The sequence below is a fragment of the Vibrio sp. SCSIO 43135 genome (genome assembly GCF_023716665.1).
Classification (GTDB): Bacteria; Pseudomonadota; Gammaproteobacteria; order Enterobacterales; family Vibrionaceae; genus Vibrio; species Vibrio paucivorans.
Window position 1 is genome coordinate 3,052,035 of sequence record NZ_CP071859.1, and the last position, 57,671, is coordinate 3,109,705.

Genomic DNA, 57,671 nt, shown 5'->3' on the forward strand with positions numbered 1-57,671 from the left:
ATACAACCCGAAGGGGTCTTTACGTATGGCAAACAACCAAGGTGTGTCTCTCATTATTTGAATGAGCGAGAGACATTCGATTTTGCCGGACTCAAATATGAATAACTCGAAAGTTATTCCCAAGAACACTTGAATGTGTGTTGGTACCTACATCTCTAAGAGACATAGGATTTGAGAACTTTTATTTGAATAACATCAATCAAATGTTATTCGTCAGCTTTCCAAATTGTTAAAGAGCTAGATTCATTTAAGAACCATTTTTAAAAACACTATCGCTAATGCGCTTAAAGATGGTGGAGCTAAGCAGGATCGAACTGCTGACCTCCTGCGTGCAAGGCAGGCGCTCTCCCAGCTGAGCTATAGCCCCATCAAGGTGTCGATACTATCAGCCAATCCCCTGGGAGGAAGATTGGTGGGTCTGAGTGGACTTGAACCACCGACCTCTCGCTTATCAGGCGAACGCTCTAACCACCTGAGCTACAGACCCAGTATCGTCTCTTAAACTTTTTTAAACCATATCAATCTGTGTGAACACTCATCGCAATAATCATCGTATAAGGAGGTGATCCAGCCCCAGGTTCCCCTAGGGCTACCTTGTTACGACTTCACCCCAGTCATGAACCACAAAGTGGTGAGCGTCCTCCCGAAGGTTAAACTACCCACTTCTTTTGCAGCCCACTCCCATGGTGTGACGGGCGGTGTGTACATGGCCCGGGAACGTATTCACCGTAGCATTCTGATCTACGATTACTAGCGATTCCGACTTCATGGAGTCGAGTTGCAGACTCCAATCCGGACTACGACGCACTTTTTGGGATTCGCTGACCATCGCTGGCTCGCCGCCCTCTGTATGCGCCATTGTAGCACGTGTGTAGCCCTACTCGTAAGGGCCATGATGACTTGACGTCGTCCCCACCTTCCTCCGGTTTATCACCGGCAGTCTCCCTGGAGTTCCCGACATTACTCGCTGGCAAACAAGGATAAGGGTTGCGCTCGTTGCGGGACTTAACCCAACATTTCACAACACGAGCTGACGACAGCCATGCAGCACCTGTCTCAGAGTTCCCGAAGGCACCAATCCATCTCTGGAAAGTTCTCTGGATGTCAAGAGTAGGTAAGGTTCTTCGCGTTGCATCGAATTAAACCACATGCTCCACCGCTTGTGCGGGCCCCCGTCAATTCATTTGAGTTTTAATCTTGCGACCGTACTCCCCAGGCGGTCTACTTAACGCGTTAGCTCCGAAAGCCACGGCTCAAGGCCACAACCTCCAAGTAGACATCGTTTACGGCGTGGACTACCAGGGTATCTAATCCTGTTTGCTCCCCACGCTTTCGCATCTGAGTGTCAGTATCTGTCCAGGGGGCCGCCTTCGCCACCGGTATTCCTTCAGATCTCTACGCATTTCACCGCTACACCTGAAATTCTACCCCCCTCTACAGTACTCTAGTGAACCAGTTTCAAATGCAGTTCCGAGGTTGAGCCCCGGGCTTTCACATCTGACTTAATCCACCACCTGCATGCGCTTTACGCCCAGTAATTCCGATTAACGCTCGCACCCTCCGTATTACCGCGGCTGCTGGCACGGAGTTAGCCGGTGCTTCTTCTGCAGCTAACGTCAAACACCAAGAGTATTAATCTTAATGCCTTCCTCACTGCTGAAAGTGCTTTACAACCCGAAGGCCTTCTTCACACACGCGGCATGGCTGCATCAGGCTTTCGCCCATTGTGCAATATTCCCCACTGCTGCCTCCCGTAGGAGTCTGGACCGTGTCTCAGTTCCAGTGTGGCTGATCATCCTCTCAGACCAGCTAGGGATCGTCGCCTTGGTGAGCCATTACCTCACCAACTAGCTAATCCCACCTAGGCGTATCCAATAGCGCAAGGCCCGAAGGTCCCCTGCTTTGCTCCGAAGAGGTTATGCGGTATTAGCCATCGTTTCCAATGGTTATCCCCCTCTACTGGGCAACTTCCTAGGCATTACTCACCCGTCCGCCGCTCGACGCCGTTAACGTTCCCCGAAGGTTCAGTTAACTCGTTTCCGCTCGACTTGCATGTGTTAGGCCTGCCGCCAGCGTTCAATCTGAGCCATGATCAAACTCTTCAATTTAAGATTTTGTCGGCTCAATGAATACTGAACATTACATAAAGTAATGTTTGAATTGACTGTGCTGAATCCGAAGATTCAATGGTCACTTCGTTTCATTGAAACCTAATTTGAAACCGAAGTTTCTAATTGGATTATCATCAACGAGTGCCCACACAGATTGATAGGTTTAAATTGTTAAAGAGCTTGGCTTTTCAAGAAACTTTTCTCTCAAAGCGGAGGTGCATTCTAGCGAGATAATTTGAAGAGTCAAACACTTTTTCAAATTTATTTTCTCAGAAGCTTTTCACCTCTCTGACGTTGCTGAAGCCTTGTGGCGTCTGCCGTGTCAGTGGATGCGCATTATAGGGAGATTAGATTTGGGTGCAAGCCCTTTTCTCAAAAAAAACCGAAAAATGGTTTGTTCGATTAATATTGCATCAAAAAGTCAAAAAAGAGGGCTAAAAGCCCTCTTTTTCATCACAGCACGCTAACAAATTAGATAAATGCGTAAGCGTCTGCATACATGTTGGCACTGCTCGCTTCTTTGTTTTGAGTAAACTGCTCACGTGCAGCACCCGCCATTTCAAATCGACCAGCGATGTAAATGTCATAATCCGCAAGAGATTCGAAATCACTCTCTACAGCTTGAAGCACATTACCTACTTTACCTTGCCAATCAGCTTGAGCATCTTCGACGACTGGAATGAAGTGAACGTTACTATGTTCTTCTGCAATTGCTAGCAACTCAGCTTTCGCATACAACTGACTGTCATCTTTAGCACCCCAATAAAGATAAATTTCATTGGATTTATTGCGGCTTATACAGTGATCTAGAATAGAGCGTACATAGCTGAACCCTGTACCACCAGCAATAAGGAGTAGTGGTCGTTCACTTTCTTCTTTTACCCAAGCGTCACCGTGTGGCGCATCGATATTGATATCACTACCATCTTGCAGCGCTTGCTTCATCGCTTCGACAACTTCCAAAGCGTAAGCATTGTGCTCAGCAGCACCTATATGAAGCTCCAGCTCGCCCTCATGACGACAAGGACTGCTCGCAATTGAAAATGGACGCTTATCTTTTTCACCCATTTCTACCATTAGATACTGACCTGCTTTGAACGCAACTGGCGTTTCAGGGTGTAGCAAAATTTGGTAGGTATTACTTGCCAATGGCTCAATGGACTTCACTTTACATTTAATAGTCATGGTCTTCCTCTCACTTACTCGTCTAGAGTAAGGACTAAATTACTTTCTGCGAAGGCTTGGCATGGAAATATCCAACCTTGATCTTGCTCTTTCTCTGTAAGCATAGGTTCAAGGTGATATGACACATGACCTTCTATTTTCTTGCACATGCACATCGCACATGCACCAACTTGGCAACGATGTGGAAAGTTGATGTTTTGGTTGAGCGCCGCTTCCAACACCGTCTGCCCTTTTGAAACTTGGAATTTTATTTCATTGGGTAACAAAATGACTGTATAGGTCATAAGATACCTAGTTGATCCCAAATTGCGTCAATCTTAGCGACGAGTTCAGGGTCTTTGGTTATTGGAATACCCCACTCCCGCTCTACTTCACCCTCAAGTTTATTGGTCGCATCCAAGCCTGCTTTAGACCCATGCTTATCGCACATTATAGTGTCTCGAGATGGATCCATACGGGTGGTAATTGCCCATATAACATCGTTCCAATCTCTGATATTGACGTCACCATCAACCACGATAGCAAACTTGACATTCACTTTGTCATGAAGCTGAGACCATAACTGCGCTAGAACATGCTGAGCCTGTCCCGCACGCTGCTTATCGATGGATAAAATGACCATCCGGCTGTCGCCTACTCCTGGCGCTAGATAACAGTCGTTCACCTCAGGTATCTGAGCTTCCACCATCAGCTCGCATTCTTGCTCATCAACCTCTCGGGTTGCGTTCTGTTGCTGCGGAATAAACTTCGCTCCTAGCGCTTCCTCCGCTTCCCATTTCACAGTTGCGTCGAAGCCCATTTTTGAGCCCAATCCAACAACAGGGGAAGCAAAGTCGAGTGAATCGATCGGAGTACTTTCAATCATGACAATATCACGATGAGGCTGCATAGTGTCGTTCATCGCTTGAACCACCTCATGCCAATCTCGCGCATTCACACTTTCATCACACACAACCACAAACTTGGTGTACATAAACTGACGTAAGAAAGACCACACCCCCATCATGACGCGCTTTGCATGGCCGGGATATTGTTTCTTCATCGTTACTACCGCCATTCGGTATGAACACCCCTCTGGCGGTAGATAGAAATCTTCGATCTCTGGAAATTGCTTTTGCAGGATCGGGACAAACACTTCATTGAGCGCCACACCTAATACTGCAGGCTCATCTGGCGGGCGGCCCGTATAAGTACTGTGGTAAATAGGCTTTTCACGCATTGTGACATGCGTGATGGTAAATACGTGATGCTTCTCTTTTTCGTTGTAGTAACCCGTATGGTCGCCATATGGACCTTCGTCGGCAAACTCACTAGGGTCGATGTAACCTTCCATTACAATCTCAGCACTAGCTGGCACCTCAAGATCATTGCTCACCGACTTGACCACTTCGGTTTTACTGCCACGAAGTAACCCTGCAAACGCATACTCCGATAAAGTGTCAGGAACCGGAGTCACAGCACCAAGAATCGTCGCTGGGTCAGCACCAAAAGCAACGGAGACAGGAAATGGCTTGCCAGGGTTGGTTTCCATCCAGTCACGCAAATCAAGCGCACCACCACGGTGAGCTAACCACCTCATGATGATCTTGTTCTTGCCGATTTTTTGCTGGCGATAGATACCCAGATTTTGGCGTTTCTTGTTCGGCCCTCGAGTGACCGTCAGTCCCCACGTTAGAAGTGGAGCCACATCATCTTGCCAACAACTCATTACGGGGATTTTATCCAGATCGACTTCGTCACCCTGCCATACCACTTGCTGGCAAGCTGCCTTTCTTAGGCGCTTAGCCGGCATATTCAGAACTTGTTTGAATACTGGCAGTTTATCCAATGCGTCTTTGAAACCTTTTGGTGGTTCTGGCTCTTTTAAGTACGCGAGCAACTTGCCGACTTCCCTTAACTCTTTGACCTCTTGTCGCCCCATACCCATTGCAACGCGAGCTGGTGTACCAAACAAGTTAGTCAGTACTGGGTAGTCGTAACCAATTGGGCTTTCGAACAGCAATGCTGGACCTTCAGCACGCAAAGTACGATCGCTGATTTCGGTCATCTCGTAGTGAGGGTCAACAGGGTGAGAAATGCGTTTTAACTGGCCTTTTTGTTCCAAATAGTCAATAAAATCGCGTAAATCCTTAAAACTCATAGGCCTTCTAGCTGGCTGGTTAATCTGGCAGCAGTATACCAAAAAGGAGCAATTGTCGTTGCTCCTTTTTGTGTGTGTCCATTACAAACACTATCCACAGAAAACGTCTTACTGAGATAAGACTTGAGAAATAGCATTACTTTTCACTTGCTGGTTACTGCTCAAAAGCTCTTCTAACCACCCACGGTAACCTTGCTCGGCTAACTCACGAGCTACCAGTGGTGCTTCATCGGTAATCGACATACGAGAAACCAAAAATTCTTTGACCTCTTCAGACATTGGCTTTACTCGGGTCAATTCAAGCAACGCCTGTTCTTTCAAGCTCGGGTTCGATGTCGCATTCATCACTTGGTTTAACGCAAACTTATCCCCTACATTGGCCAATCGCGCTAGCTCATTTTCACTGTGATGATCTGCCTTCATTAACCAAAGTAACTTATAGATGTCTGGGTCTTCGCTCACCTGCGCCAAGCGAACCATAACTTGAGAAGATGGCAACCAACTTGTCACCGCTTGTGAAGTAAACTGTTTAGTCAGCGCTTGCACCGCTTCTGGGGATAAGCTGTCTAGCTCTCGAATAAGTAACGCTTCACGGGTCTGAACCTGATACTCACTACCCGACAACCACGTCAGAAGGTTAAGCTCTTTACGCTCCGCCATGAGAACAAAATCAAGTGTGGTTTGGTCTTGTTGCCATTGCTTAAGTAACCGACTCGCAATAGCAGGGTAATTAAATGCTGGGGTAACAAACTCATACCCGTCACCTTTCTCTAGAACTTGGTATGTGGGTACCAGCTTTTGTTGGGATTCAACAAAGATAGCCATCTTAGACGTAAGCGCGACATCTTGCTGTTCAATTTTCTGTAGCAATAGAAAGCGCGCGACTTCTTGCTGAGGCAACGCTAGTCGCTGAAGTGCAAATTTGAGTGAGTCGACTTCATCTTCTACAGCGTATTGAAGAAGCTCAGCGACTTTAGTTTGGATCTGCTCATCTTGCTTCCACTGCTGTACAACAACTGGCTGCATTTCCGTCGCAGACGCCAGTGGCATTCCTATAAACAGTAGCCCAGATAGGAGAACTGACGACAACATTCCTTGTTGCATGTTAACCTCCTTGTAACAATTGCCTTCATTCTGAGCGTTCTATTGATAGATTGCAATAAAAAACGCCACCGATAAGCGGTGGCGTTTTCTGAATTTTAAGTCAGAGTTTACTGACGACGCATCGCGTCAAAGAACTCATCGTTGGTCTTGGTCATCGCAAGCTTGTCGATGAGGAACTCCATTGCATCGATTTCGCCCATTGGGTGAACAATCTTACGCAGGATCCACATCTTCTGTAGCTCATCGTTCTTAGTAAGAAGCTCTTCACGACGAGTACCAGAGCGGTTGAAATCAATCGCAGGGAAGACACGCTTTTCAGCAATCTTACGATTAAGGTGCAGTTCCATGTTACCTGTACCTTTGAATTCTTCGTAGATAACTTCATCCATTTTAGAACCAGTATCAACCAGTGCTGTAGCGATGATAGTTAAGCTACCGCCTTCTTCAACGTTACGAGCGGCACCGAAGAAACGCTTAGGACGGTGTAGAGCGTTTGCATCCACACCACCGGTTAGTACTTTACCTGATGAAGGTACTACAGTGTTGTAAGCACGAGCTAAACGAGTGATTGAGTCGAGTAGGATGACGACATCTTTCTTGTGCTCAACAAGACGTTTTGCTTTCTCGATAACCATTTCCGCAACTTGAACGTGACGAGATGCTGGCTCATCAAACGTTGATGCCACTACTTCACCTTTAACAAGGCGTTGCATCTCAGTTACTTCTTCCGGACGCTCATCGATCAGTAGAACCATTAACTCACACTCAGGATGATTGTGAGCAATGCTTTGTGCAATGTTTTGCAATAGCATGGTTTTACCCGCTTTTGGCGGAGCAACGATAAGACCACGTTGACCTTTACCGATTGGTGAAGCCAAATCGAGGATACGCGCTGTAATATCTTCTGTTGCACCATTACCACGCTCCATCACCATACGTTCGTTGGCGTGTAGCGGAGTTAAGTTTTCAAACAGGATTTTATTACGTGCGTTGTCAGGTTTGTCGTGGTTAACAGTGTTGACTTTTAGTAGAGCAAAGTAGCGTTCGCCATCTTTCGGTGGACGAATCTTGCCAGCAATCGAGTCACCTGTACGAAGGTTGAAACGACGAATTTGGCTTGGCGATACATAGATATCATCTGGGCCAGCAAGGTAAGAACTATCGGCGCTACGAAGGAAACCAAAACCGTCTTGCAGAATTTCGAGTACCCCATCACCAAAGATATCTTCACCACTTTTCGCGTGAGCTTTGAGGATGGCGAAGATGATGTCTTGTTTTCTTAGGCGAGCTAGGTTCTCAAGACCAAGGCTTTCACCAAGTTTAACAAGCTCAGACACGGGTCTGTTCTTCAATTCAGTTAGATTCATTGTGGTAGATACTTGTTTAGTCAAAATAGGATCTGTTTTCTAGTTTAAGAGGGATTTGGTCTCAGGATCGACCAAGAAGTGAACACTTGTTTATTTAACGTGCGATAAACTAGCACTAAATAGTAGCCTAGTCTAGATTTTGTTGAGCAGCAAAAACAAAACCGTGCATTTATTCAAATCGCACGGTTTGCTTAGTTTGCTACTTATAGATTAGCGTCTAGGAACTCTTTTAATTGAGTCTTAGAAAGTGCACCAACTTTAGTTGCTGCGACGCTACCATCTTTGAAAAGAAGTAACGTTGGGATACCGCGAATACCAAATTTAGGTGGAGTACCAGCGTTTTGATCGATATTTAATTTACCGATAGTCAGCTTGCCTTCGTACTCATCTGCGATTTCATCAAGAATTGGTGCAATCATCTTACAAGGGCCACACCATTCTGCCCAAAAGTCCACAAGAACAGGGCCTGCAGCGTTAATTACGTCGGCATCAAAACCGTCATCTGTTAGCTGCAAAATCTTGTCGCTCATCTTCCACTCCAATGTATTATTTCTGAACTGGTTGGATGATAACCAGTAAATAGATGCCCTATTGGAATGTATTTACTTTCGTATTGCAAGCTTAAGCTGATATTCTATAGCAATGAAAAAGACGCATATCACAGAGCAAAAGTTCGCCGACTTGGATTTAAACGCCCAAGTTATTGAAGGATTGGAGAAAAAAGGGTTCGAATATTGTACCCCTATCCAAGCCTTGGCGTTGCCGGTACTGCTCACCGGCCAAGACATCGCAGGCCAGGCCCAAACGGGTACTGGTAAAACGCTAGCGTTTCTTACTGCTACCTTTAACCATTTGTTGAATACACCTGAGCATGAAGGTCGTAAACCAACTCAGCCGCGTGCCATTATTATGGCTCCGACTCGTGAGTTGGCGATTCAGATCTTTAATGATGCTGCTCCATTAATGGAAAGCACTGGCATCAAAGCTGCACTTGCTTACGGTGGTGAAAGCTACGATAAGCAACTAGCGAAGCTTGAGAAAGGTGTAGACGTATTGATCGGTACTACGGGTCGTATTATCGATTTCTACAAGCAAAAGGTTTTCAACCTAAACCACATTCAAGCCGTTGTCCTAGACGAAGCCGATCGCATGTTCGACCTTGGTTTCATTAAAGACATCCGCTTCTTGTTCCGTCGTATGCCTGAGCCAAAAGACCGCCTAAACATGCTGTTCTCGGCGACTCTGTCTTACCGCGTTCAAGAACTCGCGTTTGAGCACATGCACAACCCAGAGCATGTTGTTGTCGAACCAGACCAAAAAACAGGTCACCGCATTCAAGAAGAATTGTTCTACCCGTCGAACGAGCACAAAATGCCACTGCTTCAAACTCTGATTGAAGAAGAATGGCCTGACCGTGCGATTGTATTTGCTAACACTAAACATAAGTGTGAGTCGGTATGGGGCCACTTGGCAGCAGATGGTCACCGCGTTGGCCTACTAACAGGTGACGTTCCACAGAAGAAACGTGAAAAAATCCTTGAGCAATTCACTAAGGGTGAAGTCGATATCCTTGTTGCAACCGATGTTGCGGCTCGCGGCCTACATATCCCACAGGTAACGCACGTATTTAACTACGACCTACCTGACGATTGTGAAGATTACGTTCACCGTATTGGCCGTACTGGTCGTGCTGGTGCTAGCGGTCACTCGATCAGCTTTGCCTGTGAAGATTACGCTATCAACCTACCAGCGATTGAAGAGTACATCGAGCACGCAATCCCAATGTCGGAGTACGACTCATCTGCGCTGATCGAAGATCTTCCAGCGCCGCTACGTATGCGTTCTCGCAACCCTCAGCAACGCCGCTCTAACACAGGTGGTTCTCGCTCAGGAAACCGTCGACCAAACAACCGTCGACCAAGACAGCAACGTCAATCACAATCGCAATAACAAGGAAGCTATAGTCGTTTATGAATCAGGCAGTCTCATCACCGCTTTACGCAGCCATCGACCTCGGGTCGAACAGTTTTCACATGCTCGTTGTGCGTCATATCGATGGCAGCGTTCAAACAATGGCGAAGATAAAACGCAAAGTACGTTTAGCCGCAGGGTTAGATGAAAATAATGCGTTAAGTCAGGAAGCTATGCAGCGTGGCTGGGACTGTTTGAGTCTCTTTGCTGAGCGACTACAAGATATTCCGAAGCAAAACATCCGCATTGTGGGCACAGCGACACTTCGCACTGCAACCAATGTGGATGTCTTTTTACGTAAAGCCAATCAGATTCTAGGCTATGACATTGAAGTCATCTCTGGCGAAGAAGAAGCCGCTACCATCTATAAAGGTGTCGCACACACCTCTGGTGGCATGGGGCGCCGACTCGTAGTCGATATTGGCGGAGCAAGCACTGAACTTATCATCGGCGAAGGATTTGACGCTAAAGCACTCACCAGTTTGAAAATGGGCTGCGTGACTTGGCTAGAGCGCCACTTCAAAGACCGTCAACTGACGGCAACTAACTTTGACAACGCAATCGCAGCAGCGAAAGACACCTTAGCCCCTATCCTAGAGCAATATACGCAAATTGGCTGGGACGTCTGTGTGGGTGCGAGTGGTACCGTTCAAGCGCTACAAGAAATCATGCTGGCGCAAGGGATGGATGAAGTCATTACCCATGCAAAACTTAAGCGACTGCAGAAACAGGCCATGCTAGCCGACCACCTGGAAGAGCTTGAGATCGAAGGGTTAACATTGGAAAGAGCTCTGGTATTCCCGAGTGGCTTATCCATTTTGATTGCCATCTTTGAGCTACTCAACATCGACTCGATGACACTTGCCGGCGGCGCACTCCGTGAAGGACTGGTCTATGAAATGGTCGATGGCCTACGCCAAAACGACATTCGTGCTCGCACCATTTGTAGTGTACAAGCACGTTATCAAATCGACGTGGCTTACGCCGAGCAAGTATCTAACCTCGCAGATAAACTGCTTAAACAGTGTGGCGGCGATAACTGGATTGCCGAACCGCAAGGTGCAGTATTACTGCAAACTGCAGCCAAGCTGCATGAGATTGGTTTAACCATCGATTTTAAAAAAGGTGGCGAACACAGCGCATACCTTTTAAATCACTTAGATTTACCGGGCTACACCCGCGCACAAAAGCACTTTCTAGCCGAAGCTGCCCGTCGCTACCGTGAGCAACTCAGCTCACTGCCTGAACAACACGCTTTATCAGGTACCAGCGGCAAACGAGTGTTGCGCTTATTGCGTTTAGCAGTGCTACTCACACACAGACGCAGTTGTGAATTAGAGCCAGCAGTGACACTTCGTGCTGAACAAGACACACTCACCTTGTCCATCGACAAGCAGTGGCTTGAATCGAACCCACTCACCAGTGCTGAGCTCGAGATTGAAGCCAACCGACAAACCGATATTGGTTGGCCTTTATCGATTATTGAATGCTAAAAAGCCCTCTTCGGAGGGCTTTTTTATTGCTCACCCACCACAAGTAACTCAATTATCAATAGATGACTTAAGCGCAAAAGTTCAAACAACATCATAAAAATCATTACATTATGCCATATACTGTTTTTGATGGAGTTCGACACTAAGGAGCACGGTGCATGGTGAGTAAGGCGACTAGCTTTAATATTGATGAATGGTCTTTCATTCCAAATGAAGGGCAGATTGTGTTTAGCGACAAGACCATCAACATCGACAAGCGCCTTAGTAAACTGCTGGAGTTCTTTTGTCAGAACCCTGGGCAGACGCATACCCGTGATGAGCTGATTGAAAATGTCTGGAATGGCATGATTCTGACTGATCAAGTCGTCACCCAAGCTGTGTTCGAGTTGCGCAAGGTTCTAAAGCAAAACTCGACCAAGAATGAAAGCTATATCATTACTGTTCCCAAACGAGGCTATAAGTTTTTTGCCGAAGTAGGCGTCAGCTATGAAACCAGCAACAGCGGGGTTACCGACTACCCTCAGCCTGAAACTAGACCGGAAATTAAAGAAGACACCGCCCCTTCTACAAAAACTCCTACCCCAAGGACAAAGCCTTGGTTACCAATAGCACTCGCAACCATCATCTGCTTCGAAACAGGCTACATCCTATATTCCGCCTTGGGCAACCAAACTTCACCTCCCATCAGTCAACCTACTCGACTAGGAAACTTTGAGTCTCGCTACGTGGTATTAGAGATCAGTGACGACATTCAACAGGATCCGGTTTTGTTTGGTGTGGTCACTAAATTTATTGAATATGTTGGCTACTACAGCAATATCCGCATCGTCCATAGTCCTGAGTTGCAGAAAATCGCTGCGATTGAGCTGAAACTGGCGACCTCTCCTAGCCGTGATGGCCAATACACTCGCTTAACCATGCGCTATCACAACCGCGTGTCTAATCAGGGCCACCTTAGCCGACGCTACCCCACCGAGCTGGCATCGATTCATCAAACGCTGTTCTCGATGTTGGATGACATGTTGGGCGCACTGTATATCTCACCACCCAAGCAAGAGTTGATGCAGCTACTTGAACAACTTCCTAGTGATGAAGCAGCGTTAGAACACGTTCTTACTGGCATTGGTTACTTGTATAACGGTGAGCCAATGGAAAAGGCTTTAGTGAACCTTCGCCTCGCCAAACAGTTAGCTCCGGATCACGACTTCACCTACACCGTGAATTACATCGGTGAAATGTTCCGTATCTTCAATTCCAATGATTCAAACAAGCAGCAGATGACTGTTGCTCTTAATGATGAGTATCGCGATAGACTCACCCGTCTGCTTGAACAAGGGAAAATGCCACGTGTTTATGATGCGATGGCAATGATGGCACTTTCTGAAGACAATCCAGAAAAAGCCATGCGCATACTGCTATCTCTGCCCGATCAAAAACATTCTATCCTGTCTTACTTGTTGCTTGCCAAAGCAGAAGAGTCACGAGGAAATGGCGGCGCAGCAAAAGAACTGTACCTCAAAGCCACGCAGAGTAACTCATCATTACGAGCAGTACAGTTTGCTTCACCACTATTCTTTGACAGCAACTTAGACCCACTACTTAAAGAATTTGAGTAGCTTCCAGTCGTTGACGAAACTTTTCATCAGCCGCTACCTCAGATAGGGAGCGGCTGATATTTTTCTGCTGCCTATCCAGAATAATGTGCAGAATCTCAAGCGTTAGGCCAAATGCAAGCACGACATAGGTGTAGCTCTTGTCCACTTCAAACCCAGTACCTTCAAATACCAACATCGCCCCCAGAAGAATAAGAAACAGTAGTGCTAACAGCTTGAGTCCAGGATATGCCGCGATAGTGAGCTGAATTTTTTCCGCCAGTGCCAGCATGATAATGGCGGAAATCACAATCGCGGCCACTATGATCTCGACATCATGAACCAAGGCAACCGCCGTGATCACCGAATCAAATGAGAATACTGCGTCAATCGCAATGATTTGCAGAACAATTAAGGTCACGCTTGCGGTCATAGCGCCTTTTTCAGCGTACCCTTTCGACTGCAGCCAAGCCAGCAACTCCTTTAAGCTCTTTAACAGCAAAAACGCACCGCCAAAAATCAAAATTAAATCTTTACCAGAAAACATCCATGTTGAAATGCCAACCACTGGCTCGGTTAATGACATGAGCCAAGACACCGAAAATACCAGAGCAATACGCGATACTACTGCCAAGCCGATACCCAAGTTACGCACTTTTCGTTGCAGCCCTGTCGGTAAACGCTCAACCAAAATCGAGATAAATATGACGTTGTCGACGCCGAGAATCACTTCCAGCAATAACAAAGTACTAAACGCAACCAAATAGTCAGTGACCATCACTTCCCCCCCTGACACTTAATAACTGAAGATGAAAGATCGGACTGTCTATTACGCCATTTATAAACGCATACACTGACTAGTTTGATTGCAATAAATATCATGGTTTTCCCACCTGAAAGTAAAAAGGTCGGCCATTCTACAAATCAATAAATCTGTGACATCAGCAAAGCGTCACCTATCAATAAACAGAATATAAAGAAAATATAAAGCAATTAGTTTCAACTACTTAAATATAAAAATACTAACCACAGCCGAGTGCGTGGAGTTCGAAGCCGACTAGCAATTAGTGGAAATGATAAAAAGATAAGAGTTTGATGATGCGAAAAAGAGTGCCGCTTTACACAATACCCTCTCATTCATTTAGGGGGCGCTATGCTAGACACCATCTATACAATTTTTGCCACGCTACGAGAGTACGACATATTGCTTGGGTTGCTTTTCTTACTGGTATTTTGGCTACTAAAACGTTTTACCAACAGAACCATCACCACACTGGCGCACAATAAAGCGGTTTCATCGACACGCAGCGCGTTCATCATTCGTTGCTTCAATATCACCTATTTTGTGTTTCTGTCGGCCAGTTACATCATTGTCAGTGGTATCGGCTACGGTAATTTCTCGATTTTTATCTCGTCTGTGTTTACGGTGTTTGGTGTCGGCTTCATCGCCCAATGGTCGATTTTGAGCAACATCACCGCCAGCTTTTTAATTTTCTTTGTCTTTCCGTACCGAATCGGAGACTTCATAGTGGTCGCCGATGGGGAAGGCATAGAGGGAAAAATTCTTGAAATACGCATGTTCCACACCTTAATTCGTCATCCAGATGGCAACATTATTACCTACCCTAACTCGCTACTGCTGCAAAAGAGCGTGACAAAGGTGATACAGAAAAACATTACCACCACGATAAAGAACGCAGAGATCCGCAGGCAATCTAAGCTGGAAGGAAAAGGCAAGGCATAAAAAAGCCCTTTGGCTGATAACAACCAAAGGGCTCTCGAAATAACATCAAGGGTGGTTTAGCGGCTAAGCATTCACACCCGAAGCTTTGAAGCTAGGATTCACTGCTGTGATTTTCTTCACGATGTAGTTAAGAAGCACACCGTACATTGGCACAAATAAGCCAAGGCTGATCACGAGCTTGAAGCCGTAGTCCACCAGCGCGATTTCAGTCCAGTGCTCAGCCATAAACGGATCTGGGCTTTGGTAGAAAGCAATCGCAAAGAAAGCGATGGTATCCAACGCATTACCAAACAGCGTTGAACAAGTTGGTGCAATCCACCACTGCTTGAGTTGACGCAGGCGGTTAAACACATGCACATCTAAAATCTGACCGAGTAGGTAAGCCATGAAGCTTGCGATCGCGATACGCGCAACAAATAAATTGAACTCACTTAAGTGGCCGACACCTTGGAATTGCCCTTCAAAGAACAGTACCGATAAAACGTAAGACACTGCCAGTGCGGGTAACATCACCAAGAAAATAATGCGGCGCGCCAACTGAGCCCCAAAAATACGTACTGTTAGGTCAGTGGCTAAGAAGATAAATGGAAAAGTGAATGCGCCCCAAGTGGTATGAAAACCAAACACAGTGAACGGCAGTTGTACCAGGTAATTACTGGATGCAATGATGATCAGGTGAAATAGGACTAATAAGAAAAGGGCTTTGCGCTGCTGCGCAGGGGTAAAGTTACTCATGCGATACCTTTTTAGTTTGGTTTGGGGGCGAGGGAACCCAAATTGAATGGAGCTATTCGTAGCGCCGATTCATACCAACAATGTAAAAAATTAACCTGCTGAACTCGTTTGTTTGATGAGTCACAGCGGCGGGCGATTATACATTAACCAATTCCTGTCGCAAGGGTCAGTTTTTGCGCAATCGATTAAACCCATCAAATAAATTTAAATGATGGGAATCATTTTTCTATAAGTTCGAATTGATATTTATGACGCAGCTTTAGAAGCCGCGGCGAAACAGGCCGGCTAAATAGTCGAGTTCTTCTTGCGAGTCTGCGACTGATAAAGCTTCCAACCAAAGGGACTCACTGTAATGCTCTGCTTTGAGGAATAATTGGCAACCTTCAAAGTCAATCAACCAAGAGTGTATATCGGCATCCCACTGTTTCTCTATCACACTGGCCGACAGCATCGATACCAACTGTTCACCCAACTCCGGAAAGTAATCGAAATCAAAGCGTGGTGCGCTAATTAAAATACGCCCTTCACTTTGCTGGTACTCCATTAAACCAAATTGCTTATCCATGATGAGTTAAATGCTCCTGAATGAGATCTAAAAATGGGTCTGCGTACTTCTCTAGCTTACGTTGCCCGACTCCATTTACGGCCAACATTTCACCGTAAGAGGTTGGCAGAATTTCGGCCATATCAATTAAGGTGGCGTCACTGAATACTACATAAGGTGGCAAGCCATCTTCATCGGCAATCGCCTTACGCAATTTACGTAGCTTAGCAAATAGCTTCTTATCGTAGTTTTTGCTCGATAGCTTATCCGATTTAGCCGCGCGCGCAGCGGTATCAAGCCTTGGAACCGCTAACTCGAGTTCCATATCACCACGCAGTAATGGACGCGCTTCTTCAGTGAGCTGCAAAGTCGAGTTACGGGTGATGTTTTGGAATAACAGCCCTTTGTGGATCAGCTGGCGGAAAATACTCACCCAGTAATCATGACTATGATCCCGACCAATCCCATACGTGGAAAGCTTATCGTGGCCATTTTCTCGAATACGAATGTTCTGCATCCCACGTAGCACTTCCACCACATAGCCAATACCAAAGCCTTGGTTAACTCGGTACACACAAGACAACGCTTTTTGCGCTTCTTCTTTGGCGTCGAATCGTTTTGGCGGATCGAGGCAAATATCGCAGTTACCACATGGCTGCTCACGATATTCACCAAAGTAGTTAAGTAGAACTTGGCGGCGACATGTTTGCGCTTCCGCAAAAGCATTCATCGCATTGAGCTTATGACTCTCAACCTGCTTTTGCGGGCCATCGTCTTTTTCATCCAACATACGGCGAAGCCAACTGATATCAGCTGGGTCGTAGAGCATCATGGCTTCTGCTGGTAGGCCATCACGACCTGCTCGGCCAGTTTCTTGGTAGTAAGATTCGATGTTACGTGGAATATCAAAGTGCACCACAAAGCGAACATTGGGTTTATTGATCCCCATGCCGAATGCCACTGTCGCGACAACGATTTGAATATCGTCTCGTTGGAATGCTTCTTGAACGTAGGCGCGCTCGTCAGTTTCCATACCAGCATGATAGCCCGCGGCACGAATATGGTTGTTGCACAACTTTTCGGTCAGCATTTCCACTTTCTTACGGCTACCACAGTAGATAATGCCGCAGTTACCTTTTTGAGTATCAAGGTAACGAATCACCTGAGACACAGGTTTATGCTTTTCGACCAAGGTGTAGCGAATGTTTGGGCGATCGAAGCTGCCTAAGTAGCTATGTGGTTCGTTTAAACTGAGGCGATGGACAATGTCATTGCGAGTCGCATCATCGGCTGTCGCAGTCAGAGCCATAAATGGCACGTGAGGGAACTGTTGCTTCAACTGCCCTAGCGACGCGTATTCCGGTCTAAAGTCATGCCCCCACTGAGAAATACAGTGCGCTTCATCAACGGCAATCATCGAAAGCGGCAAACTCTCCAATCGTTCGATGAAATCGCGCATCAGCACACGTTCTGGCGACACATACACTAATCTAAGTGCGCCAGAATTCATGCGGTTGTAGACGCTAATCAGCTCTTCTCTTGGCATTGCAGAGTTAATGCATTCAGCCGCCACACCATTGGCTTTAAGCTGATCGACTTGGTCTTTCATCAATGAAATCAAAGGCGAAATCACTAAGGTTAAACCAGAGCGCACCAATGCCGGAATTTGGTAACACAGTGACTTACCGCCACCGGTTGGCATAATCACTAGGCTGTCTAGGCCGTTGACTGCCGCTTCAATGACCTCAAGCTGACCATCACGGAAACTTTGATAGCCAAATACATCTTCTAAGATGCCTTGTGGCGTAGGCGCTTCCGCTTCTGGTTGCTGGGCTAACAGTGTCGAGGTCATGAATTATCTCAGTTGAATATCTACGGGTGCGTTACATACGCAAGGGGCACATTGTAGTGGGGAATTGGGGTGAATAAAACCGCAAATTGTTAGGTGAATCTGCACCGCCCTCGTATACTGACCTATCCATCCTAATCACTTTGCACTGTGACGTTCCATGACATTAGAAGAACAACAAAGAGCACGCCAAGGCGTGTTACTTGCGATTGGCGCTTACACCATGTGGGGGATTGCCCCGATCTACTTCAAAGCGCTCGGTGAAGTCTCCGCATTTGAAATTCTGAGCCACCGTGTAGTGTGGTCATTTTTCTTGCTCGCAGGGTTGCTGCACTTTAGCCGTCGCTGGCGAAGTGTGCGCGATGTAATGAAGTCAAAGACCAAGATGATCTACCTCGTGACAACGGCAGTCCTAGTTGGCATAAACTGGTTAATTTTCATTTGGGCGGTGAACGCGAATCATATGCTGGATGCCAGCTTAGGCTATTACATCAACCCATTGATAAACGTGTTGCTCGGAATGATTTTCTTAGGCGAAAGACTAAGAAAGCTGCAGTGGTTTGCGGTTGCGTTAGCCGCATGTGGCGTATTAGTCCAACTGATTGCGTTTGGCTCAGTGCCAGTCGTGGCAATTGCGCTTGCGATGACTTTTGGCCTCTACGGGCTGCTGCGTAAAAAAGTCAGCCTAGATGCACAAACGGGTTTGTTCGTTGAAACCTTAGTATTGCTACCAGCAGCGTTGGTTTACTTACTGTTTATTGCCGACTCGGCCACATCCAGCTTCGCAGACAACCCAATGACGCTCAACCTGCTCCTGATCGCCGCAGGTGTAGTGACCACCCTACCACTACTGTGCTTTACCGGCGCAGCCACGCGTTTAAAGCTGTCGACTCTGGGCTTCTTCCAATACATAGGCCCAAGCTTGATGTTCTTATTAGCCGTGCTGATCTACGGTGAAGATTTTACCCCAGACAAAGCCATCACTTTCGCCTTTATCTGGGGTGCACTGGTGGTATTTAGCTTCGATGGTTTACGTAATAACAAGAAAACCAAGCGTGCTAATCAAGTATCGAAGTAACGACTGGTCGAATTGATCGTTTTTTACAAGACAAGTGCAGATTTGAAAGATAAGCTTGGTTATATTCTAACCAAGCTTTTTCGTGCATGGATACTGTTCACTACTACAACACCGCCGATAGTGCGCTCAATTTAATTGAGGCGAATTACCATAAGTTCGCATTTCAGCGCCATTATCACTTGGATTACCATATTGGCTTAATCACCCAAGGTGAACAGAAGTTCCACACCAAAGGCAGCAGTCATCATGTCGGAAGTGGGCAGATTGTGATTATGCCGCCAGACGAACTGCACGATGGGCACTCCCAACTTGATTCTGGCTACCAAGTCCGTGTCTTTGCGATCGAACCACACTGGCTGAGCGATCTGGCCGATCTTAAGCAAAGTGGTCAAATGATGCGCTTTAATCAGTTGATCATCTCGGATCGAGCTGTTTTTTCACAATTATTTAACCTTCATCGTGCATTAAGCCAAGATAACCTCAGCCAACTAGAGAAAGATTGCCTACCTTACCAAGGACTTAGCCATTTATTTAACCATTATGGATCCGTCCAACAAAAAGATCCGATTGCGCTGGGTAATCAATCGCTGGCAACCTTAAAAGACTACTTACTGGCGAACCTCGACCAAGCGGTACGATTAGACCAGCTGTCCGATTTATGCCAACTCAGTCCAACCCAGTTTCAGCGCCACTTTAAGGCCAAAACTGGCTTTACCCCTTATGCATGGCTGAGCCGCCTACGCTTAGAGCAGGGAATGAAACTACTCAAATCGGGCTACAAAGGCACACAAGTCGCCCATCAAGTTGGCTTTTACGATCAAGCTCATTTCAGCAAAGCATTCAAAATGACTTATGGTGTTTCCCCTTCTTATATTAGCGGCTGTCAATAATTTACAATCGCGGTACTTTTGGTTGTGGCACACTCTGAGCCATTAATCTGCTTACAAGTACCACACCCATGAACGAAACCGCTATTTTACTCACCTTAGCCAGCGTCCATTTCATCGCGTTAATGAGCCCAGGGCCAGACTTCGCCTTAGTGGTACAAAACGCCACTCGTTATGGTCGACAAACGGGTTTGTATATTGCTTTGGGGCTATCGGTTGGCATCTTGCTTCACTCATTACTGAGCCTAACAGGCGTCAGCTACTTAGTGCACCAGCACCCTACTCTGTTTGCCTTATTGCAATTAGCTGGAGGTAGTTACTTAGCCTACTTGGGCTACGGTGCCCTGACAGCCACCACAGCTCGACTGCGACAACCGAACGATGACTCACAACCTACGGTTAAGCCGCATTTGCTACTGAACAACAAACGCCAAGCATTCTCACGTGGATTCGCCACTAACATCCTTAATCCAAAAGCCTTAGTGTTTTTTGTCAGCTTGATGTCGAGCTTAGTTCCAGCGGGTATGTCGTTGGTTGGAAAAGGCATCGCGCTAGTGATCCTATTTGGTTTATCTATGCTGTGGTTTTCGCTACTGGCTTGGGTTCTTTCGACCGCCAAGTTACAAACTAAGTTGCTTAAGGCCAGCGTGTATATAGATGCGGTTTGCGGCCTAATCTTTAGCACCATTGGCGTCAGCATCTTTATTCAGTCAATCCTGTCGCTGGTCGGCTAATTCGCAAACTTGAATCACGCTTACAATTTGATAACAAAGGGCTAGACCTGCTCAATATCCACTGCCAATCTGTCTCTGAAAACTGATACCTCTGTTTCTGTCTTAAAAAACCATGTCTCAGAAAATAATAACAAGGAGAACACGATGCTGTGGAACAAAAAGCTCTTCGTAACTTGCGGGGCTCTACTCGCATCCCAAGTCAGTTGGGCTAATCAAGCTGCCGATGCCGTCGCTCCAGAACACAGTTCTGGTTTCGAAAAGAAATCTCTGGTCAAAGCCAGTGATTGGATGGTGACAGCGGCCAACCCTATCGCAACTCAGGCAGGCGCCGATATCCTCAAACAAGGCGGCAACGCGATTGATGCTATGGTGACCGTACAGCTGATGCTGGGGCTGGTCGAACCACAGTCTTCGGGTATTGGTGGCGGCGCGTTCTTGGTGTACTGGGACGCGAAGAACAATCAGCTCACCAGTTACGATGGCCGAGAAACAGCCCCGCTCAACGCAACACCCAAGTTGTTCCTGGATGAATCAGGTCAACCTATGAAGTTCTATGACGCAGTGGTCGGTGGCCGCTCAGTTGCAACGCCGGGTACTATTCAATTGATGTGGGACACCCACCAAAAATACGGCAAGCTAGAATGGGCAAAGCTGATTGCTCCTGTGATTAAAGTGGCCGAACAAGGCTTCGAAATCAGTCCACGTCTCGCTACGCTGATCGACAAAGACCAACAGCGCTTAAGCCGCTTTGCGGCAACTAAAGCCTATTTCTTCGATGATAATGGCCAGCCCAAGCAAGCAGGGACCTTACTGAAAAACCCAGAGTACGCCGCAACTTTAACGGCTATTGCTGAGCAAGGGGCGAAAGCCTTCTACCAAGGCGACATCGCGCAAAATATCATTAATACGGTACAAAATGCCCCGGGCAACCCAGGCGTGTTGGCTCAAGTCGATTTCGACAGTTACCAAATTAAACAGCGTGAACCGGTATGTTCACCGTATCAAAGCTATCAGGTATGTGGCATGGGGCCACCAAGTTCAGGCGCGCTGACCGTTGGACAAATTCTGGCAATGACCGAACAGTTTGACCTACGTTCATGGGGAGCCAACAGTGCTAAGTCTTGGCAGGTGATTGCCGATGCTTCCCGTCTCGCGTTCGCTGACCGCGGCCTGTACATGGCCGATCAAGACTTTGTTCCTATGCCAACCCAAGGTTTACTTGATACAAGCTACATGAAAGACCGTGCAAAGCTGATTACTCCGGGCAAAGCGTTAGAGTCGGCCCCTGCTGGCAACCCTCCTTGGGCTCACGCTATGAAACTCAGTCAAGATGAGTCAATTGAACTGCCATCAACCAGCCACTTTAATGTCGTCGACCAAGACGGCAACGTGGTATCCATCACCACCACTATTGAGAATGCCTTTGGTTCACGCTTAATGGTGAACGGCTTTTTACTCAATAACGAACTGACTGACTTTTCTTTCCGTACACATAGTGACGGCAAGCCAATCGCTAATCGGTTGGAACCAGGCAAGCGCCCACGTTCATCAATGGCACCGACAATCATGATGCAAGGTGGCAAACCTTATATGGCTATAGGCTCTCCCGGTGGCAGTCGCATAATCGGCTATGTCGCACAAACCATTATTGCCCACACTCAGTGGGACATGGATATTCAGCAAGCAGCTAATCAACCGCGCTTACTTAACCGCTTTGGTGAGTTGGATGTAGAACAAGGGACATCTGCGGAAACGCTTAAACCTGAGCTAGAGAAAATGGGCTTTGACGTTAATGTACGCGACCTAAATTCGGGTATTCATGCAATTAGATTGACTAAAGATGGATTAGAAGGCGCAGCCGACCCGCGCCGAGAAGGGACAGCGATAGGCCACTGATTACATACATTACTCGATCCGCTCACCCTCTTGTGCGAGATCTCGCACAAGAGGGTGAGTAAAACTCTCTTTTTACTACAGATAAAAGAATATAAAAAAACATAACCCATTGATTTAAATGGATATGACTAGTTATTAACCACTCTATTGAGTCAAGTATTTATACTGAGTGCGTTGCTGATAAATCAGGAATCGATAATATTAACCCTGTCGGAAGGAGTCTGACACGGAACAGGAAAAAGCCACGGATTTGGTTATCTTCAGGATGAAGATTCGATTATTTAGGATGAATAATCGGCATGGATAGCGAAATGGACATTGAATGGACGCAATAGTAACTAGGATGGTTGCTACTAAGGAAAGACAATGGACACCTCTGGACGAGGAAAGGACTGAACATCAGGATGATGTAAGGGACACCGCTCAAGGAACAAGTGAAGCGCGCTAACGAGGATTGTTGGCAGACCAGGATAAGGTCATGGACACCGCTAGGATGGCGACGAAAGGAATACGCTGAAGGATTACAGCACACTATCATGGATTAGATGCATGGAGCACACTTAGTAGCCGGATTGCTGCGAGTAAGACTACGACCCCGATGAGCGCAAGCTCTCGGGGTTTTTCTTTTTTAATCCTATCTATCTTTACCCCTGTGGATTTCTATCCAACTTAAATGGGATAAATCCCCTCTCTCACATAAAAATTCACACTTTCACGGTTCACTTCTTGGCCATCTCTACGTAATGTAGTTGCCATGAAATTCAATTAGTTTCATAACCACACACATAATAAGGACTATTATCATGTCAAATGTAACTTTTCAAGGCGCTGCTGTACCCCTTTCTGGCTCTTTCCCTGCGAAAGGCACTCAAGCCACTTCATTTTCTCTTACTGCAGGCGACCTTTCAGAGCTGACTCTTGAGGCGCTCAAAGGAAAGAAAGTTATTCTAAACATTTTCCCAAGCATCGATACGCCAGTGTGCGCTCAAAGCGTCCGTGCGTTCAATGAGAAAGCAGCTAACCAAGACAACACGGTTGTGCTATGCATCTCGGCTGACCTCCCATTTGCAGCAGGCCGTTTCTGCGAAGTAGAAGGCATTGAAGGCGTACAACACGCTTCAACGTTCCGTTCTCCTGACTTTGCTCAAGCGTACGGTGTTGCGATCGCAGAAGGTGCATTGGCTGGCCTAACCGCACGCGCAGTAGTGTGCATCAATGAAGAAGGCCTGATCACTCATAGCGAGTTAGTAGCAGAGATCACTGAAGAGCCAAACTACGACGCGGCACTGGCTGCACTGTAATAGACTCGACTCAATAGTAAAAGAGCTGCCAATGGCAGCTCTTTTTTGTTAACAGTTAGGTACGTGAAGGCTTTACAGCTTTTCTAGCCGCGCATACGCCGTGACCAACCACTTGATCCCTTCACCATTAAAAGCAACTTGTACGCGGCCTTGTGGGCCACTGCCCTCAAAGTTAATGATGGTACCTTCACCAAACTTAGGGTGCATCACGCGTGAACCAAGTGCAAAGCCGGTTTCATTGAAGCTCTCTTTCACCGCAGTCTGACTAAAGCGACCACTACTTGCAGGGCGACTGACTTGGGCTTTCATACGTACTTCGTCTAAACAGCCTTCTGGCAGTTCACGGATAAAGCGTGACGGTTTGTGATATTTGTCCTGACCATAAAGACGACGCATCTCTGCATAAGTAATGTAGAGCTTTTCCATTGCACGCGTCATACCTACATAACATAAGCGACGCTCTTCTTCTAAACGCCCCGCTTCTTCCGCAGACATTTGGCTTGGGAACATGCCTTCTTCGACCCCAACCATAAACACCATTGGGAACTCTAGGCCTTTTGCACTGTGCAGCGTCATCAATTGCACGGCATCTTCAAACTCATCCGCCTGCCCTTCACCGGATTCCAACGCCGCGTGAGTTAAGAAGGCCGTTAGCAAGGTCATTTCTTCCGCTTCTTCCGGCTTCTCGAACTGGCGAGTTGCGGTCACAAGCTCTTCCAAGTTCTCAATACGCGCCTTAGACTTTTCACCTTTTTCCTGCTCATACATGGCATACAAACCAGAGTACTTGATCACATGGTCAGTCTGCTCATGCAGTGGCATTTCTACCGAATCGTCTTCCAGAGCATTAATCAGCTCAATAAAGCGACTTAATGCGCCCGCAGCACGGCCTGGCAACACTTGTTCGTCCAACAGAGCTTGAGAGGCATCCCACATTGTCGCGCCGCGATCTCGCGCCGCAAAACGAATGGTCTCTAGCGTTTTATCACCAAGGCCACGTGTTGGGGTATTCACTACTCGCTCAAATGCTGCGTCGTCGTTACGGTTGGCCATCAAACGCAGGTAGCTTAAAGCGTCTTTGATTTCCTGACGCTCGAAGAATCGCATGCCGCCATAGATTCGGTAAGGTAAGCCCGCTTGAATTAATGCTTCTTCCAACACGCGTGACTGGGCGTTATTTCGGTATAGCATTGCAGAGTCGTTCAGAGCTCCACCTTTATCCTGCCACTCTTTGATCTTGCTGACCGCAAAGCGTGCTTCGTCTAGCTCGTTGTAAGCAGAATAAACCGAAATGGGCTCACCCTCTTTACCCTCTGTCCACAGCTCTTTACCCATACGCTCAGTGTTATTAGCAATCAGGGTATTCGAGGCTTCCAGAATAGTTTTGGTCGAGCGGTAGTTTTGCTCGAGGCGAATCGTATTAACGCTTGGAAATTCAACAGTGAATTTTTCAATGTTTTCGACTTTAGCACCACGCCAACCATAGATAGACTGGTCGTCATCACCAACGATCATTACGTGACATTCAGGCCCAGCCATCATACGGAGCCACGCATACTGAATGTTGTTGGTATCTTGAAATTCGTCGACCAAAATATGTTTAAAGCGCGCTTGGTAATGCTCACGAATGTGTTTTTTATCACGCAGTAGCTCGTGTGCTCGCAGCAGAATTTCCGCGAAATCGACCAGGCCAGCGCGATCGCAGGCTTCTTGATATGCCGAGTAAAGCTGCAGGTACGTTTGCGTCACCGGATCGTGGTAGGCATCAATGTGGCTCGGGCGTAGCCCTTCATCTTTCTTGCCGTTAATCCACCATGCCGCTTGCTTAGCTGGCCACTGCTTTTCATCTAGGTTCTGCGCTTTGATTAAGCGACGCAATAGGCGAATCTGGTCATCGGTATCGATGATTTGAAAATCTTCCGGTAGCTTGGCATCAAGATAGTGCGCTCGAAGAATGCGGTGACAGATGCCATGGAAAGTACCGTTCCACATGCCAGATGCGCTGCCCATCATCAGTTCTTCAATACGACCGCGCATTTCTGCTGCCGCTTTGTTAGTAAAGGTGACCGACATAATGGAAAACGGAGAGGCTTGCTCGACCGACATCAGCCACGCAATACGGTGTACTAAGACGCGGGTCTTACCACTACCCGCACCCGCAAGCACCAACAAATTCTCTAACGGCGCAGCGACAGCTTCACGTTGTTTATCGTTGAGACCGTCGATTAAAAGGTTGGGATCTATCATGGCTAAGCTACTGGTTATTTATACATGGACGGTGATTATAACCTAAACAACTCACCGATATCAGACAAAAAACGATAAAAAATTCGCTGTTTTTTTACACACTAAATCAACAAGTTAAATTAAAAATTTAAATAAATTGATAATAAAACATAACTTTTATGAAAGTTTTTCAGCGCATTTTCTATCCTTTAATTTAAGCAAGTTGATGAATTACCTGATGATTCACTTGCTCAATTAAACAAAGGAATAAAGTCTGAGGAAATTACTATGAAAAAGTCTAATCTTGCTGTTACCGCTGCTGTTACTGGTCTTCTTGCTCTAGGTGGCACTATGCTTACTGCCGCTCCTGCTGTCGCTGCTGAAAAAGAAAAATGCTACGGCGTTTCTAAAGCAGGTAAAAATGATTGTGCAACTAAAACAAGCTCTTGTGCAGGTACTGCAAAAGAAGATAACCAAAAAGATGCGTTCGTAGTCGTTCCTAAAGGACTGTGTGGCAAACTTACTGGTGGTAGCACCGAGTCTGCTTAAGCAAGCTCTGCAAATAAGTAATCTAAGGTGTGCTGACGCTCAACCAGCACACCTGATTTATTTCTACTGATTGCTTGTTTCTATCTGCTGTTAGCTTCTACAACATTAAATTAGGATTATCGCCGTGTCGCATGCCACTTATCACAATAAAGTTGGGGTTGGTTTACGCACACCTCACCTTGAGTTTTTCGCTTCCCAACCGCCAATGCTGGATTGGTTGGAAATTCATAGCGAGAATTACTTTCAGCCGCATTCGGCGGCGCGCAAAGCACTCAGGGCGATGTCCAGTCAATATCAAATCAGCTGCCATGGCATCGGCTTGTCACTCGGTAGTGTCGAGCGAGTTAGCCAATCGCATCTCGCCCAGCTCAAAGAGCTGATTAACGACATCAACCCCTTCCTGGTGTCTGATCATTTGAGCTGGAGCGAGAATGGCGGTGTCTATTTCAACGATTTACTTCCACTACCTTACACAGAAGAAGCTCTGCAAGTGTTTTGCCGAAATGTACTGGAAGTACAAGACACGCTGGGTCGTGAGTTGTTGATTGAAAACCCATCCAGCTATTTGAAATTTAACCATTCCACTATTTCGGAATGGGAGTTTCTAGCCGAAGTGCATAAGCGTACCGATTGTCGGCTGTTGCTTGATCTCAATAACGTGCACGTCTCAGCGTTCAATCACGGTTTCGACTGCGACACCTATCTCAATGCCATTCCGGCCCATGCCGTCGATGAAATTCACTTAGCTGGTTTTACCGTTAAGGAGCTTGAAAAAGGTAAAATATGGATTGATACCCACAGCCGACCAGTCAGCCAAGAAGTGTGGCACCTATTTGAAAAGTGGACCACGCAGCACGGTGCGAGGCATACGCTCATTGAATGGGACCTCGATATCCCAGAGCCGCAAGTGCTGCTGCACGAAGCCAGTAAAGCCAGCGATCTGCTTTTGCATATTGAGCAACTCAAGAGGCAAGCATCATGACGGTTTCACTTGCACAATTGCAGGGCCAGTTTGCTAAAGCGCTGCATTATCAGGCCACAGGAGAAGAGTGCCATGTCGTTAGCGATTTATTCAGCGCTGATGAACGGATGCAAATCTACCGCAATAACTTTGTGATCAGTTTGAGTGAAGTGCTGAGTGCCACCTATCCGATGGTCGAGCAATTGCTTGGCGAAGAATGTTTTGCTCAGCTGGCACGTCAACATGTCCTCTGCTACCCACTGACTCAAGGTGACGTCAGTCATTATGGTGAGCATTTCGCTCGTACTATTGAGCAATTTCCTGCGGTATTAGAAGCGGCGCCCTATGCACCAGAGGTGGCTCGTTTCGAATGGTCGATCGACCTCGCTCAACAACAGTTTAACTCTCTCGATTTGGCCACTGACGTCCGCCCGCTGAGTGAACTCAGCCAAATTGCCCCCGAATTACACGGCCAACTGCGATTCCATCTTCAGCCTAGTGTGATTGCGTATGCTTCACAGTATGCAGTGTTTTCTTTGCAGCTCGCCATTTTGAATCAACAATTCGACGGCTTAGAAATCAATCAAGCTGAGCAAGGTGTGATCGCATGTGATTCCCAAGGCACCCCATACAGCAAATCGCTGCCAGAAACCCAATTTCAACTGCTTAGCCACTTACAGGCTGGGCAATGCTTGGCTGATGTTCCAGCCGAGTTACTTGGCCAATTGAATGGCCTGATTGAGCTAGCCCTTATTGCTGGCTTCACCCTTTCCCACAAATAAGGACAGAGCGATGACAAATTCTATAAAAAATCTCGCCGAAACATACGACAGCTTAGTGTCCAAACTGCAATGTGGATTTGTACCACTACTGCTGCTTTTCTGCCGACTTTGGGTCGCTTGGGTATTCTTTAATTCCGGACTCGTTAAAATCGCCTCTTGGGACAGCACGCTGTATCTATTTGAATACGAGTACCAAGTCCCGATCCTACCTTGGCAGCTCGCCGCTTACATGGGTACGGCTGCAGAGCTTATTCTGCCTGTATTCGTTGCGCTAGGCCTGCTTACTAGACCAATGGGCGCTATCTTATTTGTGTTTAACATCATTGCCGTGGTTTCCTACCCACTCCTTTGGGAAAAAGGTTTCTACGACCACCAGCTATGGGGGTTAATGATTTTGATCTTCGTGGTGTGGGGACCGGGGCCTCTTTCAGCCGACAAATGGCTACGCAGTAAATTTCTTTAAGTCGAGTTCATCTCACAGCCTGAATACCTAAACATAAAAAAGCCCACCGACTGGTGGGCTTTTCATTACTGATTGTTAGCGATTAAGCACTGCTATTACGCTTCAATTCCAGCGTGGCGTAACAATGCATCAATTTGTGGCTCACGACCACGGAAGCGCTTAAACAACTCCATCGGTTCTTCACTGCCACCCATCTCTAAAATATTATTCAAGAAGCTCTGGCCAGTTTCAGTATTGAAGATACCTTCTTCCTCGAAGCGAGAGAACGCATCCGACGACAAGACTTCAGCCCATAGGTAGCTGTAGTAACCAGCGCTGTAGCCACCCGCAAAGATATGACCAAAGCTGTGAGAGAATCGGTTCCACTCTAGGCTTGGCAGTACTGCCACTTTCGATTTCACGTCCGCCAGAGTTTCTAGCACTCGCGGGCCGATTTCTGGGTCAAATTCCGTGTGCAGCGTAAAGTCGAACAAACCGAATTCAAGCTGACGCAAAATAAACATCGCTGATTGGAAGTTCTTAGCAGCTAACATCTTATCGAGCATCTCTTTTGGCAGAGCTTCACCCGACTCATAGTGGCCAGAGATAAAGGCTAGTGCTTCTTCTTCCCAACACCAGTTTTCTAGAAACTGACTTGGCAGCTCTACTGCATCCCAAGGAACACCGTTGATACCCGACACCGCTCCCGCGTCGACTTGCGTTAGCATGTGGTGAATACCGTGGCCAAATTCGTGGAACAGAGTCACGACTTCATCATGAGTAAATAGCGCTGGTTTGTCGCCTACAGGCTTATTGAAGTTACAGGTCAGGTAAGCCACTGGAGATTGCAATTCCCCCGACTGAGTAATACGACGACCGCGGCAATCATCCATCCAAGCACCACCACGCTTATGCTCACGTGCATACAAATCTAGGTAGAAGCTACCACGCAACTGGCCTTCAGCATCGAAAATCTCAAAGAATCGAACCGAGTCATGCCAAGTATCAACGCCCTGTTTTTCTTTTACGCTCATACCAAATACGCGGTTAAGCACTTCAAATAAACCACTAACCGCTTTCTCTTCAGGGAAGTAAGGGCGCAGTTCTTCATCAGAGATCTGGAATAAGTGCTGCTTTTGTTTTTCGCTGTAGTAAGCGATGTCCCATAGGTTCAGCTCTTCTACACCACATTCGTTCTTAGCGAATTGGCGCAGCTGCTCTACTTCACGCTCACCTTGAGGTTTCGCTTTCACGGCAAGGTCATTCAAGAAACCCAGTACTTGCGCGGGAGTTTCCGCCATCTTAGTCGCTAACGACTTTTCGCTGTATGTGTTGAAACCAAGCATGCGCGAAATCTCATGGCGCAGTTTAAGCTGCTCAGCGATGATCTCACTGTTGTCCCACTTACCCGCATTTGGACCACGATCAGACGCACGCGTTACGTACGCTTCGTACAGTTCTTTACGCAACTCTTGGTTGTCACAATAAGTCATCACAGGCAGGTAAGACGGCATGTCTAGTGTCAGTAGGTAGCCTTCAAGCTCTTTAGCTTCTGCTGCCGCTTGCGCTGCTGCTAATGCCGATTCCGGTAAGCCTGCCAGTTCTTTTTCATCTGTGATGTGCTTGTTCCAGCCCATAGTGGCATCCAACACATTGTTTGAGAACTGCGAACCTAGCTCAGACATGCGCTTGCTGATCTCACCGTAACGGTGTTGCTCATCAGCTGGTAAGCCGATGCCCGACAACTCAAAATCACGCAACGAATCCGTGACCGTTTTCTTCTGAGCTTGAGTGAGCGTGGCAAACTCATCGCTCGCTTTAATGCTCTTGTAGGCTTCAAATAGCCCTTTGTGCTGGCCTACCCACGTGCCGTACTCCGATAACAGAGGTAGACAGCTTTCGTAAGCTTCACGCAGTTCGTCACTGTTAACGACAGAATTCATATGGCTGACTGGCGACCAAATACGGCTTAGACGATCATCCACTTCTTCAATCGGTGCAATTAAGTTGTCCCAGCTAGGCTGCGTATTGCCTTCCAACACTTGCTCTATTTTTGCACGGCAATCCGCGATCGCTTTTTCTACCGCTGGCTTTACGTGTTCTGGCTTAATTTCTGAAAATGGAGGCAAATCGGTGAAGCTAAGAAGTGGGTTCGACATAAATCTTTCCTTTTATTGGGGAAGCGAACTGACGGGTTCGTCTTAGTTATTTGTAGTTCGGTCTTAATCGTTCTTAAATACTAAATATAGGTAGGTTCAGCAATTTTCAATAGTAACGTATACTATCGACTATTATTCTTTGCACCCATTTGAGAGTGTTATTTTGTTAAGTTATCGCCACAGCTTCCACGCAGGCAACCATGCTGACGTGGTAAAACACATTGTTCAAAGCCTTATTCTTAATTCTCTGAAACAGAAAGAAAAGCCTTTTGTTTACCACGATACACACTCTGGTGTTGGTCGCTACGACTTAACGCATGAGTGGTCAGAAAAGACCGGTGAATACAAACAAGGTATTGCACGTGTTTGGCAACAAAACAACATCCCAGAAGACATTCAAAGCTACCTTGAGTCGATAAAGGCACTCAACAATGGCGATGCATTACGCTACTACCCAGGTTCACCACGCGTTGCTCACGCCCATTTGCGCCAACAAGATCGCATGGTTCTGACCGAGCTTCACCCAAGCGATCACCCACTGCTTGAACAAGAGTTTCACCGCGACCGCCAAGTATCGATTTATAAAGAAGACGGTTTCCAACGCCTGAAAGCCAGCCTGCCACCAAAAGAGCGCCGTGGTCTGGTACTTATCGACCCACCGTACGAGCTTGCGAAAGAATATCGAGATGTCGTTCAGGCTATCGCACAAAGTCATAAGCGCTGGGCTACAGGGATCTATGCGATTTGGTACCCAGTGGTTAACCGCTGCGATATCGAAGACATGTTGGAAGGCCTAGAAGGGCTCGGTATTCGTAAAATCCTGCAAATCGAGTTAGGTGTTTCACCAGACACCAATGAGCGCGGCATGACAGCTTCAGGAATGATTGTCATCAATCCCCCATGGAAGCTAGAAAGCCAAATGAAACAGATTTTGCCTTTCTTGAAAGAGGCCATTGCCCCTGCAACTGGCCACTTTAAAGTGGAATGGATTGTTCCAGAGTAACCGCCCCCCCCCCCCCAAGAATGGTATGTTTCATTAAGGCGTAACCGATTGAAGTTACGCCTTTTTTATAGACGCTCCCAAAATAATTTTTTCTTTTTACCCAATCATTTCGTCTTTTGAACTTCCATAGCGTCTTAGGTTATGTAAATACCTCAGATTTAGGAATTCAGACCATGCTTAAAATTGTTAGCTTTAAAATTTGCCCATTTGTTCAACGTGTTACTGCCGCTCTTGAAGCGAAGAAAATCCCATACGAGATTGAGTACATCGAACTAAAAAACAAACCACAGTGGTTTTTAGACATTTCACCCAATGGCCAGGTGCCAATTTTGGTAACGGAATCGGGTACAACGCTGTTTGAATCGGATGCCATCATCGAATACATCGAAGATGAGTACGGCCCACTTGAGCAAGATGTCACCAATGAGCAACGCGCACTTGACCGCGCTTGGAGTTACTTAGGTTCCAAACACTATCTCGCACAATGCGGCACGATGAGCAGCAAAGACAAAGAAACCTTTGAGCAGCGCGCAGAAAAACTCATCACTGCGTTCAAAAAAGCAGAAAAGCAACTGTCTGGCGACACTAAGTTCTTTAAATCAGATAACCTAAGCAACGTCGATATGGCTTGGCTGCCATTATTGCACCGCGCGGCGCTGGTTAAGGCGCACTCGGGTTACGACTTTTTCTGTGGGCTACCAAAAATGCAAGCATGGCAAAACAACCTACTGGACACTGGTTTGGCCGAGAAAACCGTTTCTAGCGACTTCGATGAGAAGTTCTCGAGCTTCTATCTAACCAACACCTATGTTGGTGAAGGCAAAGATATCCAAGCGCAAAGCGGTTGCGGTCCTGCTAACTGCTGCGACTAATCATTCTAACTGGCGCTTTGCTTCCATCACAAAGCGCTTTACGGGTGAAAAATCAGCGGAATAACCCCTTATTCCGCTTTCTTAGCCTCTCATCGCTATTTGTCATAAGTAATGTCACTTTTTTCCATTTAGGAAATAGCCATTCTCGACTTATGATAGGAGTATAGGATTACTGTCGGTCACCTTGAGATCATTCGAGGTGACCCCAATGTATTTGTTAGCAATAAAGAATAACTAAGCTCGGAGAAAGTCATGGCGACTCATTTTGATTACATCTGTATCGGTGGCGGCTCAGGCGGCATCGCATCAGCAAACCGCGCAGCAATGTACGGCGCAAAAGTAGCACTGATTGAAGCACAAGACCTAGGTGGTACCTGTGTGAACGTTGGTTGTGTGCCTAAAAAAGTAATGTGGCACGGTGCTCAAATCGCTGAAGCGATGCATTTATACGCAGAAGATTACGGCTTCGATGTGGATGTAAAAGGCTTTGACTGGAGCAAGCTCGTTGAAAATCGCCAAGCCTACATTGGCCGTATCCACCAATCTTACGACCGTGTACTTGGTAACAACAAAGTAAATGTTATCAAAGGTTTCGCTAAGTTTGTCGATGAGAAAACGGTTGAAGTAAACGGTGAACACTACACGGCAGACCACATTCTTATCGCAGTTGGTGGCCGCCCGACTATTCCCAACATTCCAGGAGCGGAGTACGGCATCGACTCAAACGGTTTCTTCGAGCTAAACGAGCAACCTAAACGTGTTGCGGTTATCGGTGCCGGTTACATTGCGGTTGAAATCGCAGGCGTACTGAACGCGCTTGGTACTGAAACACACCTATTCTGCCGTAAAGAGTCACCACTACGTAGCTTTGACCCAATGATCATCGAAACGCTGGTTGAAGTGATGGAAGCAGAAGGTCCAACCCTACATACACACTCAGTACCGAAAGAAGTGGTAAAAGAAGCAGACGGCAGCCTGACTCTGCACCTAGAAAACGGTAACACTCAAAACGTTGACCAACTGATCTGGGCAATTGGTCGTCATCCTGCGACTGATGCCATCAACCTAGCTTCAACAGGTGTGGCAACCAACGACCGTGGTTACATCAAAGTAGACGAATTCCAAACGACTAACGTGCCTGGTATCTACTGTGTTGGAGATATCATGGAAGGCGGTATCGAACTAACACCAGTGGCAGTTAAAGCAGGCCGTCAGCTATCTGAGCGCCTATTTAACAACAAGCCAAACGCTAAGATGGACTACGACTTAGTCCCAACGGTGGTGTTTAGCCACCCGCCAATTGGCACTATCGGCTTAACCACTCAAGAAGCGGAAGAGAAGTACGGCAAAGATAACATCAAGGTATACACCTCTGGCTTTACGGCAATGTACACAGCCGTTACCAAGCACCGTCAACCTTGTAAGATGAAGCTAGTGTGTGCTGGTGAAGAAGAAACAGTTGTTGGCCTTCACGGCATCGGCTTCACGGTCGATGAAATGATTCAAGGCTTCGGTGTTGCTATGAAGATGGGCGCAACCAAAGCAGACTTCGACTCTGTTGTTGCTATCCACCCAACGGGCTCTGAAGAGTTCGTTACTATGCGCTAAACCGCAGTAAGTCATTAGACATAATAAAGGGCCATCAACCTAAGTTGATGGCCCTTTTGTTTGGCAATCGAATCACTAAGCGCTAGTTGATCGCACGTACCAGCTCAGCGATACCTTCCCAATCACCGTTATCCATCATAGCGGTTGGTACCATCCAAGTGCCGCCACAGGCTACGACAGATTTCAGCGCTAGGTAGTCGGCTACGTTAGATGGGCTTACACCGCCAGTTGGCATGAAGTTAACTGGGTAGACTGCTGTCAGTGCTTTTAGCATAGACACACCGCCAGATGGCTCAGCTGGGAAGAATTTTAGGGTCTTCAAACCCATCTCCATAGCTTGCTCAACAAGGCTTGGGTTGTTCACACCCGGAACAATCACCGCACCACGTTGCTGACAGTATTTCACCGTCGTAGGGTTTAGCCCTGGGCTTACAATGAAATCAACACCAGCATCAATTGCGATATCAACTTGCTCTGTTGTTAACACGGTACCCGCGCCAATAAGCAGCTCTGGGTACGCTTCACGCATGATACGAATTGACTCAGCTGCTGCCTCGGTGCGGAAAGTCACTTCGGCACAAGGTAGGCCATTCTCTACCAACACTTTCGCCAACGGCAGCGCGTGCGCTACGTCGTTGATAGCAATAACTGGGACGATTTTGATTTCTCTTAATCGTTGTTCAATGGTTTTCATGCAGAACCTCTAAAGAATAAAGCTTAATGTAGCAACAATTACGAACGCGATAGTACCCAGTAGGGTTTCCATTACGGTCCACGTTTTCAATGTTGTCTTCTCATCCATTTCTAGCAAGCGCGAAACCAGCCAGAAACCTGAATCGTTAAAGTGAGACAGTACCGTTGCACCACCTGCAATTGCAATAACGATAAAACATAAATCGAGTTCGCTCAGGCCAGTTGAAGCTGCAACAACTGGTGCAATCAACGCTGCAGTAGTCGTCAGTGCGACCGTTGCAGAACCTTGAGCTACACGCAAACAGGTTGAAATGACAAATGCAGCAACAATCACTGGCATACCTGTGTCAGTTAGAACACCCGCCAGTGCATCACCAATGCCACTCGCGCGAAGTACACCACCGAACATACCACCCGCACCTGTTACTAGAATCACACCACAAATAGGAGCTAGTGACTCACCACAAAGTTTTTCAAGCTTAGCCATGCCGTAATCTTTGGCAAATACCGCAAGACAAACCATCAGCGTGATAAGCAGTGCGACAGGTGTTTTACCTAGCATGCGCAGGAATTCCACGACCGGCGAGCTGCCGTCAATCACGCCAGCAACCGCCAATGTATTTAGGCCTGTATCTAAACAGATAAGAATGACAGGGAGCACAAGGATGCTCATTACTGTGCCGAACTTAGGCAGCTTAGACTCATCCACTACCGTGTCGCTGTTGAAGAACGCTTTCGAAAGTGGGATATCAAATTTCTTACCTGCATATAAACCGTATAGGTAAGCGCCGAAGTACCAAGTTGGAATAGCAACGAGAATACCTACCACTAGCAGCAAACCAATATTCGCGCCTAGGAAATCCGCGGCTGCAACTGGGCCTGGGTGTGGAGGAACAAAACCGTGCATTACCGCAAATGCACCAGCAGATGGCAGAGCATATTTAATCGGAGAGCCGCCAAATCGCGCAGCAACACTTAGGATGATAGGCATCATCACCACAAGGCCGGCATCAAAGAAGATTGGGAAGCCGAACAAGAGTGACGCTACACCTAAAGCGAATGGCGCGCGCTCTTTACCAAAGCGACCAATCAAAGTATCTGCCAGCACTTTTGCACCGCCAGTCACTTCAAGAATTTTACCAATCATGGCACCAAGACCAACCAGCAATGCAACCGAGGCAAGTGTTCCACCGAACCCTCCCATCATGGTTGGCACCACTTGGTCTGTCGTAACGCCAGTCGCCAACGCAGTCAGCAAGCTGACAATGGTCAGAGACGCGAACGCGTGCACTTTCAGTTTAATAATCAATACCAACAACGCAGCAATAGCAAGGGCTGCAATCGTCAGTAAGTAGGTTGGGTCAGAGGCTTGGGCTAGCTGCTCCATAAGTTCACCTTTCAAAAATTATTGTTTGTGTTGTAGTTCACATTTATTTTAGTTACCGGTAACATGTTACCGATAACATGAATAAGATAAACCCATATTTTTAAGTGAATGCCAAAATTGGGATCACGCGCAAATTTGTTATGAGGATAGGTTATGGCTGGTAGTAGTGTCATCGTAATGGGCGTCTGCGCATGCGGAAAAAGCACCGTTGGCGAGCATCTAGCAAAGAAGCTCGGGCGTAAATTTATTGATGGAGACGATCTTCATCCACGAGCAAATATTCAAAAGATGTCATCGGGTCAACCGCTAGATGACGAAGATCGTAAGCCGTGGCTGGAACGTATCCGTGATGCTGCTTATAGCTTAGAAAGCAAAAACGAACATGGCATCATTGTTTGTTCGGCACTAAAGAAAAAGTACCGAGATCAAATCCGTGAAGGTAACCATAACGTGACGTTTCTGTTCCTTGATGGCAATCAAGAGCTAATCCTTGAACGAATGAGAAAGCGCCAAGGCCACTTCATGAAGGAAAACATGGTGAAGAGCCAGTTCGAAACCTTAGAACGCCCAGACCATGAACCACAAACTCTAGTCATCAACATTGATGGTGAGATTAGTGATGTGGTCGAGCGTGCGGCCGCAGGCCTAACGCAAAGCCAAGAGGTAGCATAATGACTCATTCTGTAATTTTGGCGGTGACGGAACGATTACGTAACCGCAGCCAAGCAACACGTACTGAGTTTCTCAAACGCACGCAAGCTCAAGCCGCTTTAGGCAAGGGCCGAGCAGGTTTGTCCTGCGGAAATCTAGCACATGCGGTGGCGGCTTCTTGCTCAAGCGAGAAAAAATCGATCCTCGATTTCACTCAGTCCAATGTTGCATTGATCAGCTCCTACAACGATATGCTCAGCGCCCACCAGCCCTATCAGCACTACCCTGATCAAATCAAACAGGTACTGGCTCAGTATGGTCATACTGCGCAAGTCGCAGGCTGTGTTCCAGCGATGTGTGATGGGGTGACTCAAGGCCAAGCTGGTATGGATATGTCTCTGTTTTCCAGAGACTTAATTGCCCAGTCGACAGCGATGTCCCTAAGCCATAACGTATTTGACTCTACTCTGCTGCTGGGGATCTGCGACAAGATCGCACCGGGGCAACTGATGGGCGCCCTCTCTTATGCTCACCTCCCTACTGCATTTATACCGGCAGGCTTAATGGCGACGGGGATCAGCAACGAAGAGAAAGTCGATGTTCGCCAGAAATACGCTGCGGGTGAAGTGGGTAAAGATGCGCTACTCGATATGGAGTGCCGCGCTTATCACTCGCCGGGCACCTGTACTTTCTATGGCACTGCCAATACCAACCAGCTGGTCTTTGAAGCCATGGGCCTAATGCTACCGGGGTCCGCCTTTGTTCACCCACATTCGGAGCTTCGCCAAGCATTAACTGAGCACGCAGCCATGAAAATCGCATCCATGACTGAAGGTTCGGCGCACTTCCGCCCATTATCGGAAGTCGTAACTGAAAAGAGCCTCATCAACGGTATCATCGCACTGCTGGCTTCAGGGGGCAGCACCAACCATAGTATTCATATGGTCGCGGTCGCTCGCGCTGCTGGACTTATCTTAACTTGGCAAGACATCAGTGATCTGTCTGAAGTGGTGCCGCTGCTCGCCCGCGTCTATCCAAATGGACCAGCGGACATGAATGCCTTCCAGCAAGCGGGGGGCGTACCGGCACTATTACAACGGTTAGATCAATCTGACCTACTCCACCGCGACGTAACACCAGCATTTGGTGACTTTGCCAGCCAAATGAGCTTACCGGAGATCCAAAACGGTCAGCTGCAATGGGTAGCTTGCCAGCAATCAGGCGATAGCGATGTAATCGCAGCACCAGACAAGGTATTCCAAGCTACTGGCGGCACACGTGTACTAAAAGGTAATTTGGGTAATGCGGTAGTAAAAGTCTCGGCTGTGAAAGAAGACCAACGCATTATTGAAGCGCCAGCTAAAGTGTTCCAATGCCAGCATCAAGTCGAAGCAGCCTATCAGCGTGGCGAGCTCAACCAAGACTGTATTGTTGTTGTGACTCACAATGGCCCTGCAGCCAACGGTATGCCTGAGCTGCACAAACTAATGCCAATTCTAGGTAATGTGCAAAAATACGGTTTCCAAGTGGCATTGGTGACAGATGGGCGCTTATCTGGCGCATCAGGCAAGATTCCTTCTGCTATCCACCTTTCTCCAGAAGCACTGCGTGGTGGAGCGATTGGTTTGGTGCGCGATGGTGACATTATCCGCCTTGATTGTCAGTCAGGCGAACTGAATAACCTTACAGACACCAGTGGCCGTGACACATTAAGCGTGAACACTGAATCTGAACAGCAAACTTGGGGACGTAACTTGTTTAGTGTGATGCGACATAACGTATCCAGCGCAGAGCAAGGGGCTAGTTTTATCGTCTAGACATCTTTCTGGACGGAACAATAACGACAAAAAGGGCGAAGCCATTGGCTTCGCCCTTTACGTTGTTCCTATTCATTCAAAGCGATTAGATGCTCTCGCCTTCAGTGATCTGGTAGCCCATATCGACAATGGACTGTTCTACTTCTTCGCCTTTTAGGCGAGCCAATAGGAGTTCGGCACTCTTTTCACCAATCTGAAAACGGGGTGTATCGACACTGGTCAGTTTAGGACTGATTGTTTGGCCAATATCCAACGCATTGTAGCCCACAACCGACAATTGCTGAGGCACTTGAATCCCACGCTTTTGGGCACTGAGTAAGGTACCAATCGCAATGTCATCGTTAGTACAAAATACCCCATCCAGATCTGAGTGCTCGGCAAGCGCTTTATCGAGCAGAGCATCGGCGAGCGAGAAACTTGAGTGCTCCTCGGTAAGAATGTGTTTAACCTCAAGCCCAGCTTCCTGCATCGCTCGATCATAGCCTTGCATACGGAGCTGAGTACGAGTATCCAATCGTGCGCCAAAGTAAGCAATTGAACGCTTGCCGGCTTCTATCATGCGCTTCACAACATGGTAAGACGCATCAACGTGGTCCAATCCGACCGCCATATCAATTGGCGCTTCAGGCAATTCCATCGTTTCTACCACAGGTACACCAGCATTCTTAATCATCTGCAAAGTACGCGGAGTGTGGTGACTCTCAGTTAAGATAAGTCCATCCACTTGGTACGACAGCAAAGAGGCAATCTTGCGCTCTTCTTCTTCCACATCATAGCTAAAGTGTGCCAGCAACGTTTCATAGCCATTGGCACGCGTGACGGTTTCAATACCTTGAACGAAAGACGCGAAAATTTGGTTTGATAATGATGGCAACAGCACACCAATCGCTTTACTGGAAGACTTCGATAGCATAGCGGGTGCACGGTTTTCGATATAGCCTACTTCCTCGATCACTGCAGCGATTTTAACGCGAGTTTTTTCAGCCACGGATTCGGGATTACGCATGTAGCGTGATACCGTCATCTTTGTTACGCCCACTTTATCTGCGACATCCTGAAGCGTTGTGCGGTTCTTTTTATTTTGTTGAGACATAGAGTTTTTATTGAGCCGTCATTTGAGTTGGTAATAATGTTACTTGTAACATTATTACCAACTTGCATCACTCGACACAAGCTTAGTTCTGTAATTGAGGGAGAGAAGTGTGTTAGGTGTGGAATTAAAAACCAACCAAGGTAATTTTTCCTGCTTCGAAGCCTTCTAGCTCACAGGAAAAATCGATGCGCTTGTCAGCCCCTTTTCCATACAGCACTTCCAACTTATCGAAGGCTTTGGCGACAAAGCTGACGTTCTTCAGCTTCAAGCTCTTACGGGTTTGGTTATCCAGAAATGCCAACGATGACGCTTCAAGTACCTTTTGACAGCTTTCAGCCATCTCGTTACTCAAAGTCTGGCTACCTAGAGCCTGTTTGAGTTGTTGAGGAGAAATTTTTGATGAACCTTGAGCCATAACGCAAATGGCATGCATATCGAGCAACGCCACCGCGCGAGGTTTTTGAGTATCGGGGTCGGCATAGATCGCCATTAAGCACGGCACTTTGGTTTCATCGAACGGTTGCTGCGGAATCGCTTTAAGGGTGATGCCATCCCCGACGGCCTTTTTCAGCAATTTTTCTAGTTGAGTGAGTTTTGGAAGGGCGAGCTCTTCATGAACTTCGACTCCTTCACCCGCATCCAATAGCCCCTGCTCTATGGAATATACCAGTGGGCGAAGCTCTCGATGCAGGGCTTCGTCGTCGAATGGCTTCGATAGAACGAACAAGGCCCCTGCGTTTTCGGCTTGTTTAATATGTGGCGGGTCATCGACAGTGGTGAGCATCGCAACCTTAATGCCTTGATTAAGCTGCATGATTTCTTTGGTTAGCTCTAAGCCGCTTTTTTCCGGCATATACCAATCGGTCAGCACAATATCAGGGTGCCAGCTCTCAACGATCTCTAGAGCTTTCACTCCATTTTCAGCGGTCTGAATTGTTAAGCGGCGGTAGTCGAACGCCTCTAATGCGCGTCGAATTATCTCTACGGTCGCCTTGCTATCATCAACAATTAATATTTTCACAGCATGCTTTTCTAGCCCTAACCTGTTCAAAGTATAGGCACATTTTTCAGTAACAACTAAACTTACCCCGAGAGAAACTAACTGTTCTGGGTGTTAAAAATGTCAATACAGGAACTACTCACAGAGAAAGTGTTATCCATACTGGCGATTGATCTCGGCTTAGTCATCTTGCTGATGTGGTTTCTGATCTTGCTCCTTATCATCCGTGAGTTTAGAAAGTTTGCTCAAAAGTTCTCTCAGCCCGCCTCTGGAGCTGATGGTTTGGACCCTGCCACGCTCCAGTTGTGCCAACAATCAGTGGATAACGCACTCAACTACACCTCTGAAAATGGCGATACGCTGAACGACTTAATCCAGATTCAAAAAGCGCTTGAGCAGCAAGTCGCCATCATTCAAAAATCGACCGGGGGTAATATTAGCCCAGAAGACCAAGCGTCTATCGATGAACTCAATAAAAAGCTCAACAAGTCCCATAAGCTGATCCGCAAACTCAAAGGCGACCTAGATAAGAGCGTGAAAGGGCTCAAAATGACCCGTAAAAAGCTATTCGACCAAAATGATACGGTAGAGAGCTTGCGTGAAGAAAAAGCCGCAGTAGAGAAAGAGTTCGAGAAACTAGAAGAAGAATATATTCAGATAAGCAAAGCGGGCGGTTTCTATGAAATGGCACAAGGCTATCAAGCCGAGAAGAAAGAATTGCTGGAAACCATCGAACAATATAAAGAGTTGGCCGATCAAGGCGGTGGTAACTCAGAAGAACTAGAAAGCATGCAACAAGAGCTACAAAACACGCTGCTCCAGCTTGAGCACATGACTAAAGAAAAAGAGTTTGTCGAAAAACGCTATTTAGATTTAGTGGATGGTGCCAAAGACTAGTTACCCTCTGCAGCTATTTCACGCAAATCACATTGAGTAGCGAAGTCCCTTTCAACTGGCTGATTTTTCCGCTGGTAAATAGCCCTTTTTTGGCAAAGCCCCAGTACGGCAGGTGCATTGGCCACTTTTCCGTTTCCATGACTTTGGATTCCAGCAACTGCTTCCACTCTGCTTCGACGGGTAAGCGCATCGCTAGGCTACTGCAGGTTTTGCTCGCAGTTTGGTAGTTCATACGGTTCCAAGGCAAGCTATGTTCCATATAGAACTCTTTGTGCATCATTTTGTACGGCACGGCGTATTTCAGCCCAGAGACAGTGGTACTAAGGCGAATGTCGATATCGTTGCTTGGTTTGTCTGCACCCACTACAGGTAATGCTTTTGCGACAGGGGCGCTCTGTGGGTTCGCTACAGGTGCTTTAGTCGCCGCTGTCTTGGTAGGCTCTGCTTTATTGGTTTTAGAAGCTGATGGTTTTGTGGCTGGTTTGGCTGCTACTACCTTAGCAGCAGGTTTCGACTCCATTGCCACTTGTGGTTTCGCTTTCGTCCCTTTAACCACTTCACGAATGAAGGCTTCCTTGTAACCTGATACTTTCTTTACCTTGCGTAGCTCTGTGCTGGCTTTGGCAAACTCGTTGTACGGCCCAATCAAACAGCGGTAGCCTTTTGCTTCAGGCTTAGCCCAAACATCGACAGAAATTTTTTCGTACAGTTTTGCTGCTTTGGCTAACGGTAGAGGTTTCGAATAGACCCCACATTGAATCCAGAATACAGATTCTTGCCCTTTCGGCTGTTGCTTGCCCCACAATCCCTTGCCTATTGGGCAAGATTTGTCGAGAACAGGAAGTTGACTGGTGGATGCTTGAGTTGCATCGCAAAGGAACTCTTCTGCCATTGCTGGGCTGGAAATAGCCGGTAAAGCCAATACAGCAACGCTCAAAAGCTTGGTTAAAGCCGTGATCGACTTGGCTGCCATTTTACTATCCATACTCTCTACTAAACCTTATCTACTGCGATATTCTTTCACGTTCAGTGTTGAGAAAACGTGAATACATCATTCGCCGCAAGAAGTGCGTGCCATCCTGCTCACACCAACCTTGCCGTGACATCATTACTATAAAAACAATGCAAAAAAAGAGCCGTAATTGCTTACGACTCTAGTTTAGGTAGATTATTGATTAGAAATCAATTGGCTCCGATCACCCTTTGTAGATTTTAGGGTTAAATACGTCGCGTAACCAGTCACCAAGTAGGTTAATAACCAAAACAAGAGTAACCAGTACGATGCCAGGGAATGCAGTGATCCACCAAGCACCTGAGAAGATGTAGTTAAAGCCAATGCTGATCAAGGCACCCAATGACGGCTGGTCTACCGGTAGGCCTAAACCTAGGAACGATAGTGCCGCTTCCGACATGATTGCATTCGCCACCTGTACGGTAGAAATAACCAAGATTGGTGACAGGCAGTTCGGCAGAATGTGGCGGAACATGATACGTGGTGCTTTGAAGCCCATGACACGAGCTGCTTCGACGTATTCCTTCTTCTTCTCAGCCAGTACTGATGCACGAATAGTACGTGCATACTGAGGCCATTCAGCCACACCGATGATCACCACCAGCATCACGACCGCATACTGACTGTAGAAGTCACTGCCGAAACTAGCTTTAAAGATCGCCGACACAATGATCGCAACCATCATGGTTGAGAACGATAACTGAACATCCGCGAAGCGCATTAGGAAACTATCGATACGGCCACCGAAGTAACCCGCAGACAGACCAATAATAATACCGAGAACCAGTTGTAGGCCAACCGCTAAGAAACCAATCGTTAGCGATAAGCGCGAGCCATAAAGAATAGTCGAAAGAATATCGCGACCTTGCTCGTCAGTACCCAGAACGAAACGCTCATCGCCATCTTCCATCCATGATGGAGGCAGCTCTGAGTCCATGATATCGATCGATGATAAGTCGTAAGGGTCCGTCGGTGACAGAATCGGTGCAGCAAGTGCCAACACCAAGAACACCATAAACACACTAAAGCTCGCCATAGCGACTTTATCGCGCTTAAAGTAATACAGAAAATCCGACTGTTTGAAACGCTCCCAACGAGATGGAGCTGCTGATACTTGTTCCATTATTAAGCTCCTTTACCAGTTAGGTTCACGGTTGGGTTGATCACACCGTACAGCAAGTCAACGATCGTGTTAGTCACAACGAAAATCAGGCCAACGAAGATAACGTAAGCAGTGATAAGCGGAGTATCTACACGGTTAATTGCTTCTAGGAAAAGGAAGCCCGTACCAGGCCACTGGAATACGGTCTCAGTAAGGATGGTGTAAGCCACCATAGTACCAATTTGAACACCACCGACTGTCAGTACCGGTAGCATGGTATTTTTCAGTGCGTGCTGGTAGTAGATTTTATTAAGCGCTAAGCCTTTCGCCTTACCAAACTTAATGTATTCAGAGCTCAGCACTTCTAGCATTTCAGAACGTACCAAACGGATGAACAGTGGCAGCATGATGGACGCCAGTGCAATACAAGGCAAGATTAGGTGCGCTAAGCCATCAAGCGTGAAGAAACCCGACTCCCAGCCTAATACGTTGGCGGTTTCACCCCGCCCATAGGACGGCAACCAGCCGAGTTCGATAGAGAAAACATACATCAACATTATCGCGGTTAAGAAGACCGGTATTGAAATCCCGATACTACTGAACGCCATTACTGCTTTGGTAAATATACTTTTTGGGTGAATGGCAGAGTAGACACCGAGTGGAATAGAACACACGACAATGATTAAGGTTGCGCCGAACACCAACTCGAGCGTCGCAACTAATTTATCTAAAATCACTTCAACAGCAGGACGCTTGAAGAAGTATGAAGTACCAAGATCGCCCTGTAGAGCTGCGCCTACAAAACGAGTGTATTTTGTAACGAAGGGATCATTTAGGCCCAGTTCATCACGCAGTGCTTGACGCTCTGCTTCCGAAACCGACTGCCCCACAAGCTCACGCAACGGGTCACCCAGGTTATCCTGAATGGCAAACGCCACCAAACTGATCACAAACATCACTATCAGTGCCTGAAACAGGCGCTTGACCAGAAACGAAAACATTCCTTGCCCCTTAAACTATCCATAGATTTCAGTCTGAATTACGGTGCCTAGCCCGACTGAAACAAAGCTAGGCACCCTATCTTTCCCAGTATTCAAGCTTCCATGTGGACGCCTGAATACTTAACTTTTACAGTGAGTTGTTACTTAACAACTAGGTCACCGAAGTAAGGGAAGTTCATCGCGTTTACGATTGGAGCGATATCTACGTTAGATTTCGCGCCCCATGCTAGGTTCTGCCAGTGTAGAGGAACGAACGCTGCTTCGTTGTATAGCGTTGCTTCTACTTTCTGTAGCATTTCTGCACGTTTCGCTGGGTCAGTTTCTACGTTAGACGCCGTTACTAGTTCATCTAGCTCTGGGTTTGAGTAGTGACCACAGTTGTATTGGCCTTTACCAGTCTCTTCGTTACGAGTCATGGTTAGGAACTCAGAGAAGTTCGCTGAATCTTCTGTATCTGAGTGCCAGCCGATCATTAGCATGTCTGCTGCACACTTATCGAACTCAGGCCAGTACTGCGCTTTAGGCATTGTCTTCAGGTCAACTTTGATGCCGATCTTAGAAAGCATTGCCGCTGTCGCTTGTGCGATTTTCGCATCGTTAACGTAGCGGTTGTTAGGTGCCATCATAGTTAGCGTGAAGCCATCTTCGTAGCCCGCTTCCTTCATTAGCTCTTTCGCTTTCTTCAGGTCGTAGCGTGGCACTAGATCAGCTTGGTAGCCTGCGTAACCTTCAGGACCTTGTTGACCAGCAACAGTAGCGAAGCCTTTCATGATTTTCTTCACGATACCTTCGTTGTTCACTGCGTGAACAATCGCTTGACGAACGCGAACATCTTTAAGTGCTTCATTGCTGTTTTGGTTCATTTGGAACGTGATGATACGAGTACCTGGTAGTGTTACTAGGTCAACGCCATTTGCACCTTTCACACGCTTGTGATCGTTTGGTGCTACTGGAGCAATCATATCTACGTCACCAGAAAGAAGTGCAGCAACACGTGTTGCGTCTTCTTTGATTGGTACTAGAGTTAGCTTGTCAACGTTACCCGTGTCTTTGTCCCAGTAATCGCCAAAGCGCTCAAACGTTACTTTTACGCCTTGCTCGCGCTGAGTCACGATGAATGGACCAGTACCAGAAACGTTGGTTGAAGCGAACGAGTTACCGTGCTTAACCACTTCAGACTTGTCTTTGCCATCTTCTGTCTTACCAGAGTAGAACTTGCTGTCCATTGGGAAGATGTAAGTCGCTGTTTGAAGCACTAGTGGGTAAGCGCCTTTAGAAACTAGCTCTACGGTGTAGTCGTCAACTTTAACCATCTTTTCGTACGGTTCGAAGATAGCTTTAAAGTCTGGAGAGTTTTTCAGACGGTCGAACGTCCAAACCACATCATCTGCTGTTAGCTCGTTACCAGAGTGGAACTTCACGCCTTTACGTAGAGAGAAACGGAAAGTCGTGTCATCTACACGCTCCCATTTTTCAGCTAGACGAGGTTCAAAATCCAATTTCTGTGTGTAACGAACTAGTGGATCAAATACCATGTGAGACATTTGTAGCGTGCCGCCAGATAGCTGCTCATGCGGGTCAAGCGATACTGGGTCTGCGTCATACGCTACTGTGATATCTGCTGCCGCTGCGCTAAAGCTTAGGCCTGCTGCCATCAAAGCCACTGCTAGTTTGCTTTTCATGGTTTTCATTGCATAACTCCTTATGCGGGAATCCAAATCCCTAGTTGTTGTGTTTGCTTCTGTTTATTAACGCCAAGCTCGCTTGGCTTTATACCAAAGGTATGGTCACGACTTACGCCGTTTTTACTTCTTCTCTTAAGCCTGTAAATTCAGGCATTAAAGAAATCAGTTGTTTGCTGTATTCATGCTGAGGCGATTGGAACAGTTGCTCGGTAGGAGCCACTTCCAATAGCGTCCCCATCTGCATCACACCCACGCGATCACACATTTGGCGAATCACTGGTAAATCGTGACTAATAAACAGCATGGTGAGGTTTAGCTCATCCTGAAGGTCTTTCAGTAGGTTAAGGATCTGTGCTTGAACCGATACATCCAGAGCAGACGTTGGTTCATCACAAATCAATAAACGTGGGCGGGTTGCCAGTGCACGTGCAATAGAGATACGTTGGCGCTGACCACCAGAAAATTCGTGTGGATACTTCACGCCAGCCATTTTTCCTAGGCCTACGTGATCCAATAGATCGTTGACGATCTGTCTGGTTTCCGTTTCATTACGTGTCAGTTTGTGGAAACGAATTGGCTCCGCAATGATATCGAAAATCTTCATACGCGGGTTCATTGAAGTGTACGGGTTTTGGAATACCATCTGCATTTGACGGCGCAGCGGTCGACGCTCATTTTCCGACTTCAAGCTGGTTAAATCGATACCTTCAAACGTCACTTTGCCAGAGTTTGGCGCATATAAGCCGGCAATCACACGAGCGATGGTCGATTTGCCCGAACCTGACTCACCTACTAGACCAAATGTCTCACCTTCGAACACTTCAAAGCTGACATTGTTTGATGCTTGCACGTACTCTCGGCGACTTTCAAATAACGAATCTTTGGTGACAAAACGTAGGTTAACGTTCTCTACAGTAAGCAGTGAACCACTGTAATCTCGGTGATCTTGGCTCTGACCTAACCAGTGGTTTTTCACATCCAGTGGTTCCATTTCGTGGGCTTCTTCGATGTAGCTCACCAATGGGAAACGAGAAAGTTTTACGTCTGATCGAGGAACAGCAGAAATAAGGCTGCGCGTGTATGGATGGTCGGGATCGCCAAGTACTTTTTTCGTTGGACCGAACTCAACCAAATCACCACGGTACATAACCGCAACGCGATCAGTGACGTTAGATACCACACCCATATCGTGGGTTACCAACATACAACCAACGTTGTTCTTGATACACAATTCACGGATCAAGCTTAGAATTTGGTCCTGAATCGAAACATCCAATGCGGTGGTTGGTTCATCAGCAATAATTAGGTCTGGCTCGCCAGCTAACGCAATTGCGATAACAACACGTTGGCGCATACCACCAGAGAACTGGTGAGGATACTGCTTCAATCGGTTTTCAGGCTGCGGGATACCTACTTGATTCATCAATGACAGCGCGCGTTGATACGCTTCTTCTTCTGTCACTTTCATGTTGGCATGAATCGTTTCAGTCAGCTGCTGCTCAACCGTAAAGAGTGGGTTTAGAGAGGTCATTGGATCTTGGAAAATGAATCCAATTTTAGAACCGCGTACTTTGCGCATCTGTTCAGGAGTTAGGCCAGATACCTTCTCTCCATCAAGGAAAACGTCACCACTCGCGATACGGCCAGGAGGGCTCAACAAGTCAATCACCGCGTTACCCACAGTGGATTTACCTGCACCAGATTCCCCTACTACACCGACAATTTCGCCACGCTCTATATTAAATGATAGTGACTTCACCGCCGCGTGCACGCCATGGCGAGACGGATACTCTATTCGAAGATTTTTAACTTCTAAAAGTGACATTAATCAGACCTCTACTGCTTTGACAGTTTTCTGCCTTGTCTGATACCAACTCAAATATGAAACTGAGCTGGTATTACATTGAATCCATTCTTGTCAGTATATTGTTCTGACAATTTACAAGGTCATCAATTTGGCAAATATTTCACAGAAAAGCAACATATAGAGTATAAAAAGTCGAGTTCGAATTAAAATAGAGCAGCTTAACGACATAACTATGCATTTTGCATGCATTAACTATTGGTAAGACCAATGCAGAGCAAGAGGAGACACAGCCTTACTCTGTAGTTAGATTGGCCATAGAGAGCGGTTTTTATAAAACAATATAAACTTAAGGCAGAGAATAAATCATCAGTAGTTAAAACCACTCAAGCATTAACATAGCAGAAACATAATCCAACCAGATAAATACACCCAGCACTTAACACTAATATTTAAGTTTTATTACAGAATATTACACTGATAAATTTATCTAAATACAAACCTAGACTTATAGACCATAGGTATTGGAACAACTGCAAAGCATAGAAGAACACTAAGTATCTGGTGTGATATTGGTCTTCATTTAACGATATCGCCGAGACTTTTTGACGTAAGCTTAATCAAAGTCACAACAATAGAGAAAAGCAGATAGAGCAGAGACAAACAGCCTGCCTTTTCCCTTTTCGAGCACAGCAACTCACTGCTGGAGAATAAAAAGCTTCGTCATTTATGACGAGTTTTTAATACTGGTGGTGAAGAGACATACCTGAACATCAGGCGGACCCCATTTGGTGCGAATCAATATAAACCAGAATGCAAAAAGCCCTGTTCTTTCGAACAGGGCTTCTAATGCTGATCGGTGAAGAGACATACCTTGAACATCAGACGAACCCCATTTGGTTCGAATCAATATAGAGTAGAACTCAAAAGTAAAAAAGCCTCGTCATTTCTGACGAGGCTTTCTAATGATGGTCGGTGAAGAGGGATTCGAACCCCCGACCCTCTGGTCCCAAACCAGATGCGCTACCAAGCTGCGCTATTCACCGAAATCAATGGGGTGGCTAACGAGATTCGAACTCGCGACCACCGGAATCACAATCCAGGGCTCTACCAACTGAGCTATAGCCACCACTGATTCTTTTTTATAACCGCTGTTGCGATTATTGAAATTGTAGCCGGTGGAGAGCCAATTCAAGGAACTGACGAACCCCCGACCCATTCTTACGTTATCAAGATAACCCAAGAAATAGATAGTGGTCGGTGAAGAGGGATTCGAACCCCCGACCCTCTGGTCCCAAACCAGATGCGCTACCAAGCTGCGCTATTCACCGACGATGTATTTTTTACTTGGTTATACTGCTATTAAAGCAATTTCCAATTTCATCTCGAACTGAATCAAGATAGGAAGCCGAAGCTACCGAAATAATGGGGTGGCTAACGAGATTCGAACTCGCGACCACCGGAATCACAATCCAGGGCTCTACCAACTGAGCTATAGCCACCATTATATTGCCAATTTCACTTACCTTAATAAGCGTCCGGATGGCGCGCCCGAAAGGATTCGAACCTTCGACCTTTGGCTCCGGAGGCCAACGCTCTATCCAGCTGAGCTACGGGCGCATGCCCTATCGGCGGAGTGGAATAATACGTATATCACACTATGCCGTCTAGTACTTTTTCAACTTTTTTTCCCGTTTGATTCCTTTTTGGGCAATTAAAGTGTGACAAAGACCTATTTCAGAAGTTATTCCCCATATAAAGGCAGTAACTTGTTGTTTATTGCAACAAGTTAACAGGATATAATCACCCATTATTTACATTGATTTAACAGCAATAGTGCTATTTGAATCAAAACATACACTCTAGACAATATAAATTGGTAAGCACGCACTTACCTTGGGAATGTGAAGTGAGTTTTATGGATATGTCTCGACGAATGATCAGCGTTTTGTTCGCTGCTTTAACTTTTTCTACAGCAGCATTTGCAGCTGACGTGAGCCAAGAAGAATACGATGCAATCGCAGAGCGCATCAAACCAGTCGGCGATGTTTACCTAGCGGGTAGCGAGCCTGTAGCAGCAGAACCAACTGGCCCTCGTGATGGTGCAACAGTTTACGGTATGTTCTGTACTGCATGTCACAGCTCAGGCGTAAGCGGCGCACCAAAAACAGGTGATGCGGGTGACTGGGCTCCGCGTATCGCACAGGGTAAAGACGTACTAAAAGACCACGCGATTAACGGCTTCAACGCAATGCCAGCGAAAGGTTCTTGTATGGACTGTTCAGACGATGAAATCGTTGCGGCAATTGATCACATGATCAAAGGTCTATAACTCACAAACGTTGAGTGACCCAACAATCGATTAATAAAAGAAAGGCTTGAGCAATTAACTCAAGCCTTTTTTATTTCCTCTATATAGAAGAGCACTTTTTACTTCTTAAACATTGCCCTTAAGTTAGCAATATGAGCTTGGCCTTTTTCCATTCTCTCTTCAGCAGAAACCGGCTTTTTGGTTTGCTCCCATTCCACATCATCAAATGGCAACTCATCTAAGAATCGGCTCTGTGTCGGCTTAATCAACTCACCAAACTGGCGGCGTTCTTTACACATGGTGAAGGTCAGCTCTTTTTGTGCGCGAGTAATCCCCACATACATCAAGCGACGCTCTTCTTCGACGTTGTCTTCGTCAATACTGGTTTGGTGCGGTAATATCCCTTCTTCACTACCAATCAAATAGACATAAGGAAACTCCAGACCTTTTGACGCATGCAAAGTCATCAGTTGTACTGCATCGCTGTCTTCATCTTCTTCTCCTCGCTCCATCATGTCACGTAGAGTCAGGCGCTGAACCACTTCCTTGAGCGTCTTCTCCTCCTGGTCGTAGTTATCACCTTCTAGGTCAGCGACAATCCAAGAATAAAGATCGGATACGTTTTTCATGCGCATCTCTGCCGCTTTCGGGCTCGCCGACGTTTCGTATAGCCAGTCTTCGTAGTTGATGTCGCGAACTAATGAACGTACCGCATCTACCGTATTGCCGCGTTCGGCGTTATCTGAAATAGACACAATCCACTGAGTAAAACGACGCAAGTTTTCCAAGCCTCGACCAGTGAGATGCTGCTCGAGGCCAATCTCAAAGCTGGCTTCAAACAAACTCTTACCTCGCATATTGGCGTAGCTGCCGAGCTTTTCTAGCGTTACAGGGCCAATCTCACGGCGCGGTGTATTTACAATACGAAGAAACGCATTGTCATCATCGGGATTCACTAACACACGCAGGTAAGCCATGATGTCTTTGATTTCCGCACGAGCGAAAAATGAAGTGCCACCCGACAATTTATAAGGCACTCGGTTTTGCATCAGTGACTTTTCGATCAAACGCGATTGGTGATTGCCTCTATATAAGATGGCGTAATCACGATACTCAGTGCGATTGAGGAACTTATGCGCAATGAGCTCACCAGTCACCCGTTCGGCCTCATGCTCTTCATTTTTCGCCAGCAACACTTTGAGCTTTTCACCATCAGGGATCTCTGAGAATAGTGACTTCTCGTAAACGTGTGGGTTATTGGCAATCAAGATGTTCGCAGCACGTAGGATGCGGCTGGTTGAACGGTAGTTCTGCTCAAGCTTAATCAGCCTCAAGTTCGGGTAATCTTCACCAAGCAACACCAAGTTCTGCGGTTTAGCACCACGCCAGGAGTAAATCGACTGGTCATCGTCCCCTACTACCGTCAAGCGACCACGCTCACCAACAATTAAACGCACCAGTTCATACTGGCTGGTATTGGTATCTTGGTACTCATCTACCAGCAAGTAACGAATACGATTTTGCCAGCGCTGACGCACTTCTTCGTTAGTGCGCAGTAAAAGAACAGGCAATGAAATGAGGTCGTCAAAATCGAGCGCGTTATAGGCTTTCATCTGCTTTTGGTACATCTCAAAGCAAAAAGCAAACAGCTGTTGCTGCTCGCCTTGCGCGCGCGCTTTCACTTGCTCTGGCGTCAACATGTCGTTTTTCCAGTTGGAAATAGAGCTGAGTAACTGACGCAGCAGATCTTTATCACCATCCAATTGCTTTTCGGTCAGCTCTTTCAGTAACGCTAACTGGTCTTGGTCATCAAACAGTGAGAAGCCAGCCTTAAGGCCCAGTGCTTTGTACTCGCGACGAATAATATTCAAGCCCAGTGTGTGGAACGTCGACACCATTAAGCCTTTTGCTTCTTGTTTGCCCAGCGTCTGGCCAACACGCTCTTTCATTTCACGCGCGGCTTTATTGGTAAATGTCACAGCAGCAATGTTACGTGCCTTGTAACCACACTGCTGAACCAAATAAGCAATTTTATTGGTAATTACACGGGTTTTACCCGACCCAGCCCCCGCCAGTACTAGGCACGGACCAGAAACGTATTTTACCGCTGCGTCTTGATTTGGGTTCAGCTTCATAGCGTTCTCAGGATGGTAATGGAAATTGGCGACTATAATAATGCTGCAACAGTGCGATTGCTACGCTCTCGTTGACAAGATTTTCACCCATTAAGCGAAATAATAGGTTGCATATACCTATACCTTTTGCACTATAATGAATGAACGTTCATTCACTGACAGCTAAATGTAAACTATGTCTGATTCTGATCCTATGGTAGACAAAAGACAAAAAATCATAGATGCCGCTGAGAAACTGATTGCAGAATCAGGCTTTCAGGGGCTCTCGATGCATAAACTCGCCAAAGAAGCGGGCGTTGCTGCAGGAACGATTTACCGCTACTTCTCTGATAAGGACGACTTGTTGCGACAAGTTCGTTTGGCCGTCATACAACGCAACGCTGAGATTATTCAGCGTGGTGTTGAAAGCTCTATGACGCTAAAAGAACGTTTTCGCAAAATGTGGTTAAACATTTTCGATCTTTCGGGCTCTAACCTAGGAACACTGAAGAATCGTGCTCAGTACGATTCTTTGCCTTGTGTTCGTAGCCACGAAACCAAAGAGATCGAACGCAAAATGTTTAGCAAGGTCGATCAGCTTTTCTCTGAAGGGCGCGAGCAAGGGGTATTTAAATCCCTCGACAACCCAGTGTTAGCTGCACTTAGTTTAGAGGTCAGTGTCACTCTGGCTCGAAAACAATCACTCGGATATTACCATCTGGACCAAGACGCGATTGAAGGCGCGATTGAAGCCAGCTGGGATGCGATTACAAAACACTAATTTGGAGTTCTTATCAGAATGAAAAAGTGGACTTTCTTTATGCTACTTATCGCGATACTACTGTTTGGTAGCGTGATAGGTTTCAATCTATTCAAACAGCAGAAAATCGCTGAGTACTTGGCTAACCGCCCTGAACCTGAGTTCCCTGTCACGGTGACTGAAGTTCAACCCGTTGACTGGGTTCCAGTGATTGAAGCAATCGGCTTTATCGAACCGAATCAAGGTGTGACCATTTCTAACGAAGCGGCCGGCGTCATCGACAAAATCGCATTCAACTCTGGTACTCAAGTAGAACAAGACCAACCGTTGGTTCTATTGGATTCAGATGTAGAAAAAGCGAACTTGAAGAGCTCTCAAGCACGCTTGCCTGCTGCAGAAGCAAAATACAAACGCTACCAGGGCCTATACAAAAAAGGCTCGATTTCTAAAGAAGCGTACGATGAAGCAGAAGCAAACTACTACTCACTGGCAGCAGATATTGAAAGCCTAAGAGCTTCAATCGAACGCCGTGAAATCAAAGCGCCATTTGCGGGTGTCGTTGGTATTCGTAATGTATACCTAGGCCAATACCTACAAGCGGGTACTGACATCGTTCGTTTAGAAGACACCAGTGTAATGCGTCTGCGCTTTACCGTTTCTCAAACGGATATCTCTCGTATCAGCCTTGGCCAGGAAGTCGATATTTTTGTTGATGCTTACCCAGAGAAGCCTTTCAAAGGTTCAATCTCGGCAATCGAGCCTGCGGTAAACATCCAAAGTGGTCTGATCCAAGTTCAAGCGGATATTCCAAACAGCGACGGTACACTGCGTAGCGGTATGTTTGCGCGCGCAAACATCATCCTACCTAAGCTAGATAACCAAGTAACGCTGCCGCAAACCGCAATTACTTTCACTCTATACGGCGACAACGTCTACATCATCACTGAAGAAGATGGTGAGAAGCGCGTTAAGCAACACGTAGTGAAAGTGGGCGAGCGAACTAAAGACATCGCACATATCCTAGAAGGCGTGAAGCCTGGTGATGTAGTTGTCACGTCTGGTCAGGTTCGTCTAAGTAACGACGCAAAAGTTCGTGTAGTAGAAAGCGATGCAACTACTCCACCAGCTGAAACACCAATGCTGTAATTGGAGGCCTCATGCGCTTTACTGATGTTTTTATTAAACGTCCAGTTTTAGCGGTATCGATCAGCTTTTTGATAGCGCTGCTTGGTTTACAAGCCGTATTCAAAATGCAGGTTCGTGAATACCCTGAAATGACAAATACTGTAGTAACCGTCACCACGAGTTACTACGGCGCCAGTGCCGACTTAATCCAAGGCTTTATTACTCAGCCATTGGAGCAAGCCGTCGCGCAGGCAGACAATATCGACTACATGACCTCGTCATCGGTGCTTGGTAGCTCGACGATTACCGTAAACATGAAGTTGAACACCGACCCGAACGCAGCACTGTCTGACATTCTGGCCAAAACCAACTCGGTTCGTTCGCAGCTTCCTAAAGAAGCGGAAGATCCGACGGTAACCATGTCGACCGGTTCTACGACGGCGGTACTCTACATTGGTTTCACCAGTGACGAGCTGTCTTCAAGTCAGATCACTGACTACCTTGAGCGTGTAATCAATCCTCAGCTATTCACCGTAAACGGTGTGTCTAAGGTTGATCTCTACGGTGGTATGAAATACGCACTGCGCGTTTGGTTAGACCCTGCCAAAATGGCGGCGCTTGGCCTAACGGCGACTGATGTGATGAACGTCTTGAATGCCAACAACTACCAGTCGGCGACTGGTCAGGCTGTCGGTGAATTCGTTCTGTATAACGGCAGTGCCGATACTCAGGTATCTAACGTTGAAGAACTGTCGAACCTAGTAGTGAGCTCAGACGAAGGTGACATCACCCGCCTAAGCGATATTGCCAAAGTAACCCTAGAGAAAAGTCACGACGTCTATCGCGCAAGTGCGAATGGTCAGGAAGCCGTGGTTGCAGCGATCAATGCGGCACCAAGTGCAAACCCAATCAATATCGCTGCTGATGTTCTGGATCTGTTGCCTCAACTAGAACGCAACCTGCCTAGCAACATCAAAATGAACGTCATGTACGACTCGACTATCGCGATCAATGAATCCATCAACGAAGTAATCAAAACTATCGTTGAAGCGGCACTGATCGTATTAGTGGTTATCACCCTATTCTTAGGTTCGTTCCGTGCGGTAATCATTCCTATCGTTACCATCCCGCTATCACTAATCGGGGTAGCTATGGTAATGCAGGCGATGGGCTTCTCATGGAACTTGATGACGCTGCTGGCGATGGTACTTGCGATTGGTCTAGTGGTAGATGATGCGATCGTTGTACTGGAGAACGTCGACCGTCACGTTAAGCTTGGCGAATCTCCGTTCCGTGCTGCCATCATCGGTACCCGCGAAATTGCTGTTCCAGTAATTGCGATGACCTTAACGCTGGGTGCAGTATACGCGCCGATTGCGCTAATGGGTGGTATCACCGGCTCGCTCTTTAAAGAGTTCGCGTTAACCCTAGCAGGTGCGGTATTTGTATCGGGAATTGTGGCATTAACCCTGTCTCCAATGATGTGTTCAAAAATGCTGAAGGCGAACGAAGAGCCAAGCAAGTTTGAGCAGAAAGTACATGGTTTCCTAGACCGAATGACTAACCGCTACGCGAAAATGCTTAATGCGGTAATGCAGCACCGCCCTGTGGTGATTGCATTCGCTATTATCGTATTTGCTAGCCTTCCAGCGTTGTTCAAGTTCATTCCAAGTGAACTGGCCCCGTCGGAAGATAAAGGCGTAATCATGCTGATGGGTACAGCGCCATCGAATGCCAACTTAGACTTCATGCAAAATACCATGAATGACGTAAACCGAATTCTGTCTGACCAGCCAGAAGTTTCGTTTGCTCAGGTATTTACTGGTGTACCTAACTCAAACCAAGCCTTTGGTATCGCATCGATGGTGCCTTGGAGTGAGCGTGAAGCTAGCCAATCTGAAGTGGCAAACCGTGTAGGTGGTTTGGTGGGTAATGTTCCTGGTATGGCAGTAACTGCATTCCAGATGCCAGAACTGCCAGGTGCGGGTTCTGGTCTACCGATCCAGTTCGTTATCACGACACCTAATGCGTTTGAAAGCTTGTTTGCTATCACAACTGATATCCTTGCTGATGTGAAATCAAACCCGATGTTCGTTTATTCAGACCTTGACCTGAACTACGACTCGGCAACGATGAAAATCAACATCGACAAAGATAAAGCCGGTGCATATGGCGTAACCATGCAGGACATTGGTATCACGCTAAGTACTATGATGGCTGATGGCTACGTCAACCGTATCGACTTAAACGGTCGTTCTTACGAGGTTATCCCTCAGGTTGAGCGTAAGTGGCGTCTAAACCCAGAATCAATGAACAACTACTACGTTCGCGCGGCGGACGGCCGAGCGGTTCCACTGGGCAGTTTAATCACCATTGATGTTGTAGCAGAGCCTCGCTCACTACCGCACTTCAACCAGCTAAACTCAGCTACCATTGGTGCGGTTCCAGCACCAGGTACAGCAATGGGTGATGCTATCGCATGGTTCGAAAGCACCGCGACAGACAAACTGCCAAATGGCTACAACCACGACTACATGGGTGAAGCTCGCCAATACGTAACTGAAGGTAGCGCTCTTTACGCGACATTCGGTCTCGCACTGGCCATCATCTTCCTAGTTCTGGCGATTCAGTTCGAATCTCTGAAAGACCCGCTGGTTATCATGGTGTCCGTACCATTAGCAATCTGTGGTGCTTTGATCGCCTTAGCATGGGGTGCGGCAACCATGAACATCTACTCGCAGGTTGGTTTGATTACTCTGGTTGGTCTTATCACCAAGCACGGTATCTTGATCTGTGAGGTAGCGAAAGAAGAGCAGCTACACAATAAACTGGGCAAAACAGAAGCGGTGATGGAAGCGGCGAAAGTACGTCTGCGCCCTATCCTAA

General features: G+C 46.8%; 45 protein-coding genes, 7 tRNA genes, 1 rRNA gene and 1 pseudogene (1 of these 54 only partly in view). 23 read left to right on the plus strand and 31 right to left on the minus strand.

The window, feature by feature from the left end:
• Positions 1 to 291: 291 nt before the first annotated feature.
• The 10 genes and pseudogenes from J4N42_RS13705 to trxA all read right to left on the minus strand — a co-directional run bounded on the left by J4N42_RS13705 (position 292) and on the right by trxA (position 8,437).
• Positions 292 to 367, minus strand: a tRNA-Ala gene (locus J4N42_RS13705).
• A 43-nt stretch (positions 368 to 410) separates the two neighbouring features.
• Positions 411 to 487, minus strand: a tRNA-Ile gene (locus J4N42_RS13710).
• A 68-nt stretch (positions 488 to 555) separates the two neighbouring features.
• Positions 556 to 2,108 (minus strand): 16S ribosomal RNA (locus tag J4N42_RS13715).
• 474 nt (positions 2,109 to 2,582) lie between these two features.
• Positions 2,583 to 3,296, minus strand: coding sequence for an NAD(P)H-flavin reductase (gene fre / locus J4N42_RS13720; RefSeq protein ID WP_252028732.1), 714 nt, complete (start codon positions 3,294 to 3,296; stop codon positions 2,583 to 2,585).
• Positions 3,297 to 3,310: 14 nt separating this feature from the next.
• On the minus strand, positions 3,311 to 3,580 hold the full coding sequence (locus J4N42_RS13725) for a 2Fe-2S iron-sulfur cluster-binding protein (protein WP_252028734.1): 270 nt from the start codon (positions 3,578 to 3,580) through the stop codon (positions 3,311 to 3,313).
• Positions 3,577 to 3,984 carry a hypothetical protein gene (locus J4N42_RS22670; protein WP_503034769.1) on the minus strand — a complete coding sequence of 136 codons (408 nt, stop codon included), beginning with the start codon at positions 3,982 to 3,984 and terminating at the stop codon, positions 3,577 to 3,579. The genes J4N42_RS13725 and J4N42_RS22670 overlap by 4 nt, the downstream gene beginning before the upstream one ends.
• Before the next feature lie 65 nt (positions 3,985 to 4,049).
• Positions 4,050 to 5,436 (minus strand): annotated as a pseudogene (ubiD, locus tag J4N42_RS13730) (4-hydroxy-3-polyprenylbenzoate decarboxylase); the annotation flags it as partial.
• A 108-nt stretch (positions 5,437 to 5,544) separates the two neighbouring features.
• Positions 5,545 to 6,540: a hypothetical protein gene (locus J4N42_RS13735; RefSeq protein ID WP_252028736.1), complete on the minus strand. Its 996-nt coding sequence runs from the start codon at positions 6,538 to 6,540 to the stop codon at positions 5,545 to 5,547.
• Between the two features lie 107 nt (positions 6,541 to 6,647).
• Positions 6,648 to 7,907: a transcription termination factor Rho gene (gene rho / locus J4N42_RS13740; protein WP_004741192.1), complete on the minus strand. Its 1,260-nt coding sequence runs from the start codon at positions 7,905 to 7,907 to the stop codon at positions 6,648 to 6,650.
• Positions 7,908 to 8,110: 203 nt separating this feature from the next.
• The gene (gene trxA / locus J4N42_RS13745; protein WP_004409639.1) at positions 8,111 to 8,437 is read right to left on the minus strand and encodes a thioredoxin TrxA; all 327 of its coding nucleotides are present in this window, start codon (positions 8,435 to 8,437) and stop codon (positions 8,111 to 8,113) included.
• 112 nt (positions 8,438 to 8,549) lie between these two features.
• On the opposite strand from trxA, the gene rhlB reads away from it, so the two are divergent.
• From rhlB to J4N42_RS13760, 3 genes are all read left to right on the plus strand, one after another.
• Positions 8,550 to 9,857 carry an ATP-dependent RNA helicase RhlB gene (gene rhlB / locus J4N42_RS13750; RefSeq protein ID WP_252028737.1) on the plus strand — a complete coding sequence of 436 codons (1,308 nt, stop codon included), beginning with the start codon at positions 8,550 to 8,552 and terminating at the stop codon, positions 9,855 to 9,857.
• A 20-nt stretch (positions 9,858 to 9,877) separates the two neighbouring features.
• A complete protein-coding gene (gene gppA / locus J4N42_RS13755) occupies positions 9,878 to 11,371 on the plus strand; it encodes a guanosine-5'-triphosphate,3'-diphosphate diphosphatase (protein ID WP_252028738.1) in 1,494 nt (497 codons plus the stop codon).
• A gap of 158 nt (positions 11,372 to 11,529) precedes the next feature.
• Positions 11,530 to 12,987: a winged helix-turn-helix domain-containing protein gene (locus tag J4N42_RS13760; protein WP_252028740.1), complete on the plus strand. Its 1,458-nt coding sequence runs from the start codon at positions 11,530 to 11,532 to the stop codon at positions 12,985 to 12,987.
• On the opposite strand, the gene J4N42_RS13765 is transcribed toward J4N42_RS13760, so the two are convergent.
• Complete coding sequence (locus J4N42_RS13765) at positions 12,971 to 13,741, minus strand: TerC family protein (protein ID WP_252028742.1); 771 nt, start codon at positions 13,739 to 13,741, stop codon at positions 12,971 to 12,973. The two genes, J4N42_RS13760 and J4N42_RS13765, sit on opposite strands and share 17 nt — an antisense overlap.
• 375 nt (positions 13,742 to 14,116) lie before the next feature.
• On the opposite strand from J4N42_RS13765, the gene J4N42_RS13770 reads away from it, so the two are divergent.
• On the plus strand, positions 14,117 to 14,707 hold the full coding sequence (locus tag J4N42_RS13770) for a mechanosensitive ion channel family protein (RefSeq protein ID WP_252028744.1): 591 nt from the start codon (positions 14,117 to 14,119) through the stop codon (positions 14,705 to 14,707).
• 63 nt (positions 14,708 to 14,770) lie between these two features.
• Here the strand turns inward: J4N42_RS13770 and J4N42_RS13775 are convergent, their stop codons facing one another.
• The 3 genes from J4N42_RS13775 to recQ all read right to left on the minus strand — a co-directional run bounded on the left by J4N42_RS13775 (position 14,771) and on the right by recQ (position 17,838).
• Positions 14,771 to 15,442, minus strand: a complete 672-nt coding sequence (locus J4N42_RS13775; RefSeq protein ID WP_252028746.1) for a 7-cyano-7-deazaguanine/7-aminomethyl-7-deazaguanine transporter — start codon at positions 15,440 to 15,442, stop codon at positions 14,771 to 14,773.
• A 259-nt stretch (positions 15,443 to 15,701) separates the two neighbouring features.
• Positions 15,702 to 16,007, minus strand: coding sequence for a DUF3630 family protein (locus J4N42_RS13780; RefSeq protein WP_252028747.1), 306 nt, complete (start codon positions 16,005 to 16,007; stop codon positions 15,702 to 15,704).
• Positions 16,000 to 17,838 (minus strand): ATP-dependent DNA helicase RecQ, encoded by a 1,839-nt coding sequence (recQ, locus tag J4N42_RS13785; RefSeq protein WP_252028748.1) that lies wholly within the window; start codon positions 17,836 to 17,838, stop codon positions 16,000 to 16,002. The genes J4N42_RS13780 and recQ overlap by 8 nt, the downstream gene beginning before the upstream one ends.
• A gap of 157 nt (positions 17,839 to 17,995) precedes the next feature.
• On the opposite strand from recQ, the gene rarD reads away from it, so the two are divergent.
• The 5 genes from rarD to tpx all read left to right on the plus strand — a co-directional run bounded on the left by rarD (position 17,996) and on the right by tpx (position 23,731).
• Positions 17,996 to 18,913 carry an EamA family transporter RarD gene (rarD, locus tag J4N42_RS13790; protein ID WP_252028758.1) on the plus strand — a complete coding sequence of 306 codons (918 nt, stop codon included), beginning with the start codon at positions 17,996 to 17,998 and terminating at the stop codon, positions 18,911 to 18,913.
• An 86-nt stretch (positions 18,914 to 18,999) separates the two neighbouring features.
• Complete coding sequence (locus tag J4N42_RS13795; protein WP_252028760.1) at positions 19,000 to 19,803, plus strand: AraC family transcriptional regulator; 804 nt, start codon at positions 19,000 to 19,002, stop codon at positions 19,801 to 19,803.
• A gap of 68 nt (positions 19,804 to 19,871) precedes the next feature.
• Positions 19,872 to 20,534: a LysE family translocator gene (locus tag J4N42_RS13800; RefSeq protein WP_252028762.1), complete on the plus strand. Its 663-nt coding sequence runs from the start codon at positions 19,872 to 19,874 to the stop codon at positions 20,532 to 20,534.
• A gap of 144 nt (positions 20,535 to 20,678) precedes the next feature.
• Positions 20,679 to 22,430, plus strand: a complete 1,752-nt coding sequence (ggt, locus tag J4N42_RS13805) for a gamma-glutamyltransferase (protein WP_252028764.1) — start codon at positions 20,679 to 20,681, stop codon at positions 22,428 to 22,430.
• Positions 22,431 to 23,233: 803 nt separating this feature from the next.
• A complete protein-coding gene (tpx, locus tag J4N42_RS13810) occupies positions 23,234 to 23,731 on the plus strand; it encodes a thiol peroxidase (protein ID WP_252028766.1) in 498 nt (165 codons plus the stop codon).
• Between the two features lie 72 nt (positions 23,732 to 23,803).
• Here tpx and uvrD read toward each other — a convergent pair whose 3' ends face one another.
• Complete coding sequence (gene uvrD / locus J4N42_RS13815; RefSeq protein ID WP_252028767.1) at positions 23,804 to 25,978, minus strand: DNA helicase II; 2,175 nt, start codon at positions 25,976 to 25,978, stop codon at positions 23,804 to 23,806.
• Between the two features lie 267 nt (positions 25,979 to 26,245).
• On the opposite strand from uvrD, the gene J4N42_RS13820 reads away from it, so the two are divergent.
• The 4 genes from J4N42_RS13820 to J4N42_RS13835 all read left to right on the plus strand — a co-directional run bounded on the left by J4N42_RS13820 (position 26,246) and on the right by J4N42_RS13835 (position 28,712).
• Positions 26,246 to 26,506 carry a BufA1 family periplasmic bufferin-type metallophore gene (locus J4N42_RS13820; RefSeq protein WP_252028770.1) on the plus strand — a complete coding sequence of 87 codons (261 nt, stop codon included), beginning with the start codon at positions 26,246 to 26,248 and terminating at the stop codon, positions 26,504 to 26,506.
• Positions 26,507 to 26,630: 124 nt separating this feature from the next.
• Positions 26,631 to 27,488, plus strand: coding sequence for an MNIO family bufferin maturase (bufB, locus tag J4N42_RS13825; protein ID WP_252028771.1), 858 nt, complete (start codon positions 26,631 to 26,633; stop codon positions 27,486 to 27,488).
• Positions 27,485 to 28,249 (plus strand): HvfC/BufC N-terminal domain-containing protein, encoded by a 765-nt coding sequence (locus tag J4N42_RS13830; RefSeq protein ID WP_252028773.1) that lies wholly within the window; start codon positions 27,485 to 27,487, stop codon positions 28,247 to 28,249. Before bufB ends, J4N42_RS13830 begins: the two co-directional genes overlap by 4 nt.
• 10 nt (positions 28,250 to 28,259) lie before the next feature.
• Complete coding sequence (locus J4N42_RS13835) at positions 28,260 to 28,712, plus strand: DoxX family protein (protein WP_252028774.1); 453 nt, start codon at positions 28,260 to 28,262, stop codon at positions 28,710 to 28,712.
• A gap of 95 nt (positions 28,713 to 28,807) precedes the next feature.
• Here the strand turns inward: J4N42_RS13835 and prlC are convergent, their stop codons facing one another.
• Entirely contained in the window at positions 28,808 to 30,850 is a 2,043-nt protein-coding gene (prlC, locus tag J4N42_RS13840) for an oligopeptidase A (RefSeq protein WP_252028775.1), read from the minus strand.
• Positions 30,851 to 31,013: 163 nt separating this feature from the next.
• Between prlC and J4N42_RS13845 the strand changes: the two genes are divergently transcribed.
• From J4N42_RS13845 to gorA, 3 genes are all read left to right on the plus strand, one after another.
• A complete protein-coding gene (locus tag J4N42_RS13845; protein WP_252028777.1) occupies positions 31,014 to 31,853 on the plus strand; it encodes a 23S rRNA (adenine(2030)-N(6))-methyltransferase RlmJ in 840 nt (279 codons plus the stop codon).
• A 173-nt stretch (positions 31,854 to 32,026) separates the two neighbouring features.
• Positions 32,027 to 32,725: a glutathione S-transferase family protein gene (locus J4N42_RS13850; RefSeq protein WP_252028778.1), complete on the plus strand. Its 699-nt coding sequence runs from the start codon at positions 32,027 to 32,029 to the stop codon at positions 32,723 to 32,725.
• 252 nt (positions 32,726 to 32,977) lie between these two features.
• Positions 32,978 to 34,333, plus strand: a complete 1,356-nt coding sequence (gene gorA, locus J4N42_RS13855; protein ID WP_252028780.1) for a glutathione-disulfide reductase — start codon at positions 32,978 to 32,980, stop codon at positions 34,331 to 34,333.
• 82 nt (positions 34,334 to 34,415) lie between these two features.
• Here the strand turns inward: gorA and J4N42_RS13860 are convergent, their stop codons facing one another.
• Positions 34,416 to 35,027, minus strand: a complete 612-nt coding sequence (locus J4N42_RS13860; protein ID WP_252028782.1) for a bifunctional 4-hydroxy-2-oxoglutarate aldolase/2-dehydro-3-deoxy-phosphogluconate aldolase — start codon at positions 35,025 to 35,027, stop codon at positions 34,416 to 34,418.
• 9 nt (positions 35,028 to 35,036) lie between these two features.
• Positions 35,037 to 36,413 (minus strand): GntP family permease, encoded by a 1,377-nt coding sequence (locus J4N42_RS13865; RefSeq protein ID WP_252028784.1) that lies wholly within the window; start codon positions 36,411 to 36,413, stop codon positions 35,037 to 35,039.
• Between the two features lie 153 nt (positions 36,414 to 36,566).
• Between J4N42_RS13865 and J4N42_RS13870 the strand changes: the two genes are divergently transcribed.
• Complete coding sequence (locus J4N42_RS13870; RefSeq protein ID WP_252028786.1) at positions 36,567 to 37,085, plus strand: gluconokinase; 519 nt, start codon at positions 36,567 to 36,569, stop codon at positions 37,083 to 37,085.
• Entirely contained in the window at positions 37,085 to 38,881 is a 1,797-nt protein-coding gene (gene edd / locus J4N42_RS13875) for a phosphogluconate dehydratase (RefSeq protein WP_252028788.1), read from the plus strand. The genes J4N42_RS13870 and edd overlap by 1 nt, the downstream gene beginning before the upstream one ends.
• An 85-nt stretch (positions 38,882 to 38,966) precedes the next feature.
• Here the strand turns inward: edd and J4N42_RS13880 are convergent, their stop codons facing one another.
• Together J4N42_RS13880 and J4N42_RS13885 are read right to left on the minus strand one after the other, a co-directional pair.
• On the minus strand, positions 38,967 to 39,974 hold the full coding sequence (locus tag J4N42_RS13880; RefSeq protein ID WP_252028789.1) for a LacI family DNA-binding transcriptional regulator: 1,008 nt from the start codon (positions 39,972 to 39,974) through the stop codon (positions 38,967 to 38,969).
• 124 nt (positions 39,975 to 40,098) lie between these two features.
• Positions 40,099 to 40,995, minus strand: coding sequence for a response regulator (locus tag J4N42_RS13885; protein WP_252028790.1), 897 nt, complete (start codon positions 40,993 to 40,995; stop codon positions 40,099 to 40,101).
• Between the two features lie 99 nt (positions 40,996 to 41,094).
• Here J4N42_RS13885 and J4N42_RS13890 point away from each other — a divergent pair, with 99 nt between their 5' ends.
• Entirely contained in the window at positions 41,095 to 41,871 is a 777-nt protein-coding gene (locus J4N42_RS13890; protein WP_252028792.1) for a chromosome partitioning protein ParA, read from the plus strand.
• A 13-nt stretch (positions 41,872 to 41,884) separates the two neighbouring features.
• Here the strand turns inward: J4N42_RS13890 and J4N42_RS13895 are convergent, their stop codons facing one another.
• The 10 genes from J4N42_RS13895 to J4N42_RS13940 all read right to left on the minus strand — a co-directional run bounded on the left by J4N42_RS13895 (position 41,885) and on the right by J4N42_RS13940 (position 50,095).
• Positions 41,885 to 42,856, minus strand: a complete 972-nt coding sequence (locus tag J4N42_RS13895; protein WP_252028794.1) for an SPOR domain-containing protein — start codon at positions 42,854 to 42,856, stop codon at positions 41,885 to 41,887.
• 211 nt (positions 42,857 to 43,067) lie between these two features.
• Positions 43,068 to 44,006 carry an ABC transporter permease gene (locus J4N42_RS13900; RefSeq protein ID WP_252028796.1) on the minus strand — a complete coding sequence of 313 codons (939 nt, stop codon included), beginning with the start codon at positions 44,004 to 44,006 and terminating at the stop codon, positions 43,068 to 43,070.
• Between the two features lie 2 nt (positions 44,007 to 44,008).
• A complete protein-coding gene (locus J4N42_RS13905) occupies positions 44,009 to 44,986 on the minus strand; it encodes an ABC transporter permease (RefSeq protein WP_252028798.1) in 978 nt (325 codons plus the stop codon).
• Between the two features lie 140 nt (positions 44,987 to 45,126).
• Positions 45,127 to 46,677, minus strand: a complete 1,551-nt coding sequence (locus J4N42_RS13910) for an ABC transporter substrate-binding protein (RefSeq protein WP_252028799.1) — start codon at positions 46,675 to 46,677, stop codon at positions 45,127 to 45,129.
• A 103-nt stretch (positions 46,678 to 46,780) separates the two neighbouring features.
• Positions 46,781 to 48,496, minus strand: coding sequence for a dipeptide ABC transporter ATP-binding protein (locus tag J4N42_RS13915; RefSeq protein WP_252028800.1), 1,716 nt, complete (start codon positions 48,494 to 48,496; stop codon positions 46,781 to 46,783).
• Between the two features lie 948 nt (positions 48,497 to 49,444).
• Positions 49,445 to 49,521: transfer RNA gene (locus J4N42_RS13920), tRNA-Pro, on the minus strand.
• Between the two features lie 7 nt (positions 49,522 to 49,528).
• Positions 49,529 to 49,604, minus strand: a tRNA-His gene (locus tag J4N42_RS13925).
• A 125-nt stretch (positions 49,605 to 49,729) separates the two neighbouring features.
• Positions 49,730 to 49,806, minus strand: a tRNA-Pro gene (locus J4N42_RS13930).
• A 95-nt stretch (positions 49,807 to 49,901) separates the two neighbouring features.
• A tRNA-His gene (locus J4N42_RS13935) sits at positions 49,902 to 49,977 on the minus strand.
• A gap of 41 nt (positions 49,978 to 50,018) precedes the next feature.
• Positions 50,019 to 50,095: transfer RNA gene (locus J4N42_RS13940), tRNA-Arg, on the minus strand.
• A gap of 298 nt (positions 50,096 to 50,393) precedes the next feature.
• Between J4N42_RS13940 and J4N42_RS13945 the strand changes: the two genes are divergently transcribed.
• A complete protein-coding gene (locus J4N42_RS13945; RefSeq protein WP_252028802.1) occupies positions 50,394 to 50,807 on the plus strand; it encodes a c-type cytochrome in 414 nt (137 codons plus the stop codon).
• A 98-nt stretch (positions 50,808 to 50,905) separates the two neighbouring features.
• Here the strand turns inward: J4N42_RS13945 and rep are convergent, their stop codons facing one another.
• A complete protein-coding gene (gene rep, locus J4N42_RS13950; RefSeq protein WP_252028804.1) occupies positions 50,906 to 52,921 on the minus strand; it encodes a DNA helicase Rep in 2,016 nt (671 codons plus the stop codon).
• Positions 52,922 to 53,096: 175 nt separating this feature from the next.
• On the opposite strand from rep, the gene J4N42_RS13955 reads away from it, so the two are divergent.
• The 3 genes in view from J4N42_RS13955 to J4N42_RS13965 are tightly spaced (at most 18 nt apart) and all read left to right on the plus strand, a layout consistent with a single transcriptional unit that may run on beyond the window.
• Entirely contained in the window at positions 53,097 to 53,681 is a 585-nt protein-coding gene (locus J4N42_RS13955; protein ID WP_252028805.1) for a TetR/AcrR family transcriptional regulator, read from the plus strand.
• A gap of 18 nt (positions 53,682 to 53,699) precedes the next feature.
• Complete coding sequence (locus J4N42_RS13960) at positions 53,700 to 54,806, plus strand: efflux RND transporter periplasmic adaptor subunit (protein WP_252028806.1); 1,107 nt, start codon at positions 53,700 to 53,702, stop codon at positions 54,804 to 54,806.
• Between the two features lie 11 nt (positions 54,807 to 54,817).
• On the plus strand, positions 54,818 to 57,671 hold the 5' portion of the coding sequence (locus J4N42_RS13965) for a multidrug efflux RND transporter permease subunit (RefSeq protein WP_252028807.1). Its footprint extends 269 nt past the window's final position; only the first 2,854 of its 3,123 coding nucleotides appear in the window; its start codon is at positions 54,818 to 54,820; the stop codon falls past the right edge of the window.

What these genes read in the sequence shown, in the direction of transcription:
- trxA (WP_004409639.1), bottom strand. Translation starts at nt 8,437, where the DNA reads ATGAGCGACAAGATTTTGCAGCTAACAGATGACGGTTTTGATGCCGAC.
- J4N42_RS13800 (WP_252028762.1), top strand. Translation starts at nt 19,872, where the DNA reads ATGAACGAAACCGCTATTTTACTCACCTTAGCCAGCGTCCATTTCATC.
- J4N42_RS13945 (WP_252028802.1), top strand. Translation starts at nt 50,394, where the DNA reads ATGGATATGTCTCGACGAATGATCAGCGTTTTGTTCGCTGCTTTAACT.
- J4N42_RS13870 (WP_252028786.1), top strand. Translation starts at nt 36,567, where the DNA reads ATGGCTGGTAGTAGTGTCATCGTAATGGGCGTCTGCGCATGCGGAAAA.
- J4N42_RS13865 (WP_252028784.1), bottom strand. Translation starts at nt 36,413, where the DNA reads ATGGAGCAGCTAGCCCAAGCCTCTGACCCAACCTACTTACTGACGATT.
- J4N42_RS13850 (WP_252028778.1), top strand. Translation starts at nt 32,027, where the DNA reads ATGCTTAAAATTGTTAGCTTTAAAATTTGCCCATTTGTTCAACGTGTT.
- fre (WP_252028732.1), bottom strand. Translation starts at nt 3,296, where the DNA reads ATGACTATTAAATGTAAAGTGAAGTCCATTGAGCCATTGGCAAGTAAT.
- J4N42_RS13895 (WP_252028794.1), bottom strand. Translation starts at nt 42,856, where the DNA reads ATGGATAGTAAAATGGCAGCCAAGTCGATCACGGCTTTAACCAAGCTT.
- J4N42_RS13860 (WP_252028782.1), bottom strand. Translation starts at nt 35,027, where the DNA reads ATGAAAACCATTGAACAACGATTAAGAGAAATCAAAATCGTCCCAGTT.
- J4N42_RS13775 (WP_252028746.1), bottom strand. Translation starts at nt 15,442, where the DNA reads ATGAGTAACTTTACCCCTGCGCAGCAGCGCAAAGCCCTTTTCTTATTA.
- uvrD (WP_252028767.1), bottom strand. Translation starts at nt 25,978, where the DNA reads ATGATAGATCCCAACCTTTTAATCGACGGTCTCAACGATAAACAACGT.
- prlC (WP_252028775.1), bottom strand. Translation starts at nt 30,850, where the DNA reads ATGTCGAACCCACTTCTTAGCTTCACCGATTTGCCTCCATTTTCAGAA.
- tpx (WP_252028766.1), top strand. Translation starts at nt 23,234, where the DNA reads ATGTCAAATGTAACTTTTCAAGGCGCTGCTGTACCCCTTTCTGGCTCT.
- J4N42_RS13780 (WP_252028747.1), bottom strand. Translation starts at nt 16,007, where the DNA reads ATGGATAAGCAATTTGGTTTAATGGAGTACCAGCAAAGTGAAGGGCGT.
- gppA (WP_252028738.1), top strand. Translation starts at nt 9,878, where the DNA reads ATGAATCAGGCAGTCTCATCACCGCTTTACGCAGCCATCGACCTCGGG.
- J4N42_RS13915 (WP_252028800.1), bottom strand. Translation starts at nt 48,496, where the DNA reads ATGTCACTTTTAGAAGTTAAAAATCTTCGAATAGAGTATCCGTCTCGC.
- J4N42_RS13765 (WP_252028742.1), bottom strand. Translation starts at nt 13,741, where the DNA reads ATGGTCACTGACTATTTGGTTGCGTTTAGTACTTTGTTATTGCTGGAA.
- J4N42_RS13905 (WP_252028798.1), bottom strand. Translation starts at nt 44,986, where the DNA reads ATGTTTTCGTTTCTGGTCAAGCGCCTGTTTCAGGCACTGATAGTGATG.
- J4N42_RS13760 (WP_252028740.1), top strand. Translation starts at nt 11,530, where the DNA reads ATGGTGAGTAAGGCGACTAGCTTTAATATTGATGAATGGTCTTTCATT.
- J4N42_RS13725 (WP_252028734.1), bottom strand. Translation starts at nt 3,580, where the DNA reads ATGACCTATACAGTCATTTTGTTACCCAATGAAATAAAATTCCAAGTT.
- rhlB (WP_252028737.1), top strand. Translation starts at nt 8,550, where the DNA reads ATGAAAAAGACGCATATCACAGAGCAAAAGTTCGCCGACTTGGATTTA.
- J4N42_RS13735 (WP_252028736.1), bottom strand. Translation starts at nt 6,540, where the DNA reads ATGCAACAAGGAATGTTGTCGTCAGTTCTCCTATCTGGGCTACTGTTT.
- J4N42_RS13770 (WP_252028744.1), top strand. Translation starts at nt 14,117, where the DNA reads ATGCTAGACACCATCTATACAATTTTTGCCACGCTACGAGAGTACGAC.
- J4N42_RS13830 (WP_252028773.1), top strand. Translation starts at nt 27,485, where the DNA reads ATGACGGTTTCACTTGCACAATTGCAGGGCCAGTTTGCTAAAGCGCTG.
- J4N42_RS13820 (WP_252028770.1), top strand. Translation starts at nt 26,246, where the DNA reads ATGAAAAAGTCTAATCTTGCTGTTACCGCTGCTGTTACTGGTCTTCTT.
- ggt (WP_252028764.1), top strand. Translation starts at nt 20,679, where the DNA reads ATGCTGTGGAACAAAAAGCTCTTCGTAACTTGCGGGGCTCTACTCGCA.
- rarD (WP_252028758.1), top strand. Translation starts at nt 17,996, where the DNA reads ATGACATTAGAAGAACAACAAAGAGCACGCCAAGGCGTGTTACTTGCG.
- J4N42_RS13900 (WP_252028796.1), bottom strand. Translation starts at nt 44,006, where the DNA reads ATGGAACAAGTATCAGCAGCTCCATCTCGTTGGGAGCGTTTCAAACAG.
- J4N42_RS13835 (WP_252028774.1), top strand. Translation starts at nt 28,260, where the DNA reads ATGACAAATTCTATAAAAAATCTCGCCGAAACATACGACAGCTTAGTG.
- edd (WP_252028788.1), top strand. Translation starts at nt 37,085, where the DNA reads ATGACTCATTCTGTAATTTTGGCGGTGACGGAACGATTACGTAACCGC.
- J4N42_RS13910 (WP_252028799.1), bottom strand. Translation starts at nt 46,677, where the DNA reads ATGAAAACCATGAAAAGCAAACTAGCAGTGGCTTTGATGGCAGCAGGC.
- J4N42_RS22670 (WP_503034769.1), bottom strand. Translation starts at nt 3,984, where the DNA reads ATGGTGGAAGCTCAGATACCTGAGGTGAACGACTGTTATCTAGCGCCA.
- J4N42_RS13890 (WP_252028792.1), top strand. Translation starts at nt 41,095, where the DNA reads ATGTCAATACAGGAACTACTCACAGAGAAAGTGTTATCCATACTGGCG.
- J4N42_RS13955 (WP_252028805.1), top strand. Translation starts at nt 53,097, where the DNA reads ATGTCTGATTCTGATCCTATGGTAGACAAAAGACAAAAAATCATAGAT.
- J4N42_RS13880 (WP_252028789.1), bottom strand. Translation starts at nt 39,974, where the DNA reads ATGTCTCAACAAAATAAAAAGAACCGCACAACGCTTCAGGATGTCGCA.
- rho (WP_004741192.1), bottom strand. Translation starts at nt 7,907, where the DNA reads ATGAATCTAACTGAATTGAAGAACAGACCCGTGTCTGAGCTTGTTAAA.
- J4N42_RS13960 (WP_252028806.1), top strand. Translation starts at nt 53,700, where the DNA reads ATGAAAAAGTGGACTTTCTTTATGCTACTTATCGCGATACTACTGTTT.
- recQ (WP_252028748.1), bottom strand. Translation starts at nt 17,838, where the DNA reads ATGACCTCGACACTGTTAGCCCAGCAACCAGAAGCGGAAGCGCCTACG.
- gorA (WP_252028780.1), top strand. Translation starts at nt 32,978, where the DNA reads ATGGCGACTCATTTTGATTACATCTGTATCGGTGGCGGCTCAGGCGGC.
- J4N42_RS13795 (WP_252028760.1), top strand. Translation starts at nt 19,000, where the DNA reads ATGGATACTGTTCACTACTACAACACCGCCGATAGTGCGCTCAATTTA.
- rep (WP_252028804.1), bottom strand. Translation starts at nt 52,921, where the DNA reads ATGAAGCTGAACCCAAATCAAGACGCAGCGGTAAAATACGTTTCTGGT.